The 57,671-nt window shown below is 60.2% G+C and carries 48 protein-coding genes and 5 pseudogenes; 24 read left to right on the top strand and 29 right to left on the bottom strand.

Features of this window, described 5'->3' with window-relative positions; translation table 11 throughout:
* Positions 1-487 precede the first annotated feature (487 nt).
* From JFV30_RS13000 to arnC, 8 genes and pseudogenes are all read right to left on the bottom strand, one after another.
* A complete protein-coding gene (locus JFV30_RS13000) occupies positions 488-2,110 on the bottom strand; it encodes a phospholipid carrier-dependent glycosyltransferase (protein WP_201124158.1) in 1,623 nt (540 codons plus the stop codon).
* 3 nt (positions 2,111-2,113) lie between these two features.
* A complete protein-coding gene (locus tag JFV30_RS12995) occupies positions 2,114-3,493 on the bottom strand; it encodes a UDP-glucose dehydrogenase family protein (protein WP_010171078.1) in 1,380 nt (459 codons plus the stop codon).
* The gene (arnF, locus tag JFV30_RS12990; RefSeq protein WP_169388514.1) at positions 3,490-3,903 is read right to left on the bottom strand and encodes a 4-amino-4-deoxy-L-arabinose-phosphoundecaprenol flippase subunit ArnF; all 414 of its coding nucleotides are present in this window, start codon (positions 3,901-3,903) and stop codon (positions 3,490-3,492) included. The genes JFV30_RS12995 and arnF overlap by 4 nt, the downstream gene beginning before the upstream one ends.
* Positions 3,900-4,247, bottom strand: coding sequence for a 4-amino-4-deoxy-L-arabinose-phosphoundecaprenol flippase subunit ArnE (arnE, locus tag JFV30_RS12985; RefSeq protein WP_201124156.1), 348 nt, complete (start codon positions 4,245-4,247; stop codon positions 3,900-3,902). Before arnE ends, arnF begins: the two co-directional genes overlap by 4 nt.
* Positions 4,244-5,899, bottom strand: coding sequence for a lipid IV(A) 4-amino-4-deoxy-L-arabinosyltransferase (arnT, locus tag JFV30_RS12980; RefSeq protein ID WP_201124154.1), 1,656 nt, complete (start codon positions 5,897-5,899; stop codon positions 4,244-4,246). The genes arnE and arnT overlap by 4 nt, the downstream gene beginning before the upstream one ends.
* Positions 5,896-6,780, bottom strand: coding sequence for a 4-deoxy-4-formamido-L-arabinose-phosphoundecaprenol deformylase (arnD, locus tag JFV30_RS12975; RefSeq protein ID WP_201124152.1), 885 nt, complete (start codon positions 6,778-6,780; stop codon positions 5,896-5,898). The genes arnT and arnD overlap by 4 nt, the downstream gene beginning before the upstream one ends.
* Positions 6,780-8,772: pseudogene (arnA, locus tag JFV30_RS12970) on the bottom strand (bifunctional UDP-4-amino-4-deoxy-L-arabinose formyltransferase/UDP-glucuronic acid oxidase ArnA). Before arnA ends, arnD begins: the two are co-directional and overlap by 1 nt.
* Entirely contained in the window at positions 8,769-9,803 is a 1,035-nt protein-coding gene (gene arnC, locus JFV30_RS12965) for an undecaprenyl-phosphate 4-deoxy-4-formamido-L-arabinose transferase (RefSeq protein ID WP_032881941.1), read from the bottom strand. The pseudogene arnA and the gene arnC overlap by 4 nt, the downstream one beginning before the upstream one ends.
* 469 nt (positions 9,804-10,272) lie before the next feature.
* On the opposite strand from arnC, the gene JFV30_RS12960 reads away from it, so the two are divergent.
* The 3 genes from JFV30_RS12960 (at position 10,273) to JFV30_RS12950 (ending at position 12,420) form a co-directional block, all read left to right on the top strand.
* Entirely contained in the window at positions 10,273-11,061 is a 789-nt protein-coding gene (locus JFV30_RS12960) for a M949_RS01915 family surface polysaccharide biosynthesis protein (protein WP_201124150.1), read from the top strand.
* Between the two features lie 103 nt (positions 11,062-11,164).
* The gene (locus JFV30_RS12955) at positions 11,165-12,079 is read left to right on the top strand and encodes a site-specific integrase (RefSeq protein ID WP_201124148.1); all 915 of its coding nucleotides are present in this window, start codon (positions 11,165-11,167) and stop codon (positions 12,077-12,079) included.
* A 116-nt stretch (positions 12,080-12,195) separates the two neighbouring features.
* A complete protein-coding gene (locus JFV30_RS12950; protein ID WP_201124147.1) occupies positions 12,196-12,420 on the top strand; it encodes a DUF2188 domain-containing protein in 225 nt (74 codons plus the stop codon).
* Between the two features lie 58 nt (positions 12,421-12,478).
* On the opposite strand, the gene JFV30_RS12945 is transcribed toward JFV30_RS12950, so the two are convergent.
* Both JFV30_RS12945 and JFV30_RS12940 read right to left on the bottom strand, forming a co-directional pair.
* Positions 12,479-13,336 (bottom strand): SDR family oxidoreductase, encoded by an 858-nt coding sequence (locus tag JFV30_RS12945; RefSeq protein ID WP_201124145.1) that lies wholly within the window; start codon positions 13,334-13,336, stop codon positions 12,479-12,481.
* Between the two features lie 99 nt (positions 13,337-13,435).
* A complete protein-coding gene (locus JFV30_RS12940) occupies positions 13,436-13,708 on the bottom strand; it encodes a DUF2790 domain-containing protein (protein WP_169388511.1) in 273 nt (90 codons plus the stop codon).
* A 276-nt stretch (positions 13,709-13,984) separates the two neighbouring features.
* Here JFV30_RS12940 and JFV30_RS12935 point away from each other — a divergent pair, with 276 nt between their 5' ends.
* The 11 genes and pseudogenes from JFV30_RS12935 (at position 13,985) to JFV30_RS12885 (ending at position 25,803) form a co-directional block, all read left to right on the top strand.
* Positions 13,985-14,497: a sigma-70 family RNA polymerase sigma factor gene (locus JFV30_RS12935; RefSeq protein ID WP_201124143.1), complete on the top strand. Its 513-nt coding sequence runs from the start codon at positions 13,985-13,987 to the stop codon at positions 14,495-14,497.
* Positions 14,494-15,441: a FecR domain-containing protein gene (locus tag JFV30_RS12930; RefSeq protein WP_201124141.1), complete on the top strand. Its 948-nt coding sequence runs from the start codon at positions 14,494-14,496 to the stop codon at positions 15,439-15,441. Before JFV30_RS12935 ends, JFV30_RS12930 begins: the two co-directional genes overlap by 4 nt.
* Positions 15,442-15,542: 101 nt before the next feature.
* A pseudogene (locus JFV30_RS12925) lies at positions 15,543-18,463 on the top strand (TonB-dependent receptor).
* Positions 18,464-18,635: 172 nt separating this feature from the next.
* Positions 18,636-19,397: a GntR family transcriptional regulator gene (locus JFV30_RS12920; protein ID WP_076013439.1), complete on the top strand. Its 762-nt coding sequence runs from the start codon at positions 18,636-18,638 to the stop codon at positions 19,395-19,397.
* Entirely contained in the window at positions 19,394-21,124 is a 1,731-nt protein-coding gene (locus tag JFV30_RS12915) for a fumarate reductase/succinate dehydrogenase flavoprotein subunit (protein ID WP_169388507.1), read from the top strand. The genes JFV30_RS12920 and JFV30_RS12915 overlap by 4 nt, the downstream gene beginning before the upstream one ends.
* Positions 21,125-21,164: 40 nt before the next feature.
* On the top strand, positions 21,165-21,410 hold the full coding sequence (locus JFV30_RS12910) for a 4Fe-4S dicluster domain-containing protein (RefSeq protein WP_003217650.1): 246 nt from the start codon (positions 21,165-21,167) through the stop codon (positions 21,408-21,410).
* Between the two features lie 121 nt (positions 21,411-21,531).
* Positions 21,532-22,938 carry an ABC transporter substrate-binding protein gene (locus tag JFV30_RS12905; RefSeq protein ID WP_201124139.1) on the top strand — a complete coding sequence of 469 codons (1,407 nt, stop codon included), beginning with the start codon at positions 21,532-21,534 and terminating at the stop codon, positions 22,936-22,938.
* A gap of 12 nt (positions 22,939-22,950) precedes the next feature.
* Positions 22,951-23,733: an ABC transporter permease gene (locus tag JFV30_RS12900; protein WP_010171047.1), complete on the top strand. Its 783-nt coding sequence runs from the start codon at positions 22,951-22,953 to the stop codon at positions 23,731-23,733.
* Complete coding sequence (locus tag JFV30_RS12895; protein WP_201124137.1) at positions 23,733-24,572, top strand: ABC transporter ATP-binding protein; 840 nt, start codon at positions 23,733-23,735, stop codon at positions 24,570-24,572. The genes JFV30_RS12900 and JFV30_RS12895 overlap by 1 nt, the downstream gene beginning before the upstream one ends.
* Entirely contained in the window at positions 24,569-25,522 is a 954-nt protein-coding gene (locus JFV30_RS12890; RefSeq protein WP_201124136.1) for a HEAT repeat domain-containing protein, read from the top strand. The genes JFV30_RS12895 and JFV30_RS12890 overlap by 4 nt, the downstream gene beginning before the upstream one ends.
* On the top strand, positions 25,519-25,803 hold the full coding sequence (locus JFV30_RS12885; protein ID WP_201124134.1) for a DUF971 domain-containing protein: 285 nt from the start codon (positions 25,519-25,521) through the stop codon (positions 25,801-25,803). Before JFV30_RS12890 ends, JFV30_RS12885 begins: the two co-directional genes overlap by 4 nt.
* A gap of 8 nt (positions 25,804-25,811) precedes the next feature.
* Here the strand turns inward: JFV30_RS12885 and JFV30_RS12880 are convergent, their stop codons facing one another.
* Together JFV30_RS12880 and JFV30_RS12875 are read right to left on the bottom strand one after the other, a co-directional pair.
* Entirely contained in the window at positions 25,812-27,014 is a 1,203-nt protein-coding gene (locus JFV30_RS12880) for a multidrug effflux MFS transporter (RefSeq protein ID WP_201124132.1), read from the bottom strand.
* 82 nt (positions 27,015-27,096) lie between these two features.
* On the bottom strand, positions 27,097-27,468 hold the full coding sequence (locus JFV30_RS12875) for a winged helix-turn-helix transcriptional regulator (RefSeq protein ID WP_242487073.1): 372 nt from the start codon (positions 27,466-27,468) through the stop codon (positions 27,097-27,099).
* 103 nt (positions 27,469-27,571) lie between these two features.
* Here JFV30_RS12875 and JFV30_RS12870 point away from each other — a divergent pair, with 103 nt between their 5' ends.
* Positions 27,572-28,309, top strand: a complete 738-nt coding sequence (locus JFV30_RS12870; RefSeq protein ID WP_201124130.1) for an SDR family NAD(P)-dependent oxidoreductase — start codon at positions 27,572-27,574, stop codon at positions 28,307-28,309.
* A 67-nt stretch (positions 28,310-28,376) separates the two neighbouring features.
* Here the strand turns inward: JFV30_RS12870 and JFV30_RS12865 are convergent, their stop codons facing one another.
* Entirely contained in the window at positions 28,377-28,736 is a 360-nt protein-coding gene (locus tag JFV30_RS12865) for a winged helix-turn-helix transcriptional regulator (protein ID WP_169388501.1), read from the bottom strand.
* Positions 28,737-28,838: 102 nt separating this feature from the next.
* Here JFV30_RS12865 and JFV30_RS12860 point away from each other — a divergent pair, with 102 nt between their 5' ends.
* The 4 genes from JFV30_RS12860 (at position 28,839) to JFV30_RS12845 (ending at position 33,293) form a co-directional block, all read left to right on the top strand.
* Positions 28,839-29,588, top strand: coding sequence for an SDR family NAD(P)-dependent oxidoreductase (locus JFV30_RS12860; RefSeq protein ID WP_010171031.1), 750 nt, complete (start codon positions 28,839-28,841; stop codon positions 29,586-29,588).
* A 227-nt stretch (positions 29,589-29,815) separates the two neighbouring features.
* Entirely contained in the window at positions 29,816-31,069 is a 1,254-nt protein-coding gene (locus tag JFV30_RS12855; RefSeq protein ID WP_201124127.1) for a tyrosine-type recombinase/integrase, read from the top strand.
* 11 nt (positions 31,070-31,080) lie between these two features.
* Positions 31,081-32,601, top strand: coding sequence for a tyrosine-type recombinase/integrase (locus JFV30_RS12850; protein ID WP_201124125.1), 1,521 nt, complete (start codon positions 31,081-31,083; stop codon positions 32,599-32,601).
* A 281-nt stretch (positions 32,602-32,882) separates the two neighbouring features.
* On the top strand, positions 32,883-33,293 hold the full coding sequence (locus tag JFV30_RS12845; RefSeq protein WP_201124123.1) for a VOC family protein: 411 nt from the start codon (positions 32,883-32,885) through the stop codon (positions 33,291-33,293).
* A 14-nt stretch (positions 33,294-33,307) separates the two neighbouring features.
* Here JFV30_RS12845 and JFV30_RS12840 read toward each other — a convergent pair whose 3' ends face one another.
* Both JFV30_RS12840 and JFV30_RS12835 read right to left on the bottom strand, forming a co-directional pair.
* Positions 33,308-33,517, bottom strand: a complete 210-nt coding sequence (locus JFV30_RS12840; RefSeq protein WP_201124121.1) for a hypothetical protein — start codon at positions 33,515-33,517, stop codon at positions 33,308-33,310.
* A 322-nt stretch (positions 33,518-33,839) separates the two neighbouring features.
* Entirely contained in the window at positions 33,840-34,655 is an 816-nt protein-coding gene (locus JFV30_RS12835; protein ID WP_342215103.1) for an AraC family transcriptional regulator, read from the bottom strand.
* 140 nt (positions 34,656-34,795) lie between these two features.
* Here JFV30_RS12835 and JFV30_RS12830 point away from each other — a divergent pair, with 140 nt between their 5' ends.
* Positions 34,796-36,010 (top strand): MFS transporter, encoded by a 1,215-nt coding sequence (locus JFV30_RS12830; protein ID WP_201124117.1) that lies wholly within the window; start codon positions 34,796-34,798, stop codon positions 36,008-36,010.
* A 33-nt stretch (positions 36,011-36,043) separates the two neighbouring features.
* On the opposite strand, the gene JFV30_RS12825 is transcribed toward JFV30_RS12830, so the two are convergent.
* From JFV30_RS12825 to JFV30_RS12810, 4 genes and pseudogenes are all read right to left on the bottom strand, one after another.
* Positions 36,044-37,228, bottom strand: a complete 1,185-nt coding sequence (locus JFV30_RS12825; RefSeq protein ID WP_201124115.1) for a GGDEF domain-containing protein — start codon at positions 37,226-37,228, stop codon at positions 36,044-36,046.
* Positions 37,229-37,359: 131 nt separating this feature from the next.
* Positions 37,360-37,967: pseudogene (locus tag JFV30_RS12820) on the bottom strand (dTMP kinase).
* Between the two features lie 62 nt (positions 37,968-38,029).
* Positions 38,030-38,803: a creatininase family protein gene (locus JFV30_RS12815; protein ID WP_201124113.1), complete on the bottom strand. Its 774-nt coding sequence runs from the start codon at positions 38,801-38,803 to the stop codon at positions 38,030-38,032.
* A gap of 36 nt (positions 38,804-38,839) precedes the next feature.
* On the bottom strand, positions 38,840-40,153 hold the full coding sequence (locus JFV30_RS12810) for an MFS transporter (RefSeq protein ID WP_201124111.1): 1,314 nt from the start codon (positions 40,151-40,153) through the stop codon (positions 38,840-38,842).
* 135 nt (positions 40,154-40,288) lie between these two features.
* Here JFV30_RS12810 and JFV30_RS33510 point away from each other — a divergent pair.
* Positions 40,289-41,232: pseudogene (locus JFV30_RS33510) on the top strand (LysR family transcriptional regulator).
* On the opposite strand, the gene JFV30_RS12800 reads toward JFV30_RS33510, so the two are convergent.
* Complete coding sequence (locus JFV30_RS12800; RefSeq protein ID WP_242487071.1) at positions 41,189-42,577, bottom strand: LLM class flavin-dependent oxidoreductase; 1,389 nt, start codon at positions 42,575-42,577, stop codon at positions 41,189-41,191. The pseudogene JFV30_RS33510 and the gene JFV30_RS12800 overlap by 44 nt on opposite strands.
* A 23-nt stretch (positions 42,578-42,600) precedes the next feature.
* Positions 42,601-43,557: an aliphatic sulfonate ABC transporter substrate-binding protein gene (locus tag JFV30_RS12795; RefSeq protein WP_201124109.1), complete on the bottom strand. Its 957-nt coding sequence runs from the start codon at positions 43,555-43,557 to the stop codon at positions 42,601-42,603.
* A gap of 317 nt (positions 43,558-43,874) precedes the next feature.
* On the opposite strand from JFV30_RS12795, the gene JFV30_RS12790 reads away from it, so the two are divergent.
* The 3 genes from JFV30_RS12790 to JFV30_RS12780 are packed head-to-tail and all read left to right on the top strand — an operon-like array spanning position 43,875 to position 49,807.
* Positions 43,875-45,500, top strand: a complete 1,626-nt coding sequence (locus tag JFV30_RS12790; protein WP_242487070.1) for an efflux transporter outer membrane subunit — start codon at positions 43,875-43,877, stop codon at positions 45,498-45,500.
* 29 nt (positions 45,501-45,529) lie between these two features.
* Positions 45,530-46,717: an efflux RND transporter periplasmic adaptor subunit gene (locus tag JFV30_RS12785; protein ID WP_446739854.1), complete on the top strand. Its 1,188-nt coding sequence runs from the start codon at positions 45,530-45,532 to the stop codon at positions 46,715-46,717.
* Between the two features lie 9 nt (positions 46,718-46,726).
* The gene (locus JFV30_RS12780; RefSeq protein WP_201124105.1) at positions 46,727-49,807 is read left to right on the top strand and encodes an efflux RND transporter permease subunit; all 3,081 of its coding nucleotides are present in this window, start codon (positions 46,727-46,729) and stop codon (positions 49,805-49,807) included.
* Here the strand turns inward: JFV30_RS12780 and JFV30_RS12775 are convergent.
* The 8 genes and pseudogenes from JFV30_RS12775 to JFV30_RS12745 all read right to left on the bottom strand — a co-directional run bounded on the left by JFV30_RS12775 (position 49,794) and on the right by JFV30_RS12745 (position 57,665).
* Complete coding sequence (locus tag JFV30_RS12775; protein WP_242487069.1) at positions 49,794-50,963, bottom strand: fimbrial protein; 1,170 nt, start codon at positions 50,961-50,963, stop codon at positions 49,794-49,796. The genes JFV30_RS12780 and JFV30_RS12775 overlap by 14 nt on opposite strands.
* Positions 50,960-53,395, bottom strand: coding sequence for a fimbria/pilus outer membrane usher protein (locus tag JFV30_RS12770; protein WP_201126178.1), 2,436 nt, complete (start codon positions 53,393-53,395; stop codon positions 50,960-50,962). Before JFV30_RS12770 ends, JFV30_RS12775 begins: the two co-directional genes overlap by 4 nt.
* Before the next feature lie 158 nt (positions 53,396-53,553).
* Complete coding sequence (locus tag JFV30_RS33175) at positions 53,554-53,910, bottom strand: fimbrial biogenesis chaperone (RefSeq protein ID WP_242487162.1); 357 nt, start codon at positions 53,908-53,910, stop codon at positions 53,554-53,556.
* 3 nt (positions 53,911-53,913) lie between these two features.
* Positions 53,914-54,221, bottom strand: a pseudogene (locus JFV30_RS33170) (fimbria/pilus periplasmic chaperone); the annotation flags it as partial.
* A gap of 136 nt (positions 54,222-54,357) precedes the next feature.
* Complete coding sequence (locus tag JFV30_RS12760; RefSeq protein ID WP_169388394.1) at positions 54,358-54,888, bottom strand: fimbrial protein; 531 nt, start codon at positions 54,886-54,888, stop codon at positions 54,358-54,360.
* A 275-nt stretch (positions 54,889-55,163) separates the two neighbouring features.
* The gene (locus JFV30_RS12755) at positions 55,164-55,748 is read right to left on the bottom strand and encodes a fimbrial protein (RefSeq protein ID WP_201124103.1); all 585 of its coding nucleotides are present in this window, start codon (positions 55,746-55,748) and stop codon (positions 55,164-55,166) included.
* A gap of 209 nt (positions 55,749-55,957) precedes the next feature.
* The gene (locus JFV30_RS12750) at positions 55,958-56,380 is read right to left on the bottom strand and encodes a histidine kinase (protein WP_201124101.1); all 423 of its coding nucleotides are present in this window, start codon (positions 56,378-56,380) and stop codon (positions 55,958-55,960) included.
* 70 nt (positions 56,381-56,450) lie between these two features.
* Positions 56,451-57,665: an EAL domain-containing response regulator gene (locus tag JFV30_RS12745; protein WP_010170842.1), complete on the bottom strand. Its 1,215-nt coding sequence runs from the start codon at positions 57,663-57,665 to the stop codon at positions 56,451-56,453.
* Positions 57,666-57,671: the final 6 nt, after the last annotated feature.

The following is a 57,671-nucleotide window of genomic DNA, read 5'->3' as shown; positions in this document are numbered from 1 at the left end:
CGCTTGCCTGTGAAGAGGGTGTTTGAAGAGTGGTTGTAAAACCTGTCGCAGAAGAGAGGGCGGGCAATGGTTGGTCGGACACGGAGCATTCCTCTAGAGTAAATAAACGGCAGGATTAAGTGCTGTTTAAACTTGTTTATTGTTATTGCAACTCTTTCTATAACCGGGTGAGCAACGATTTGAGCTGGTTTCTTTCAAAATTGTCAGGAAGGCCCTGAGTCGAGCCTCTGGTGCTGTTTTAAATAGTGGGGAAGGTAGTAATTAATTAACTCACTTGGCAGGCGAGTCTACAGTTGGGGACTTTAAGCGGGAAGGGGAGTTGCATCGGTGGTTACGGATAGAAGCGTAGGATTTTTCTTGATAGTTACTGTCTGGAAATTTACAGAAGTTATCGGATAAAGAAGCTTCTTACATACACCGGAGTTTTAAACTACGGATAGCACCGACACGGGATAAGCGGGTTGCCCGCTTATCCCATTGCCAGGTATCAAGGCTGTGGGTTTTTGACCAAATGCAGCAACACATACGGGTTCTTGTCGAACTGCCCGGTCAACACCGGCACCAGTGAGCGAAACCGTGGATCGCTCAACCCTTCAAAGTCCGCCTGGCTCATGATCAGCCAGGCAGGTGCCTGAATCGGTGCCAGCTCGGCGGTCAACTGGGTAAACAGCGGCACCCGGTCGCAATCGAGGTTGACCATGAACTTGATGGCTTTCGCATCCTTGCCCAGCGCGTGCAGCACCAGCGGCGCCCGTTCCTGCTGGATGAGCGTCTGGGCCTGGAGGGTAAAGGTGCGCGTGTCATACAGCCGGCGCTCCAGGGGTTCGACCATCACGATATAGGCGAGCCATACCGCCAGCACGGCGGTGAAGGCCGGGCCCAGGTAGCGAAGGCGCGTCTTGAACAGAAACCCCAGTGCCAGCGTCTGGAGGGCTATCAGGATCCCGAACACCGGGTTGAGGCTGCCAATCTCCCCGGGGAAGCGATGACGCGCCACGAACAAGCCGGCGATCAACAGCCCGGGAATGGCCGTCCAAAGCGCCAGCATCAGCCAGCGCAGCCCGGCGAACAGTCGCCCCCGATCAACCTGGAACGGATACGCGGCGATGATCGCCGCCATGGGCAGCATCGGCAGTACATAGCGGGCCTTTTTCGCCTGGGGCACCGACAGGCCGATCATCACGATCAAACCTGCGGCGAGGCAGTACAGCACCAGCTTCAGCGCCGGCCCCTGGTCTTCGCGACCACCGGCAACGATCGCAATCAGCGCCAGTATGGCCAGCGGATACGCCGGGGCGTAGTTGCCCAGGGAACTGCTGAAGTAATACAGCACGCTGCCGGAGCCTTCAGTCCCGTCCATGCGGCCGAGGAACTGCATGCGGATCACGTCCTGCATGAACCCTTCGCCGCCGCTGAGCTTGGCCAGCAGCAACAGCAGGCCGACACACGCCGCCAGCAATGCCAGGGCCAACAGGCCGAAACTGAACAGCTGCCGCCATTGGCGATTGATCAGGTAGTAGCTGCACAGCATGCCGGTGGGAATCACCAGGCCGATCGGCCCACGAATCGCGAACCCTGCGATCAGCAGCGCAAACAGCCAGTGCAAGCGCTTGCCGGCGCCGAAGTGATCATGGGCATACCCCAGGTAAAACACCGCCAGGGCCACCGCGGCCAGCATCTGGTCGAGGGACACTGCGCGGGTTTCGCTGATGAAGGTGCTGCTGAGCAGCATCACCGCGATGCTCAGCAGCGCCCAGCGCCGGGAGTAGGGCGCCGTCAGGCGATAGACCAACACCACGATCAGCGCCGACGCAATGGCCGTCGGCAGCCAGGCCGTCAGGCTGGTGACCTGCCCCAGGGGCAGGGACAGCAGCCAGGTCAGCAGTGTCGAGGTGGCGAGGTAGTCGGCATAAGGCTGCCCGTAGGTCGTCGGGAAGAAACCCGGGCCATGGCGCAGCATCTCCTGGGCGAACAGCACGAAGCGCGAATCAAAGCCAATGATTGCCTGGTTCCAGTTGCCCGCGATAAACAGGACGAGCGCCAGGAGCCCCAGCAACCATGAGTGTCGGCGAATCGTCGGGCTGAGCAGGGGCGGATGAGCTCTGTCCACGTCTTAGGCTTCCTCGGCCTGAGGTACCCAGTTTTGCTGGGGGATCGGCAAATTGCAGGAGTCGCCGCGGCCCATCGGGAAGTACTGGATGCCTTTGCGTGCCAGGCGTTCGCCGTCGTACAGGTTACGGCCGTCGAAGATCACCGGGGTTTTCAGGCGCTGCTGGATCAGGTCGAAGTCTGGCGCCTTGAACTGCTGCCATTCAGTGCAAATGATCAAGGCGTCGGAACCGCTCAGGGTCGATTCCGGGGTGCCCATCAGCATCAGGCGCGGGTCATCGCCATAGATGCGCTGGGTTTCCTGCATGGCTTCCGGGTCAAACGCGCGCACATTGGCGCCGGCGGCCCACAGGGCTTCCATCAGCACACGGCTTGGTGCGTCGCGCATGTCGTCGGTGTTCGGTTTGAACGCCAGGCCCCACAACGCGAAGGTCTTGCCCTTGAGGTCGCCCTTGAAGAACGCGTTGGCGCGTTCGAACAGCTTGCTCTTCTGGCGCTGGTTGATCGCTTCCACGGCTTCCAGCAGGTCGCTGGAGCAGTTGGCGGCCTTGGCGCTGTGGATCAGGGCACGCATGTCCTTGGGGAAGCACGAGCCGCCATAACCGCAGCCCGGGTAGATAAAGTGATAACCAATGCGCGAGTCGGCACCAATGCCCAAACGCACGGCTTCGATGTCGGCGCCCAGGTGTTCGGCCAGTTCGGCGATCTGGTTGATGAAGCTGATCTTGGTGGCCAGCATGCAGTTGGCGGCGTACTTGGTCAGTTCGGCGCTGCGCAGGTCCATGAAGATGATGCGGTCGTGGTTGCGGTTGAACGGTGCATACAGTTCACGCATCACCTCGCGCACTTCTTCACGCTCGCAGCCAATGACGATGCGGTCCGGGCGGCGGCAGTCGGCAACGGCCGAGCCTTCCTTGAGGAATTCCGGGTTGGAGACGATATCGAACTCCAGATGGCGGCCGGCCAGGTGCAGGGCTTTTTCCATGTGGGCACGCAAGGTGTCGCCAGTGCCGACGGGCACGGTGGACTTTTCCACCAGGATCACCGGTTGTACCCGGTGACGGGCCACCGCATCGCCTACCGACAACACGTATTTCAGGTCGGCCGAGCCGTCTTCATCCGAAGGCGTGCCCACGGCGATAAACAGGACTTCGCCGTGCTCGACCGCGAGTTTTTCGTCATAGGTAAACGTCAGGCGCCCGCCTTCGAGGTTTTCCTTGACCATGGCCGCCAGGCCCGGCTCGAAAATGCTCACGTGGCCCTGTTGCAGTTGCTTGACCTTGTTCTCGTCAACGTCCATGCAGATGACATCGTGACCGACTTCGGCCAATACGGTGGCCTGCACCAGACCGACGTAACCACTACCAAATACACTGATTTTCATGGGGCATTCCTGGGACTTGTGGTGCTAGCACGACGAGAGTTGATAGTCAGGACTCCGAGGATGACCAAGGCCACTCCCGCAGTTTTTGAAACGGAAAAATGTTCGTTGAACACCGGCAGGCTGGCGGCCAGCAGGTACACCAGCGCGTAGCTGATGCTGAGCAGCGAATAGGCGCGCCCCAGCGGCAGGTCTTTCAGCGCGCCCAGCCAGCAGAGCATCGACAGGGCATAGGCGATGATCGCCAGGATCACCACGCCCAGTGCGCCGAGGTCGATGGCACCGGTGTTGAGCGCTGTCAGCCATTCGGCGGGCAGCGGCAGGCGCGTCATGCTCCAGCGCATGCCCAACTGGGCACCGCTCACCAGTGCAACGCTGCCCAGGGCCAGGGCAAAACCGCGAGCGCGACTCATACCTGACGCCCCAGCAACACCACACCGGCAATCACCAGCAGCACGCCGAACCAATGGCGGCCGTCGATGTGTTCGTGGAACACAAAGCGCGCCACCAGGGTCACCAGTACAAAGTTGAGGCTGAGCATCGGGTAGGCGATGCCGACTTCCAGGCGTTGCAGCACCAGCAGCCACACCAGCAAACCCAGGCCCAGGCATATCAGCGCCGACCACAGCCACGGCGAGCGCAGCTTCAAGGCCCAACCGTCGGGCTGGTCACGCCAGCCTTCCACGGCAAACTTCTGGGACACCTGGCCCATGCAGGTCAGCAGGCACGCGCCCAACAACAGCAGCAGTGTGGTCATGGGGCACTCTGCGGGAAAATCAGAATCACGATATTGCCTTGCTCGTAGCGCTTGCCGTCTTTGGGCAGCAGCTCCACTTCCTGGCGCTCGTCGTCACCCTTGACCCGCATGACCACGCCCACCGAACCCTGTTTGCGCGCGTCGGTCATCCATTGCTGGACATGGGCGGCATCGATCTTGCGGTAAGCGGTGTCCGGGAAGGCGATGCCGTATTTCACTTCGCCAACGGTGTTGTAAAGCATCACTTCGGGACGCTGCAGGCGCCACGACAAGGCCGAGGCCGCACCCAGGTCGTTGCTCAGCAACGCGGTGGTGGGCTGCAATTCCTGGAGGTGATCGATGATGAACTGGTCCGGGGTCTTGTTATAAACCACCGAGTGCGGCAACGCGGCCGGCACCAGTGCCACCAGCAGCCAACTGCCGATCACCGGTGCGGCCCACAGGTGCAGCGGGCGGGCGGCTTGCAGCAAATTGGCGATGATCCAGCCGAACAGGAAGATGAACACCAGCACCAGGCTCAAGGTTTCCTGGCCGTGCTCATACACCGGTTTCTTCAACTGGAACCAGGTCAGGGCCAGCAGCCCCAATACGCCGAGGATCAGGTTCAGCCAGCCGTTGATGCGCAGTACGCGGCCACGGGCCTGGGCCAACTTGTCGGCCAGGGTATGGCCCATCAACAATGCCAGCGGCAGCAGGCACGGCATGATGTACGACGGCAGCTTGCCCTTGGCCAGGCTGAAGAACGCCAACGGCATCAGCAGCCACAGCAGCAGGTAGGCGATGTGGGCACTGCGCTTTTCCAGCCACGCCTGTTTGACGGTGGACGGCAGCAACGCCATCCACGGCAGGGTGAACGCTACCAGCAACGGCAGGTAGTACCAGAAGGGTTCGGAGTGCTGGGCGTCTTCGCCGGCAAAGCGCTGGATGTGCTCGTGCCAGAAGAAGAAATTCCAGTAATCCGGTTCCTGGGCATGCACCATCAGCGCCCACGGCAGGCTGACGACAATCGCGACGACCACGGCCACCAGGCCATAGGTGAGCAGCTCACGAAAGCGTTTTTGCCAGACCATGTAGGGCATGGCGATCAACACCGGCAGCAACCAGGCGAGGAACCCCTTGGTCATGAAGCCCATGCCGCAGGCGAACCCGAGCAAGGCCCAGGACCCCAGGCGGCCACGGGGGGTGGTGCTGTCGAAGCAGAACCACAGCGCAGCCCCGGTCAGGTTGACCCAGAAGGTGAACTGCGGGTCGAGGTTGGCATAGCCCGCCAAAAACGCGACGCTGACGAAACTCATGTAAAGCACGGCGCTGACCAGGCTCTTGCGCGGGTCGTTCCACAAACGCCGGGCCACGAAGTACACCAGCAGGATGCTCAGGCCGGTGCTCAAGGCCGAGGCAAAACGCACGCCGAACAGGTTCTGGCCGAAGATCGCCTGGCCCAGCGCGATCATCCAGTACCCGGCAGCCGGTTTTTCGAAGTAGCGAATTCCCATGAAGTGCGGCGACGCCCACTTGCCGGTCAGCAGCATTTCCTGGCTGATCTGCGCATAGCGGGTTTCGTCGGGAATCCACAGCCCGTGGGTGGCCAGCGGGATCAGGTAGAACACCCCGAAAGCCAACAGGAGCATGGGCAGGGCCCAGCGCCGGATCATGCCTTTTGCACTCCGAGCCAGCCTTCACGGCCGCTCAGCACGCCGCGCACCAACTGTTGCTGGGGCAGGGTGGTCACGTCGGCGGGCAACAGGTCGCCCAACGGTTTGAACGCGATGCCGCGCTGCCCTGCCTGGGCGAGCAACTGGCGAAAATCATTGGCCATCAGAATCCCTTCTACTTCTGCGTGGATCGTATAAACGTTGAGCTTCGACGGCTTGAAGCGGTCGAGGATGAACGCATTGAAATCCTTGGCAGCCACTACCGGGCCCACGACTTCGTCGAAGGTCGGCATGTCCACCGGAATTTGTGGCGTGCCGGCACTGCCATCCGCCAGGGTCGGTCGGAACAGGCTGGTACCACGGCAATCGCTGTTGTAACGGAAGTTGAACGGTTGCTTGGCTTGCACCACGCGCTCATCGGCACGCCAGCCGGCGGCGGCGGAACAGTCGATGCGCTCACCGAGGATGTCGCTCAAGGTGTCGACGCCACGGCGGATCTGCTCGACCAGCTGTTTGTCGCTCCAGCTTCCGGTGTTGGCCTGCCAGCCATGGTGATCCCAGGCGTGCAGGCCGACTTCATGCCCGGCAGCCTTGGCCTGGCGCATCAAATGCCCCAGGTCGCGACCGATGGGTTTGCCCGGCCAGGCGGTGCCGGCCAGCAAAATGTCCCAGCCGTACAAACCGGCAGCATTGGAGCGCAGCATCTTCCACAGGAACTGCGGGCGGATCAGGCGCCACAAGTGGCGCCCCATGTTGTCCGGCCCGACGCTGAAGAAGAAGGTTGCCTTGACCCCGGCTTCATCAAGCGACTCCAACAACCTTGGCACCCCTTCACGGGTGCCTCGGTAAGTGTCGACGTCGATGCGTAGACCCGCTTGCATCAACGCTTGTCCGCGATTTCGAGCATGGCTTCACGCAGGAAGAAATCCAGGGTGTTGCCGATGGTTTCGCTCATCTCCACGGTAGGCTCCCAGTTCAGCAGGCGCTTGGCGTTTTCGATGCTTGGCTTGCGGTGAGCCACGTCCTGAGTAACCGGTGCCGTAGAACGCCTTGGATTCCACGTCGCGGAAACCGGCGAACGGAGGGAAGTTGCTGCGCAGCGGGTGAGCTTCGAACTGACGCAGCAGTTCTTCGCCCAGCTGACGGATGCTGGCTTCGTTTTCCGGGTTGCCGATGTTGATGATCTGGCCGTTGCAGTTGTCGTTGTCGTTATCAATGATGCGGGCCAGGGCTTCGATGCCGTCGGCGATGTCAGTGAAGCAACGTTTCTGCTCGCCACCGTCGAACAGACGGATTGGCGTGCCTTCCACCAGGTTCAGGATCAGCTGGGTGATGGCGCGGGAGCTGCCGATACGGGCCGAGTCCAGGCGGTCGAGGCGCGGGCCCATCCAGTTGAACGGACGGAACAGCGTGAACTTCAGGCCTTTGTCGCCGTAAGCCCAGATCACGCGGTCCAGCAGTTGCTTGGAGACCGAGTAGATCCAGCGCTGCTTGTTGACCGGGCCCACCACCAGGTTGGAGGTGTCTTCGTCGAAGTACTGGTCCTGGCACATGCCATACACTTCGGAGGTCGACGGGAAGATCACGCGCTTGTTGTACTTCACGCAGTAGCGAACCAGTTTCAGGTTCTCTTCGAAGTCCAGTTCAAATACGCGCAGCGGGTTGCGGGTGTATTCGATCGGGGTGGCGATGGCCACCAGCGGCAGGACCACGTCGCACTTCTTGATGTGGTACTCGATCCACTCGGAGTGAATGCTGATGTCGCCTTCCACGTAGTGGAAGTTAGGGTGGCTGCGCAGGCGCTCGATGGCGTCGGAACCGATGTCCAGGCCGTAGATTTCGTAACGGTCGTCGCGCAGCAGGCGCTCGGACAGGTGGTTACCGATAAAGCCGTTCACACCCAGGATCAATACGCGGGTACGGCGTGGCTTGCGACCGGACTCGGCGCCGCGCAGCACGGAACCGTCCACCAAGCCCAGCTCATCCGCCAGGGACGGGCCGGCCAGGTACAGGCCGTTTTCGTTGCGCTGGCCGAACTTGACCACCAGGGAATCTTCACCGCAGGCGATGCGCAGCGGGTTGACGCTGATCACGCGGCCTGGGGCCAGGCCTTCGTTGCCCTTGACGACGTCAGCGCTCCAGACGATCAGCTTGTGCTCGCCCACGGCGCAGAAGGCGCCCGGGTAAGGCTGGGTCACGGCACGCACCAGGTTGAACAGCTCTTCAGCCGGTTTTTTCCAGTCCAGCTTGCCGTCTGCTGCGGTGCGGCGACCGAAGTAGGTGGCCTGGCTTTCGTCTTGTGCGGTTTCAGCCAGCTTCCCTTGAGCCAGTTGCGGCAGGGCGTCGCGCAGCAGGTTGGTGGCCGCCTCACGCAGTTTGGCGTGCAGGGTCAGGCCGGTGTCGGTGCGGTCGATCACGACTTTCTGCTGGGCCAGGATCGCGCCGGCATCGGCACGCTTGACCATGCGGTGCAGGGTCACGCCGGTTTCGGTTTCGCCGTTGACCAGCACCCAGTTGGCCGGTGCACGGCCACGGTACTTAGGCAGCAGGGAGCCGTGCAGGTTGAACGCGCCTTTTTTGGCGGTGGCCAGCAGGGCTTCGCTCAGCAGGTTGCGGTAGTAGAACGAGAAGATGTAGTCCGGGTTGAGCTTGGCGATGCGCTCGATCCACAGCGGGTGGTTGGCGTCTTCCGGGGCGTGCACCGGGATGCCATTGCGGGCGCACAGTTGGGCGACGGAACCGTAGAAATTGTTTTCCTTGGGGTCATCGGCATGGGTGAACACGGCAGCAATTTCGTAACCCGCATTGAGCAGGGCTTCGATGCCTGCACAGCCAATATCGTGGTAAGCGAAGACAACAGCTTTTGAATTCATGACGAAACCTGATCGGAAGGAGAAGTAGAGGTGTGGGAAGACGTCAGGCCATCGACCGTAAAGGTCTCGGCCGGTGCTGCCGGTTGGTTGCGCAGCACTTTTTCAATAAAGAACCGTGGGCGGGCCCGCACATCGCTGTACATGCGGCCCAGGTATTCACCCAAGAGGCCCATGCCGATGAACTGGCCACCGGTGAACACGAACAGCACGGCGAACAGCACGAACATGCCGTCGCCGGCCCAGCCAGAGCCGAAGGCCAGGCGCAACACAATCAGTGCGACCGCAAACAGCATGCCCAGCGCCGCCAGGCTGAAACCGACGATGCTCAACAGGCGCAGTGGCGTGGTGGTCATGCAGGTCAGCAGGTCGAACATCAGGCTGATCAGGCGCATCGGGCTGTACTTGGACTCGCCGTGTTCACGCTCGGCGTGATGCACCAGGATTTCCGTGGTGTGGCGCGCAAAGCTGTTGGCCAGGATCGGGATAAAGGTGCTGCGCTCGCGGCAGGCCAGCATGGCGTCGACGATGGTGCGGCGATAAGCGCGCAGCATGCAGCCGTAGTCGCTCATGGCCACGCCGGTGGAGCGTTGCACGGCGAGGTTGATCAGGCGCGAAGGCCAGCGGCGGAAGGCCGAGTCCTGGCGATTGTTGCGCACGGTGGCAACCACGTCGTAGCCCAGGGCGGCCTGTTCGACCAGGCGCGGGATTTCTTCCGGCGGGTTCTGCAGGTCGGCGTCGAGGGTGATCACCACGTCGCCCCGGCAATGCTCGAAGCCGGCCATGATCGCGGCGTGCTGGCCGTAGTTGCGGTTGAGGATCACCGCGACCACGTTGCTGCCTTCGAGCGCGGCGGCGTCTTCCAGCAATTGCGCAGAGTTGTCGCGGCTGCCGTCATCCACCAGGATGATTTCGTATTCGTAAGCCAGCTGCTTGCAGGCGGCCATGGTGCGGCGCAGCAATTCAGGCAGGCTTTCTTGTTCGTTGTAGACCGGGATAACGATCGACACGCAATGAATTGGATAGGGTTTCAAAGATTCATTACCTCGGGGGTTAGAGCAACTTGGAGCGTAAACACAGCAGTAATCACAAGCCTGGAACACCAGGCGCCTGATTAAAAATAACGTGGATTCATGGCATTCATTCGGTAGTCCTGACAGGTCACAGTGGGTCTTCCTTGGCTTACGTGAGTAAAGACCAAAATGCTCAAAGGTAAAGCGGAATCAACGAGTTAACCTGCAAAGTACGGTTCGCTCTCAAGTCGTGCCGCCAAGATTAAGCGCAAAAATGTTCAACGAATATGAAACGCAGATGAAAAAGTCGTTTTTTTGGCAGGTAGACAGCTAGTGTTCAGCTAAACAGCAGGAACACGGACAATGCCGTCCTGGCCGCGCGTAGACAAGGATTGGACTTTTTCTGAGTGTTATTTCGCTCCTGAAGAATCTTCTCTGCATTGCCGCGCAAGTGCCGGTAAAGTAAGCCATCTCTTGCCAGGGCAGTCGGATGAATAGCGTGCAGCGTTTACGGCCAATGTTGATGGTGTTGTTGATGTCGGTGGCGTGGGCCACGGTGGTGCGGGCCGATAACGGTGTGGCACTGACGGCCATCGACCCGGTGCCCGATGGCGTGGAAGTGCGGGGTAAACAGGTCGGGGCCTACACCTGGAGCGATAAACAGGGCAAAAACCTATTGGTGCTGGCGGAACAGGTCAGCGAGCGCGACGACGACGGCGCCCAGTCGGCCTTTGTCTACGCCGCCCAGTACCTGCTTGACGGCGACCGGCCCAAGCGGGTGTGGATGCTCTACGACGACGTGCAGCACTGTGAATTTGACGCTGGCGCGCACTTCAACACCGACGCCACCCAGGTCACCGACCTGCTGGGCGATGGTATTAGCCAGGTCACGGTGGGCTATAGCCGCACCTGCACCAGTGATGTCAGCCCCAATGACTTCAAGCTGATCATGCACATCGGCAAGTCGCAGAAGTACCGCCTGCGGGGCATCGACCGCTATGGGGCCAGTTGGTGGGATGAAGACGCCGGCGCCCTGCAAGGCATGCCGTTGCCCAAGGATTGCAGCGTTGCTGCGCAACAGGCACTGGTCAGCCAGTACAAGGAGCAGGGCACCGAGCTGCCGTTGCCGGGCTGTTATGGCGACGAGCAGGACTTCGCCAAGGCGCCCAAACCCTACCTGGACTTCATGCGCCAGCACTGGTTTGCGTTGATGCAGAAGCAGGACACCGACTGGAGCCAGCAGCAGACGCCGGCCCCGGCAGAGGACGATCAGGAATAGCCCCAAGGATTGACCTGCGCTAGACTTCGCGCTCGCCAATTCAATAAATAGGTCGATTAATCAGATGGTTAGTCGATCTATTTAATCCAAAGGCTGATCTACCTTGACTGAGTCTACCCGCAACCCGCTGACCCTCTACCTCACCCGCCTGGCGCCCTCCAGCCAGCTGACCATGCGCTACGTGCTGCAAGACGCCGCCGACCGCCTGGGCTTTGAAGACATCAACCTCGAAGACATCGACTGGCACCTGTTGCAGCCCGAGCAGGTCATGGCGCTGGTGGCCGTACTGCGTGAAGACGGTTACGCGCCGAATACCTCTTCGCTGTACGTCAACGCAGTGCGCGGGGTGATGAATGAAGCCTGGCGCATAAGCCTGATCAGCCAGGATCACCTGCTGAAGATGCGCTCGGTCAAGGCCATGGCCGGCACCCGGCTGAGCCAGGGGCGCAACCTGCGGCGTACGTTGATTCGTGAGTTGATGGAAGTCTGTGCCGCCGACCCACGGCCCCAGGGGCTGCGGGACGCGGCGGTGATCGGGATCCTGTATGGCTCGGGCATGCGTAAGTCGGAGTCGGTGAACATCGAGCTGAACCAGGTCAGCTTTGCCGAGCGCAGCCTGCAGGTCACCGGCAAGGGCAACAAACAACTGATCAAGTACGCGCCGGCCTGGGCCTTTGCCAAGCTGGAGGCGTGGCTGGAGTTTCGTCGCAGCCAGTTGAAAGAGGGCGAGCAGGACGACACGTTCCTGTTCAACCGCATCCGCCGGGGCAGCCATATCACCCGGGAACGCATCACCAAGCACGCGATTTACTACATCGCCCGCCAGCGCGGGGAGCAGGTTGGGGTCAAGATCATGCCCCATGATTTCCGGCGTTCGTTTATCACCCGGGTAATTGAAGAGTACGACCTGTCCATCGCCCAGAAGCTGGCGCATCACACCAATATCCAGACCACCGCCACCTACGACGTGCGCGACGACAATGAGCGGCGCCGGGCGGTGGATCGGTTTGACCTGTAGGGCCGCCTGTAACCTGGGCGGCCAACTGCCTTGAACTCTGCCCGGCGCCTGCGCTCGCAATAACTAGGGCGCGGGTTTTGCCGCGTGCCGTGTTCATTCAGTCAAGGGAGCAGACCATGGATACCTACAACATCAACAAGACCGGCACCGGTTGGGCGTTGACCAAGCAGGGCTCGGCACGGCCGTCGAAAACAGCGGAGACCAAGGAGGCGATCGTCGAGTTGGCAAGGGAGTTTCTCAGCGACAAGACGGCGTCGCTGAGAATTCACAGCATGGATGGGCGGATTCAGGAGGAAAGAACCTATCCGCGCAAGGCTGATCCGACTCGATCTCCAGGTTAACCGAGTCACACATGTGGGAGCGAGCAAGCCCGCTCCCACCCTGGATTTGCATCCGACCCTAGAGAATCGGCTTGCCACCTGTCACGGCATACCGCGAGCCGGAGATGTAACTCGCCTCATCCGACGCCAGCAGCACGTAGATCGGTGCCACTTCCACCGGCTGGCCGGGGCGGCCCAGTGGCGTCTCGCTGCCAAAGCTGTTCACGTCCTCATCCGGCATGGTCGAGACAATCAGCGGCGTCCAGATCGGCCCAGGCGCTACGCTGTTCACCCGGATGCCCTTGCTGCCCAGCAATTGAGCCAGGCCACCGGTAAAGTTGGCAATCGCGCCCTTGGTGGCGGCATACGCCAGCAACGTCGGCTTGGGCATGTCGGAATTCACCGAACTGGTATTGATGATCGACCCGCCGGCCTTCATATGCGGCAGCGCCGCTTTGCAGAGGCGAAACATCGCGGTGACGTTGATATCGAAGGTCTTGACCCATTCCTCGTCGGGGATGTCTTCCAGGGTCTCGTGGGTCATCTGGAAGGCTGCGTTATTGACCAGCACATCGATCCGGCCGAACTGCTCGACGGTCTGGTCGACAATCGCCTGGCAGGTGGCCTTTTGCGCGAGGTCCCCGGGCAGCAGCAGGCACTGGCGGCCGGCTTCCTCCACCCAGCGAGCGGTCTCCTTGGCGTCCTCGTGTTCATCCAGGTACGCGATGGCCACATCGGCCCCTTCGCGGGCAAAGGCAATCGCCACGGCGCGGCCAATACCGCTGTCGGCGCCGGTGATCAGGGCGATCTTGTTGACCAGGCGGCCGGAACCGGTGTAGCTCTTCTCGCCGCAGTCGGGGTAGGGGTCCATCTTCTTCTGTGAACCGGGAACGGATTGGGCCTGGCTGGCGAAAGGTGGGCGTGGGTAGTCAGTCATCTCAATCTCCATAGATCACAACGGGTTCTATGGATTAGTGATTTTCAGCAGCCCAATAGTTGTAATCGATGCCGGTCAGGCCCGACGAATGGTTTGCGATCAACCATGCTGGCAGGCATCGCCCAGGCGCATGTAGTCCAGTTCGTGACGTACGCCATGGCTATCGATATAGACCATGTGGCCCTTGACCGGACCGCACTCGGTGGAAGACTCGGTACTGACGCGCACCACCTTGGCGATATCCAGGTCCTGGGAGTAGTCGTAAGTCTCGTTGGCGGGTGCGCTGGCACTCACAGTGGGCGCCGTGGTTTCGCCCTGGGCGACGGCAAGTGTGCTGAACAGGCCCAGCACGGCGATAAGCAGATAACGCATGGGAACCTCCGGCACCACGAAGGTGGTGAGTTGACTGTGGGGTTCATTCTACAAAGCGCTTGCTGCGGGGATGAACGCCTGCGGGGCAATAGAAGACATCAGCCAAATCGATGACTGCGGCCCTTATATTCATTTGAAAGTTAAAGCGGATTTTTAATTACTTCCAAAGCTCCGCACCTCTGCTGCACAGTCGCTCCCTTTATTCCAAGCCACTTACAGGGTGGTGTTGGCGGATGATTTTCGAGGCAGGTGAAATGCCTCGTAAGGGAGCAAGGCATGGGTGTCAGTCAACCCCTCGGTTACCCATTGATTGGGCAGATGTTCCAAAAGGATTACCAGTGGTTGTGCGGTTCGGTCAGGCGAACGTTGGGGTGTCATCACAGCGCGCAGGACATTGCCTCGGAAACGTTCCTGCGGGTGCTGTCGCTACCGGACCCGGCCGCCATTCGCGAACCCCGCGCACTGCTGACGACCATCGCCCGGCGCCTGGTGTACGAGGGCTGGCGCCGGCAGGATCTGGAGCGCGCCTACTTTGAAAGCCTGGCGCATGCGCCGGTGCCGGTGCATCCGTCACCCGAAGAGCGGGTGTTGGTCATCGAGGCGTTACTGGCCGTGGATCGCCTGCTTGACGGGCTGTCTGCCAAGGCCAAGGCCGCATTTCTCTACCACCAACTGGACGGCCTGACCTACAGCCAGATCGGCGAGCGCTTGCAGGTCTCCACCAGCCGTGTGCAGCAATACATGGCCGATGCCTTCAAGCGCTGCTACCTGGCGATGGCGCAACCATGAGCCTTTTACGCCCGGAAGATGCAGTGGTGGAGGAGGCTGCGCGCTGGATGGCGCTCCTGCAATCGGAGCACGCCAGCGTTCAGGAACGGCAGGCATTCGAGGCGTGGTGCGCGGAGGACATTCGTCACCGCCAGGTGATTGATCAAATGAGCGGTGGCATACGGCTGTTGCGCAGTCAGGCGTTGCACGGGGTACCCAGTGAGCGCCTGTTGCACAGCCTGAAAGCAGCGTCCAGCCGCCGGCGGTTTGTCGCCGGCAGCCTGGGTGTCGGCGCGCTGGCCGCGCTGTTTCTCGGGCGTCGCCAGGGCTGGCTGGGCGATACCGGGGAGCTGTATACCGGCACCGGTGAGCGCAAGCACCTCACGCTGGAGGATGGCAGCTTGCTGACGCTGAACGCACAGACTCGGGTAATGGCGCGCTTCGACGCCCACCAGCGCGTGCTGGAGCTGCGGGACGGCGAATTGCTGGTGGATGTAGCCAAGGACCCGACACGGCCTTTCGTGGTGCAAACCCGGCATGGCCAGATTCGTGCCCTGGGCACCCGGTTCCTGGTGCAGCATGACGAAGCGTCCACCCGCCTGGCGATGCTGCATTCGCGGGTGGAAGTGGTCACCCGGGACGGCGCGCGCCAAATTGTGGAGGCCGGGCAGAGCCTGCGTTTCGATGAGCAGCACACCTTCGGCACTGGCCCGCTCAAGGGCGATGAAGCGGGCTGGACCCAGGGACGCCTGGAAGTCCACGACCGCGCCTTGAGCGAAGTGATCGATAGCCTGCGCAGCTATCGTCGCGGGATTCTGCGCTTGAGCCCGGACGTCGCCCGGTTGCGCCTGAGCGGCATCTATTCCCTGGACGATACGGATCGGACCCTGCAATTGCTGCAGAACTCATTGCCGATTCGGGTGACTTACCACAGCGCTTACTGGGTGAGCATCGGGTCGCGTTAAACCGGTTATAAACTCATAGCTTCTTTGCCTAAACGCCGCCCTATAAAAATCCGCAGGCTGCTGCTCATCCCCTGTAGACACATTCAACAGGGAGATCCTCGATGTTCTTATTCAAACAACAATTACCACGACTGACGCTGGCGGCGGCGTTGGCGATGGGTGTCTGCACAACATCGGTGATGGCCCAGGAGGCGGCCGCCCAGGTGTTCAGCCTTGATATCGCCGGCGGTCCGCTCGATACGGTGCTGCTGGATATCTCCCGGCAGACCGGGGTGATGATTTCGTTCAGTCAACAATTGGTCCAGGGCAAACGCAGCGCCGCCATTCGGGGAAACTTGGGCAGCCTGCAAGCGGTGGACAAAGCGTTGCAGGGCAGCGGCCTGCAAGTGAGTGACAGCGAGCAGGGCCTGACGGTACAGGCGGCGCCCGTGGCGCCGATCCAGGCCGCCCCGGCAGCAGGAAAAAGCACCGACTACCGCCTCGAAAAAGTCACCGTGACCGGTTCGGCGATTCGCCGGGTGGACGCTGAAACAGCCGTGCCGGTGACCATTCTGCGGGTCGAGCAACTGCGCGAACAGGGTGTGAGCACCACCGAAGAGTTGATCAACCGTATCTCCGCCAACCAGTCCTCCGTTGGCTCCGGGCGCTCGGTGGGTTCCAGCAGCGGCGGTGCGGCCTTTGCCGATTTGCGCGGGATTGGCGCGAACAAAACCCTGGTGTTGCTCAACGGCCGACGCCTGAGCAATAACGCGGTCAACACCACCAACGGCTCCGGGGTGGATTTGAACACCATCCCGTTCGCTGCCATCGACCGCGTGGAAGTCCTGCGCGATGGCGCCTCGGCGCTGTACGGCACCGACGCGATTGGCGGGGTGATCAACTTCATCACCAAGACCAGCTTGACCGGCGGCCAGCTGTCGACCAATTACGACTCGCCGACGCGCTCCGGCGGCGGCGACAGCCATAACCTCAGCGGCAGCTACGGTTTCGGCGACCTTGAAGAGGACCGCTTCAACGTGTTCGGCGTGGTCAGCTACGACAAGCAGACGCGCCTGGCGGCCAAGGACCGGGACTTCACCTACAACTACCAGCCTGGTCGTGGCCTGGATTTCACCTCCGGCACCGCCGCGCCGGCTAACTGGAGCCAGGGCAGCAACGCGACCAACCCGCTGGCCGGCTCCGGCTGCAACTCGCCGGGGCTGTTGTCACGCAATGGCATCTGCCGCCAAAGCCTGTGGAGTTACCTGGACCTGGTCCCTGAAACCGAAAAACCTCGGCCTTTGCCAAGGCCACCGGCAAGCTGGCCGATGACCATACCGTCAGCCTCGAGTACTTCTGGGCGCGCAACGAAAACCGGACGCAGATTGGCCCCGGCACCCTGATGGGCGCCCAGGTCAATCCGGGTACGCCTTTCTATCCTGGCAACGGCATCACCCCGGGCCCTACGGGGTTCGCCCTGGACCCGACACAGCCGGTGGACGTGAACTGGCGCGAATCCGATGCCGGCGCGCGCAAACACGAAGATGACAACACCAGCCAGCGCCTGCTGCTGAGTTTCGAAGGCAACGTGGCGAGTTGGGACTACAACGTCGGCGCGTCCTACAACCAGAACAAAGTGGTGCAAACCATTCTCGACGGTTATGTGAACGACCAGACCATCAGCCAGGGTATCGCCAGCGGCGTGATCAACCCGTTCGGCCCGCAGAGTGAAGCGGGCAGGGCGTTGCTGGCGTCCAGCCGCGTCGATGGCGACTACGCCACCGCCGTTGGCCGGGTGAAGAGTATCGACGGGCGCGTGAGCCGTGAAATCGGCGACTGGTTTGGTGCAGGCCCCACGGGCCTGGCGCTGGGAGGTGAATACCGCAAGGAAGATTTTCACCAGGATTTCGCCCAGTTTGCCGAGACCGTGCAGAGCCTCGGCGTAGACCCTAATGGCGCGGTGCGCGGCAATCGCAGCGTCTCGGCCGAGTACGCCGAGGTCAACGTACCGGTGCTCGAAAGCCTGGAACTTTCCGCCGCCGTGCGGCATGACAAATACAGCGACTTTGGCAGCACCACCAACCCGAAATACTCGTTCCGTTTCCAGCCGTTCAAGGAGTTGGTGGTTCGTGGCGCCTACAGCGAAGGGTTCCGCGCACCGTCGCTGTATGAGTTGTACAACCCGACCTACACCAGCTACACCGTGGCCAACTACAACGACCCGCGCTTGTGCCCGGGCGGCACCCCGGCCAATGGCGGGATCGGCAACCGCGACTGCGCCCAGCAGTTCCGCCGGCAGACCGGCGGCAACGGCAGCCTGAGCCCGGAGACCGCCCGTAACGTGACCTTTGGTTTCGTATTCCAACCCATTGAACGCTTGAGCGCCGGCCTGGATTTCTGGTGGATCACCATCGCCAACCAGATCGCCGAGTTCCCCGAGTCGTCGGTCTTCGACGACCCTGACGCCTATGGCGACCGCTTGATTCGCAAGGCTGACGGCTCCATCGATCACATCGTTACCGGCCTGGCCAACCTGGGTAAAACCAAAACCAACGGCGTCGACGTGAGTTTTGACTACCGCTTCCCGAGCACCGCCATCGGTGACTTCGGCATCGGCCTGCAAGGCACCTACGTCAACGAATACAAATACCAGCAGGAGCTCAAGGGCGACTACATCGACAAACTCGGTGATTTCCGTGGCGGCGAGTTCTCCACCGCGGGCGCCGTTGCGCGTTGGCGCCACAGCCTGACCGGTACCTGGGCGCGGGGACCACTGGGCGTTAGCCTGACCAACCGCTACACCAGTGGTTATCACGACTCGGACCCCGAAACCCACGACGCGGTGGGCTCCTACAACGTCTGGGACCTGGCGGGCACCTACAACTGGAGCAAGTCCCTGGCCGTCACCCTGGGCGCGAAAAACCTGTTTGACCGGGCGCCGCCTTTCAGCAACCAGACCTACGCCTTCCAGAGCGGGTACGACCCGAAATACGCCGACCCGTTTGGTCGGATCCTGTATACCCGAGTCAGCTACAACTTCTGATTTTTATAATCATCAGGTCTGACGCGGCCCTATAAAACAGGCTGATCCGCTGCACATACCGGGTAGGTGCAGCGGATCAGCCTGTCCATAACCTTATTCCAAAACGGTATTTCCACGTCTTTCATAAGACTCCTTATGATCACGTCATAACTCGTTATGACAAGTGGTCCTGATGAACGAATCAACCGTCGCCTTATCCCCTCTGTCCAGCGTTCCGCTGCATGCCCAGCTGCGGGATCTGCTGCGCAGCCGCATTCTCGATGGTGAATACGCACCGAACACCCAGATGCCTTCCGAAAGCGAACTGGGTGCGCGCTTCAAGGTCAGCCGCATCACCGTGCGCCAGGCGCTGGGTGATCTGCAAAAGGAAGGCCTGATCTACAAGATCCACGGCAAAGGCACCTTTGTCTCCAAACCCAAGGCTTATCAGAACGTCAGCACCCTGCAGGGGTTGGGCGAGTCCATGACCGAGCGCGGCTATGAAGTGATCAACCGCCTGCGCAGCTACCGCTTTGTGCCCGCCGACAAGCTGGTTGCCGAGCGCCTGGGTGTGGAGGAGGGCACCACGGTCACGCAGATCAAGCGCGTACGGCTGATCAACCGCGAACCGGTGTCGCTGGAAATCACCTACCTCAGCCAGGCCCTGGGCGAACGCCTGGAAAACGCCGACCTGGTGACCCGCGACATCTTCCTCATCCTGGAGAACGACTGCGGCTTACAACTGGGCCACGCCGACGTGGCGATTGACGCGGTACTCGCCGACAGCGAGCTGACCCAGGCGCTGAACGTCGAGGCCGGTTCGCCGATCATGCGCATCGAACGCCTGACCCACACCGCCGACGGCCAGCCGGTGGACTTTGAACACCTGTATTACCGCGGTGATGCCTTCCAGTATCGACTGCGTATCGACCGTCAGCGAGGTAGCCGCCCGTGAGCCGCAAAACCCTGGAACTGGAATACGACATCGTGGTGATCGGCGGCGGTACTGCCGGCCCCATGGCGGCGATCAAGGCCAAGGAGGCCAACCGTGACCTGCGCGTGTTGTTGATCGACAAGGCCAACGTCAAGCGCAGCGGCGCCATCAGCATGGGCATGGACGGGCTGAACAACGCGATTATCCCCGGCCACTCCACGCCGGAGCAGTACACCAAGGAAATCACGATTGCCAACGACGGCATCGTCAACCAGGCGGCGGTGTATGCCTACGCGACCCACAGTTTTGAAACCATCGAGCAACTGGACCGCTGGGGCGTGAAGTTTGAGAAGGACGAAACCGGCGATTATGCGGTGAAGAAAGTCCACCACATGGGCGCCTACGTATTGCCGATGCCGGAAGGGCACGACATCAAGAAGGTGCTGTATCGCCAGCTCAAGCGGGCCCGGGTCACGATCACCAACCGTCTGGTGTGCACCCGTTTGCTGACCGACAGCGACGGCGCAGTGAATGGCGTGATGGGGTTTGACTGCCGCACTGCGGACTTCCAGGTGATCAAGGCCAAGGCCGTGATCCTGTGCTGCGGCGCGGCCGGCCGCCTGGGCTTGCCGTCGTCGGGTTACCTGATGGGCACCTATGAAAACCCGACCAACGCCGGCGACGGCTACGCCATGGCCTACCACGCCGGTGCCGAGCTGGCGAACCTGGAGTGCTTCCAGATCAACCCGCTGATCAAGGATTACAACGGCCCGGCCTGCGCCTATGTCACCGGGCCCTTGGGCGGCTACACCGCCAACAACAAGGGCGAGCGCTTCATCGAGTGTGACTACTGGAGCGGGCAGATGATGTGGGAGTTCCACCAGGAGCTGGAAAGCGGCAACGGGCCGGTGTTCCTCAAGCTCGACCACCTGGCCGAGGAAACCATCCAGAACATCGAACAGATCCTGCACAGCAACGAGCGCCCCAGCCGTGGCCAGTTCCACGCCAACCGGGGCACTGATTACCGCAGCCAGATGGTCGAAATGCACATCTCCGAGATCGGCTTTTGCAGCGGGCATTCGGCGTCGGGTGTGTGGGTCAACGAGCGCGCCGAGACCTCGGTCAAGGGCCTGTATTCGGCGGGCGACATGGCCGCGGTGCCGCATAACTACATGCTGGGTGCGTTCACCTATGGCTGGTTCGCCGGCACCAACGCCGCCAGCTTTGTGGCCGGGCGCGAGTTCAGCGCCGTGGATGCGGGGCAAGTGGCCGCCGAACAGGCCCGGGTGTACGCCCCGCTGGACCGCGAAACCGGCCTGCCGCCGGCCCAGGTCGAGTACAAGCTGCGGCGTTTCGTCAACGATTACCTGCAACCGCCCAAGGTCACCCGCAAGATGGAAATCGGCTTGCAACGCTTCGCCGACATCGAACGCGACCTGGACCAGATGAAGGCCCATAACCCCCATGAATTGATGCGCGCCATGGAAACCAGCGTGATCCGCGATTGCGCCGAAATGGCCGCCCGCGCCTCGCTGTACCGTGCCGAAAGCCGGTGGGGCCTGTACCACCACCGGGTCGATCACCCACAGCGCAACGACGCCGACTGGTTCTGCCATTGCCACCTGAAAAAGGGCGACGACGGGCAGATGGTCAGCTTCAAGAAACCCGTCGAGCCCTATGTGATCCCACTGGATGCCGAAGAGATGCAGGCTTACGACCGCCTGCGCGTAGGGGCTGACGCCGCCTGAATGTGCCTCCCCAAGCTCGCTCACCACAGGACACCGTGAAATGGCCTATCAGCCCCAGGAAATATTCTTCCGCTCCAACGCCCCGGTGACGGTGGACGAAGACAAGTGCATCGCCGAAAAAGGCTGCACGGTCTGCGTCGACGTGTGCCCGATGGACCTGTTGGCGATCAACCCGGCAACGCAGAAAGCGTACATGGCGTTCGATGAGTGCTGGTACTGCATGCCCTGCGAAAAAGATTGCCCCACCGGCGCAGTCAAGGTCGAGATCCCGTACCTGCTGCGCTGAGATCTGCCGCAAAAGCCATCCGCCAACCCCGGACGCCGCCCGAGCAACACCCCCTCGTTTCCCACCACGCCAGACCGTGGCGGAGACGACTCTTTTAACCATGATTCGAGGGGAAAACCCAATGTTATTGCGCGCAACGTTGGCCGGCCTGGTGCTGGCTTCCTTGAGCCTGTCGGCTCAGGCACAAACGATCCGGGTGGCCATCGGCACCCAGGACACCACCATCAACTGCGCGGCCGGCGGCTTGCTGATCCGCGAGCTGGGGCTGTTGGACAAGTACCTGCCACACGACGGCAAGTACAAGGACGCCACCTACGACGTCCAGTGGAAAAACTTCACCAGTGGCGCGCCGCTGACCAATGAAATGGTCGCCGGCAAACTGGACTTTGGCGCAATGGCCGACTTCCCCGGCGCCTTCAACGGCGTGGCGTTTGAGGCCGCAGGCAAGCACAGCCTGTTTATCAGCGTGCTGTCGGGCAATATCAAGGGCAGCGGCAACGGCATCGTGGTGCCGGTCGCTTCCAGCGCCCAGTCGTTGGCGGACCTCAAGGGCAAGACGATTTCCGTGCCGTTCGCCTCGACGGCCCATGGCATGTTGCTGCGCGCCGTAGCGGCCCAGGGTTGGGACCCGCTCAAGGACGTCAACATCATTGCCCAGGCCCCTGAAGTGGCGGGCTCGGCGTTGCAGGCCAACAAGATCGACGCCCACGCCGACTTTGTGCCGTTTGGCGAGTTGTTCCCCAACCGTGGTTTCGCCCGCAAGATCTACGACGGTTCGCAATCCGACACCCCGACATTCCACGGCGCGCTGGTGGACGAGAACTACGCCAAACAGTACCCGGAAGTCGTCGTCGCCTACCTGCGTGCGAGTATCGAGGCCAATCAGCTGCTGGCCGCAGAGCCGGAGAAGTACAGCGAGCTGATCGAAAAAGTCACCGGCGTTGAAGCCGAGGTCAACTACCTGTTCCATGGCCCGCTGGGCGTGCAAACCCGCGACTTGAGCTGGAAGCCCGAGTACCGCCAGGCCGTCGGCACCGCCATCGACACCCTCAAGTTGCTGAAAAAGGCCGATCGTGGCCTGGACCTCACGACCTTTATCGATGACCAGTACATCCGCGCCGCGTTCAAGGCGTCGGGCCTGGACTACCAGGCGCAATTGGGCAACTACGCCCAGTCGCCGCTGAAGGCCAACGATGCGCTGACCGGTGCGCCGATCACTGACTGGAAGCATGTCGCGCAAATCTGGGTCAAGGGTGAGCCCAAGGTGCGGGATTACGCATCGGCCGAGGCGGCATTCACCGCGCTGGACAGCCTCAACAAACAAGGCAAGGCCGTGCGGGCGGTGTATGCCCAGGCCGAGGACAGCGGCATCAAGTTGCTGGCGAGCCAGGCCTGGTTTGCAACCAACAAGCAAGGCCAGCTCAGTGCGTTCCTGCTCAAGGGCCAGGCGCAGCAGTTCGCCCAGGCCCAGGGCGGCAAGGTGTTCAACTTTACCGACGCCGGCGCGCAGGCCGTTGCCGGTCGCTGAGGGAGCGCGTTCATGACAAGCACCCCATGGCGCTGGCTGCCCAAGGCCGCTTCGCTGCTGTTGTGCCTGCTGTTCTGGCAGTTGGCGGCCAGCCTGCATTGGAACCTTGGCCTGGTGACCTTTGCCAATGTGCCCACGCCGGGTTCCGTGGTGCAGGCCGCCCTGGGCCTGGTGGACTCGGGCAAGCTCGCCCGGCACCTGAGTGCGAGCCTGACCCGGGTGTTTGAAGGTTACCTTGCGGCGGCAGTGGTGGGGATCGGTCTGGGCATCGCGATAGGCCGCTGGAAGTGGGCGGAAGACCTGCTGCTGCCGCCGCTGGAGGTGATCCGGCCGATCCCGGCGGTGGCCTGGATCCCGTTGGCGATCCTGATGTTTCCGTCGTCGGAGTTGTCGATGATCTTCATCACCTTCACCGGCGCGTTGTTTCCGGTGCTGCTCAATACCGTGCATGGCGTGGAAGGCGTCGACCCGCGCCTGATCGCCTCGGCGCGCAGCCTGGGGGCAGGGCGCCGGGCAATCCTGCTGGAGGTGATTGTGCCGGGCGCCGCGCCGAGCATCATCACGGGCCTGGCAATTGGCATGGGCACTTCCTGGTTCTGCCTGGTGACGGCGGAAATGATCTCCGGCCAGTACGGTATCGGCTATTACACCTGGGAGTCCTACACCATTCAGAACTATGCCGACATTGTCGTCGGCATGCTGTTGATCGGCGTGCTGGGCATGGGCAGCAGCCTGTTGGTCAAGCGCCTTGGCGCATTGTTCACTCCCTGGCATCGACCACGAGGTAAAGCCTGATGAGTCATCTTGAAGGCTGTGTCGACATACGCGGCTTGTCCATTGTCCTGGGCGAAAAGCAGCAGGCGTTCGAGGCGGTAAAGGCCCTGGATTGCAGGATAGAACCGGGGCAGTTCGTGTGCATCCTCGGCCCGTCCGGGTGTGGCAAGTCGACCTTGCTCGGCGCGCTGGCCGGGCACCTCACCCCGAGCCTGGGCACCCTGGAAATGGACGGCCAGCCCGTGGTGGGGCCGTCACAGCAGCGCGGCATGGTGTTTCAGCAACACACGCTGTTCCCCTGGCGCTCGGTGCGCGAAAACGTCGCCTTCGGCCTGAAGATGCGCGGCGTGGGCAAGGCCGAGCGCCTCGCCGCCGCCGATGAAATCCTTGAGCTGGTGGGCCTCGAAGGCTTTGCCGAGCGTTGGCCAAACCAGCTGTCGGGCGGCATGCAGCAGCGGGTGGAAATTGCCCGGGTGCTGATCAACCGTCCCGGCCTGCTGTTGATGGATGAACCCTTCGGCGCGCTGGACGCCCTGACCCGCATGAAAATGCAGGCCTTGCTGCTCGACATCTGGACACGTATCCGCACCACCGTGGTGTTTGTCACCCATGACATCGACGAAGCGTTGTTCCTGGCCGATCGCATTCTGGTCATGAGCCCGCGTCCCGGACGCATCATCGAAGACTTCCAGCTGACTTTCCCGAGACCCCGCAGCACCGAGCTGATGACCTCGCCGGAATTTACCCACCTCAAGCGCCATTGCCTGGAGCTGCTGCACCACGAAGATGGTCGCCAGTTGCCCCGGCTGAACCCGCTCGGGCTGCCCAACGATCACCCAAGACCGCGATTTGCCATATGACCTATGAAACCGAAAACCCCGACATCGAAGCCCTGCGCCCACGGCTGCAAGCGCCGGATGCCGGCATGCGCCGGATCGCCCTGATTGACCTGGCCGACCTCGAAGACCCCGACGGCCTGGTGTGGCTGGTGGACAGCCTGAGCAACGACCCGGCCACCGACGTGCGCGCCCAGGCCGCCAGCCTGCTTGAAGCCTGGGAAGAAGATGAGGTGGTCGAGGCGCTGTGCCAGGCACTGACCGACCCTGAAGCGTCGGTACGTGACGCCGCCGCCCAGAGTTTGAGCGTGCTCAAGACAACGCAGGCGGGCCGGTTGTTATTGCCCTGGACCACCCACGCCGATGTCAGCGTACGCACCGCGATATTCCGCGCCCTGCGCGAGTTGCGCCTGGAGGCCGCGGCGCCTTCGGCGTTGCTGGCGCTGAACGATGCCGATGCCGGCGTACGCCGCGAAGCAGTGGGCGTGCTCGGCTGGCTCAAACACCTGCCAGCCCTGGAGGCGTTGGCGACATTGGCCAGCAGCGACCCGGACACTGAAGTCCGCCGAGCTGCCACCGGTGCCCTTGGCCTTGCCAGTGATGATCGGGTACTGCCGGCGCTGTATCAGGCGCTGCAGGACGCCACCTGGCAGGTGCGAGAAGAGGCGGCGACCACCCTGGGCAAAGTCGGTAGCGCCAGCGCTGGCGAAGCCTTGATCCACGCGCTGGCCGATGAATATTGGCAAGTGCGCCTGCGCGCCACCCGCAGCCTGGGGCGCCTGCGGTACACACCCGCGTTGCAGCCACTGATCCTGACGTTGGGGCACAGCATCAGCAATCTGCGCAAAGAAGCCGCCCTGGCGCTGGGCGAGTTGGGCGACCGGCAAGCCCTTGGCCCGTTGCGGGACGCTGCCGACGACGGCGACCCGGAAGTGCGCAAGGCCGTACGCATTGCCCTGGCCCAACTGCAATGAACAGCGCGCCTGAACGCATTGGCCGGGATGACGAAGGGCGCTTGAGGCTGGAGTGGCGCGAGGGCGTGCAATGGATCGACCACGCTCGCCTGCGACGCGAATGCCCGTGCTCACAGTGCCGGGCCTTTCGGCTGAGAGGCACGCCGCCGCTGGTGGCGGACGGCGTGCGGGTGGTGGAAGTCCATTCCCAGGGATATGGCGTGCAGTTGATCTTCAGCGACGGGCACCAACGGGGGATCTACCCGTGGGCTTATCTGGCCGGGTTGGGGGCATCAAAATGACCTGAGCGCTATGAAGAGGTCCCGGCCAGGTGCGGTGGCAAACGGCGGAGCGTCCATAGCGTGGTGAAGAGTGCCGCCACCGCGCTCAGAGCGATGCCGATCAACATCGGCGCCGGCGTATGGTCGGCAAACACACCCACCACCGCCATGCACACGGCGGCGGTGATCATCTGGATCGCGCCCAGCAGTGCTGATGCAGAACCGGCCACGGCGCCGTGGTCTTCCAGGGACAACACCCCGGCCGCCGGCAGCAGCAGGCCGAGAAAACCAAAGCCAATAAACAGCAGCGTCATCATCAACGGCAGGCTGTTGGCCCACAGGGTGGTGAGCGCCAGCACGGTCATGACCATTGCCACGCCCGTCACCGACCAGCGAATCAGCGGTGCCAGGCCAAAGCGTGCGCTCAAGCGCGCCGTGAGTTGGCTGAGGGCAAAAAACGACGCGGCGTTGAGGGCGAAGCACAGGCTGAACTGGGTCGGCGTAAGCCCGTAGTACTCGATGTAAACGAACGGCGCGCTGCCGATGAACACGAAGAAGGTCGCCAGGCCAAAACCGCCCACCACCGACAACCCGGTAAACACCGGGTCACGCAGCAGCGCGCCGTAGCTGCCGAACGCATTGCCCAGGGTCTTGCCCAGGCGCCGTTCGGCGGGATGGGTTTCCGGCAGTTGCACGGCGGTCATGATCAGGCACAGCACCGCGGCCACGGCCAGCGCCCAAAACACTTCACGCCAGCTCCACACTGCGATCACCAGGCTGCCGGCCAGCGGTGCGAGGATCGGTGAAATACTCACCACCAGCATCAGCAACGCCATCAACCGGGCGGCTTCATGGCCGGTGTACAGGTCGCGGACAACCGCCCGGGGAATCACCATCCCGGCGCAGGCGCCAAAGGCCTGCAAGGCCCGGAAGCCAATCAGCACCTCGATGTTTGGCGCCAGGGCGCAGCCTATACTGCCCACGATGAAAATCACCAGGCCGGCATAGATCGGCGGCTTGCGCCCGAACACGTCGCTGATCGGCCCGTAAAACAACTGGCACACCCCGATGATCATGAAGAACACCGTGAGGCTCATCTGCACGGCAGCAGGCGAGGCGTGCAGGCTGGCGCCCAGCGTCGGCAAGGCCGGCAGGTAGCTGTCGATGGCAAAGGGGCCGACGGCGGTGATCAACCCCAGCAACAGGGCGAGGTGGGCGATACTTCTAGGCATGGGGGTTCCGGGCGGCATCAAAAGAGCGGCAAGCTTAAGTAGCGCGGCCCGGGTATACAAGCAGGTACGGCAGAGTAACCGGCTAGGTGTTGCGCAGGTCCTCGTCCTGCCACTTAAGCGACAAATCGCGCATTTGCTGCATGAACTCGCGCATGTCGTGCAGGCGCGCCGTGGGGTAATACGTGACTTCGGGGGATTTGCCCGATGTGGCCCTGCGCACCAACAGCCCGCGCTCTTCGAGTGAGCGCAAACGCACAGTCAACACCCGCGCAGAGATGCCTTCTACCCGGCGCCGCAAAGCGCCAAACCGGATAGGGCCGTCAGCCGTCAGTACCAGCAGGATATGCAAAGTCCACGGCGCGGTAATCAGCTCCAGCAGCACCCTCATTGCACACCGTTGGGCCTCGGATTCGCCCGTTTCGCAGGGTGTTTTTTCGATTTGGATCGATGACATCGGCATGACTCCAGGGCACCCGGTTACTTGAAAGTGCCTACTTACAATGATTTTTCGGGCGACTTACTGTGAACGCATTCGAGTGACATTCAGAGGATTCGTCATGGGCCGTTTGGTCAATAGAGTAGCCATTGTAACGGGTGCATCCAAGGGCATCGGCGCGGCGATCGCCGTCTTGTTCGCCGCTGAAGGAGCCTCGGTTGTCGTCAATTATTCCAGCAGCCAGAGCGGTGCGCAGGCCGTGGTCGCGCAGATCCATGCGTCGGGTGGCAAGGCGATTGCGGTCAAGGGCGACGTGTCCGTTGGTGCCCAGGCCGTCGGGATCGTCGAGGCGGCCATTTCAAGCTTTGGGCGGCTGGATATCCTCGTCAACAACGCCGGCGTTTATGAGTTCGCGCCACTGGCCGGGATCACCGAAGGGCACTTTCATAAGGTGTTCAACATCAACGTGCTGGGCCCGCTGCTGATGACGCAAGCTGCCGCGAAGTATCTGGGGGAGGGCAGCAGCGTGATTAACATCGGTTCCAATGTCACTCACATGAAACCCCCCACGTCTGCGGTGTACACCGCGAGCAAAAGCGCAGTGGAGGGCATCAGCGGCGTACTGGCCAAGGAGTTGGGTGGGCAAGGAATACGGGTTAACACGCTCAACCCCGGCCCGACACGTACCGATGGCACGCGGAGCATGATGGAAAGCGAGATGAGCCAGGTACTGATCGACCAGACGCCATTGGGCCGGATGGGGTTGCCCGAGGATCTTGCGAAAGCGGCGTTGTTCCTGGCATCGGAAGAGTCGGGCTGGGTTACCGGCGATGTACTGGTGGTCAGTGGAGGGCTGTAAGGCCGCTCGAAGGGTGATAACTCAACTAAATATCCATTTAGTTGAGTTGGGTATCAGGGGCAGGGGGTCAGGGTTGGGCGAGGGCAGACGTGCGTCGTTCAGCAATGCGTTCCACCGTTTGCATATGTTCCGTGCCCCACTGGCACAGCGCACCCAGCGCTGTGGCCAGGGATTGCCCGAAGGGCGTCAGGGAATACTCGACTTTGGGCGGTATTTCGTGGAAATCAACGCGTTCAATGATCTCGTCACGCTCCAGTTCCTTGAGTTGCTGGATCAGCACCTTATCGGTGACACCGCCAACTGCGCGCCTTAATTCGCCATATCGGTGAACATTCTGCGCCAGGTTGAATAGAACGAGCGGCTTCCATTTGCCACCAATCACCGCCAGAGCGGCTTCGAGACCACAGTTGAAAGAGTTGTTGGCCATGGTTGTGCAGGCTCCGGAGGGTACTTACTAAAAGGTGCATACTATTCAAAAGAATAGCGCAGTTCTACAGTTGGGCCTCAACGTTATTCTTTGGAGTTAATCATGAGCAGGCTCAACGGGAAAATTGCGGTGGTGACCGGCGGCAACAGCGGCATCGGCTTGGCAACGGCCATTCGCTTTGCGGCTGAGGGCGCGCAGGTGGTGATCGTCGGACGGCGGCAGGAAGAACTGGATAAAGCGCTGCAGCTGATCGGACCTGATGCTGTCGCTATCCGAGGTGACATTTCAAATCTGGAGGATCTGGAGCGAATCTTCGCTCAAGTGAAAGCCACCAAAGGTCGGGTTGACGTGCTGTTTGCCAATGCTGGCCTGGGGGATTTCCAGCCGATCGGGTCGATCACCGAGGAATCGTTTGACCGTACCTTCGGCATCAACGTCAAAGGCACACTGTTCACCGTGCAAAAAGCCTTGCCACTGATGAGTGCTGGCAGCTCAGTCATCCTGACCGGTTCGACCACAGGAACCATGGGAACACCGGCTTTCAGCGTCTACAGCGCCACAAAAGCGGCACTGCGTAACTTCGCAAGGAGCTGGGCGCTTGACCTGAAAGGCACGGGCATTCGTGTCAACGTACTTTCGCCCGGACCGATCGCGACACCAGGCCTGGACCTGGCGCTTTCAGGTACCGGTCAAAAGGATGCGATCGTTGACAGCATGGTTGAACAGTTGCCGCTGGGACGCATCGGTCAGCCGGAAGAAGTTGCGGCGGCGGCGTTGTTCCTGGCGTCGGATGAAAGCAGCTTCATGACCGGCAGTGAAATGTTTGTGGACGGTGGGTTTGCACAAGTCTGAGACGCAGCGTTTTGAGGGGCGGTGCCCGTTGAAATCTGACTGGCACTGCCCCTGATAACGAATCATACGATTACGCATAATGTATATTATGTTAAACGACAGGTCATGTCATAGATGTTCATGAGCTGCCCAAGCCACTGATTCGACAAACCCGCTTCTGGCGTCCACTCTCTCAACGGGCCATGTACTTCGTGTTCATGGCAAGTCATTGAATGAGGTGGCTGCCGATGAAGCTGATTCAGTGCCATTTCTCTTCAGGTCAGCGTGTACCGCTGCTCTTGCAAGCTGGTAATGCAGCGCCGTTGCCCATACTCGTTCCGTTCATCTACGTCCAACTCAAACTCAGGCACCGCGCTTACAATACTGCTGCGGCGCATCTGCGCGCGATCCAGGCTTTCTACACCTATGCCAAAACCCGAGATCTGGATATCGATGAGGCCATCTTGGCCTGCCACTTTGAGGCGATTCTGGCTTTGCTGGATGGTTACGCCATCTGGCTCCAAAGCGGCCGTCAAGCCGATAATCTGGTCGCCCGAATCGGCACCGCTGCAACGGCACCTTTTCCGCAGATCGATCCGCGTACCCGTGACCAGTACCTGCGATTGCTGAAGCAATACCTGTCCTGGTGTATCACCCGTTACATCCCCCGCGCCCGTCAAAACTCAACCACCCTGGTTAACATCGAGGTGGTATTTGCAGATGTCGCCGACGTCATAGAGCGGCGCTTTGAGAGCCATATCATCAATGTTCGTCCCGACCACACTCGTTACCGCAGCCTGACAGCTACGCAACTCCAGATCATTCGCACACTGATTCGCCCGGGCGCCGCGGAGAATCCGTTTCCGGAACGATTGCAGTTGCGCAATTGGCTAATGATTGAATTGCTGCTGGAGACTGGGATCCGTCGCGGTGAGCTTCTGAAGCTCTACACCACGGATATCAATCAGGGTTCTCAGCATGCCTATGTCAGCATCAATGATCGCGAACATGACCCAGGCGACCCGCGCGCTGAAGAGCCTGCACTGAAAACACGTGGTCGTACGGTCGGCATCTCGGCGCAGTTGTATGAGGTCTATGAACGTTATATCGAAGGCAACCGACGCCCCGTGCGCAACGGTAAACCGATGAAACTGCCTTACCGCTATTTGTTCATCTCCGACCAAGCCCGCCCACTGTCGATTCGCGCCCTATCTAGCGTGCTTGATCGGCTGTTTCTGACCATTGAGCTGGCTCATCCGGGACTTTTGCCTACACTATCCGCTCATGACTTTCGTCACACCTTTGCTGACCACTTCTTGGCATACCTGGTCGAGACGCGGGGGTATGACCTAGAGCGAGCTACAGACGAACTCCGGCGAGTCTGTGGCTGGTCTGATACTTCGACGATGCCACGTCGTTATGCAAGTCGTTATCTAGCCGAGTCGGCCAACCTCCACAACGCCCAGCGGGCTTCGGCGGCTTGGGAGCGGCTCGACACGTAGGGAGATTAGGTGTGGCCAAGTCATCTGACCAAGAACACGCGTTACCCGCCTCCCCTGCGCCAGCCTATGTGTTCGAGGGGCCGGCTCAGGTTGCTATTCGAACTCGTACTAATGACCAGCCAAGGTACGTCGATACCCGATTGAGCGTCTGGACGTGGTACGACGGCGGTCTTGCAATGAAAATTGATTGGACTGCTCTTCGATTTAGCTCTGAGCTCATGGCAATTAGCAAAAGCTTTATGGCATATGCGCTTGAAAAATATGCACCAAGAACTGCGCAAATGTTTGCAAATTCCCTTCAGGTTTTATCTAGGACTAAGCTAGCAAATGGCCTTCCTTGGGATAAGACCCTTCTAATTACCGTTCTTGAGAACTTGAAAAAATCAAGACACGATCTTGTAGGATTTCGTAGGTTTTATCGTTGGGCGGTTGATAGAGGCATCAAAGGTTTTGATCTAAATACTTACCTAACAATCAAAGATACAAAGTCAGCCCGGGTGGATCCGTATGCACGAATTTTTCTTTCGCAGTCTGGTTTTGACCTTGATGAGGAGGTTCGGTTGCTCAAGCGTATTGAGCGAGTACTTCCAACAGATCCTTGGGAGGAAGCCCAGTTAAATTTGATGCTTCTCTTGGGTTTTGAGCTCGGACCGCGCGCGATTCAGTTCCACTCGCTTGACATTGCGGATTTTGAATTCTTTGAAAGCACTAATCATGAGAAGTACTACACATTGTGGCTCCCCATGGCCAAAAAGGTTGGTCAACGCCGACCTGAACGCCGACCCCGCAAAATAACCACCCGGCTGGGTGAAAAAATCTCACAGCATGTTTCGGAAATTCAACGCCGCTTTGGCAGCAACTGTGAACCATTATTTGTAAATCCCAAAGGAAGGCGCCTCTCGGTAACCGAAATCGGTGTAGGCCTCAAACACGAGCTGCGTGAAGCCGGGATAGACAAACCGAACCAGGTAACCATGTTACTGCGTCATCACCTCGGGCAAGGTTTGGCGGACCAAGGAACTCCAGCAGACATGATTGCCGAACTGCTGGGCCACAACAGCACAGTTGCGGCGCGTGCTTATGTAACGGCAACCCCAAACATTGCTCGGATCAAAGAGAAAGCACTGGGTAAGAGCCCGGCCTATCAACGCATCATGCGCAGCTTATTAACTGGGGAAATCGTCCAACGCCGCGATACGGTGCCGGAAAGAGCCATCCGCGGCGTCATCGATACGCAGTACATCGGGGACATTGGTGCCTGCGCCCTCCCGGTTCATACCCACTGCCCCTACAATCCCGTGTATGCCTGCTACACCTGCAAGAAGTTTCATCCGTTTGCTGACGGCCGCCATGAGCAGGTGAAAGAGGCGCTGCAACGAGAAGCCCAACGGTTCATTGACATGGCAGAACAAGCCGGAGACCTCATTCACAACCGGCCCCTCGCCCAGCATCAGACAACCATCCTGGCAGTAAGCGCTACGATCGAACGCTGCCGGCAGCACACGGAGGATGCCGCAGATGACACTGTCTAGGGCACGGGAGAGCCTCGAAGGTTTCATTAACCGGGAGCAAGCGATTTTTCAGTCATTACCGATTACGACTCCGTGGGAGTCAACGCTGTGGTCGGTCGAGCATTGGCTGCCGCAGCGCTTAAAGCAACAGACCATCACCTTTGAAACTCACCGGCAATCGCTTGAAAAGTATGGCTATTCTGTTCCTCCTAAAGCTGCCCTCCCCTTGGATTTCCAGGATTTTTGCAAGGCCTTAATCGTATACATGATAATTTGACTGCCTTTTGAAAGGGGCTACCAGCATGTCAACCGCGGGAACGCTTCATCACGTTGAGATCAACGTTTCGTCATTACAAGAATCGCTTCGGTTCTGGGAGCCATTACTCTCGATGCTTGGCTATACAGAGCATCAAAATTGGCATGCCGGCCGAAGCTATATCCTAAACGGTACGTATCTTGTTTTTGTTCAGGCAAACGACCTGGAGAGCGATTTTAACCGCAGAGGTGTAGGTTTGAACCACCTCGCGTTCCATGCGGGTTCGCACGAACAGGTGGACATGATTACAAAATGGGTCCGAACTCAAGGTTTTCGTGTGCTCTATGAAGACGTCCATCCGTACGCCGGTGGAGCCCCTCACTACGCCCTTTACTGCGAAGACCCAGACAAAATAAAAGTAGAGATCGTCGCACCAGAATCTGTGGCTGAAGCTTAAAACAATTCCCCCCATTATTTCTCATTGGCCACGATCGCCGCGTACAGCGTGGTGGCGTTTGTAATATGAAGCGCCCGCCCGCCACGATAAACGTCGCGAGCATATAGAACATGAAATGCGCCGACTGCGATGCCGGGGCAAATCCGCAGAGCCCCATAGCAGACCGGAAAGGATTGACCCGCGATAATCAACTCCTCAGCAGAATCGCCCGGCACCGTAAACATTTTTCAGCCTCACTGAGAGCCTCGGCCTCCTATCGGAGCGTGGCGATCTAGTTAGGAGCTACTCCAGTAATACAGGCATTCCGGCCTCATAGCCTAGATCTTTGCCGTAAGGGGTTGGGCGTATGGACAACCACAGCTTGCGGACGACGTGTTAAGTTGTCGATTATTGCTAAAACTCGAGAAAACCCAGAGAGAAAATGGCTAATTATGAGAGATTCCCGAATTTATTCTCATTAATTCGCAGTACATCTGGAAAGCTCGCACGTGGCTTGGCTTGCGGACGTTCTCGTAAATAAGCGATTGGCTCACCGGATCACAGCCGCTATCCCCTGATCAAGAATTCTCTAGGCGACTCGCCCATTATCCGTCGGAACATGGCACTGAAAGCACTGGGGCTTGCGTAACCCAGATCTCTGGCAATCACTCCGATCGCTTGACCTTGCTCCAAGCGATCCAGCGCCGTAGCGAGGCGTACCTGCTGCACCCAGTGACGAAATGTCAGTCCGGTCTCTTTCAGAAACAACCGGATCAACGTTCGTGAGCTAGCACCTACTTTATCTGCCCAATAGTCGATGGATTGTGCGTTTTCCGGGTGCGCGAGAATGGCGTCGCAGACACTGGCCAACCTTCGATCAGCAGGCCAGGGAATTTGCAAAGGCAAGCTGCGCGACAATTCAAGCTCGCTGAGGATCAACCCCACAATGTGGGCATTGCGAACGTTCTGAGGATATTCGACCGGCTGGTCTGCCAAGGCCAGAATCAGCTCACGCAACATCACTGAGACTTCAAGCACCTTGCACTCGGCGCCGAATGCCTGTGATGCCTCTGGATCGATATAAATCGAACGGAGCTTGACCGGACTGAGCATCAGTTGGTCATGCACAACGCCCGCAGGGATCCACAGTGCTCTTTTCGGCGGCAGGAACCACAGTCCATTTTGCGCGGCAACACGCATGACGCCACTGGACGCATAGAGCACCTGCCCGTGCTTGTGCGTGTGAGGCTCATTGTATTCGCCGGTGTGTTGATTTCGAACCAGGACCGTCATTTGCCGGGGAACATCACGGTAGTCCAGGTAATCTTCGCTGCGTTCAGGACTCGCCTCACAAACAGCCACTGTACGAATTTCTCGCGTCACACCACCCTCCTCCATGGATCACTTCGGTCAGCTCATACACATGCCGAAATTTGTCACTTTAGCGATCAAATCTGGCATTCGTCACTTTCTATTCATTTTTACCATAGCCCTCAATCCAAACCACTTACTGAGGGCTTGTCATGACAGCCTACGTCCATTCCACAAGCGCCAAACATACCCTTGCCGCAGTCATTGGCCTGCTGATTCTCTCCATCGCGTTGCGACCGGCGATCGTATCCATCGGGCCGATTCTGCTTCTGATCCAGCAGTATTTTCAGTTGAGCTACACCCAAGCAGCCTTGCTGACTTCAATCCCGGATGTGTGCATGAGCATCTTCGCTCTGTCAGGACCCAAACTGATACAACGCTTTGGTACCGATCGGTGCGTGGTGGCGGCCTTAGTCCTGCTCGGCGTTGCCACAGTATTACGCGCACTCTCACCCAGCTCACTATTGCTTTTGGGAAGCACATTTCTGATAGGTGCAGGCATCGCCGTTGCGGGTGCGTTGATCGGCGTCTGGATCAAATCGCACTTCCCTCACCGGGCGGCGTTTTTTATGGGCATTTATGCGGCTGGGTTAAGTCTGGGTGCCACTCTTGGCGCTGTCTTCACCGCCCCCATCGCCGAGCTCACTCAGAGTTGGAGAGTCAGTGCAGGCGTTTGGAGCATCCTGTGCGTCACCGCAGTGATCAGCTGGGTCTGGATGAGTACGCATTTCGTATCCAAAGGCCCGGCACGTCAAACGACCAATAAACCACGTGTGCGTTTGCCGTGGACAAAACCACAAGCGTGGTTGGTGGCTCTGAACTTCGGGGCAGGCCAGTTCGTTGTTTATGCGCTGTTCGCGTGGCTTGCTCCTGCATCGTCTGAAACGGCGGTAACGCACCTGCCCCCGGGCGTGCTGCTTGGCTTGTTCACCGCCGTTTTTGCATTGGCAAGCGTCGGTGCCGGGATGCTCCCAGGTAAAGCACACGATCGTCGTCCACTGCTGGGCTTCTCTTCTTTGGTCGCAGGCCTTGGCATGGCGGGTATGTGGCTTGCGCCGACGCTGGCCCCGGGCGCGTATGTAGTTCTGGCAGCAGTCGGTCTCGGGATGGGCTTCACGGTCGCAATGACGCTGGCGCTGGATAACGTTGAGTCACCCGAGCAAGCAGGTGCCTGGACGGTCTTCATGCTGTTCATTGGCTATCTGATCGCGGCACTTGGGCCGCTCTGTTTCGGCGCTTTGCGCGACCACTCAGGTAGCTATACCTTGTCCTACGCGACCCTTTTTGGTGTCACCATCCTGATGTTCTGCTTAACGCCGATTCTCAAGCCCGCCACCACGGGAAAGCTCCAGGCGGCGGCAGCGTGAAGGGCTCGCGGATACGCCAGGCGTTCTGGGCATTCATGCAGAACTGAGCGGCGCTTCACTCGGCTGGAAATACGGCGGCGCCAACCGCAAGGTATTGCGCCCCAAGCCCTTGGCTTCATAAAGCGCCGCGTCCGCCCTGGCAAGCAGGCTCGCTGTGGTGTCGCCTTCATCAGGCACCCCGCAGCAAACACCGATGCTGATGCGCAGTGAGATGGTTGAATCACCGTAGTAAGCCGGCGACTCGGCCAACGAGGCGCGCAGTGTATCCAGTGCGGCAATGGCGCCTTCTGAGTCAGTGCCAGGCAGCAATAACAGAAACTCCTCGCCACCATAACGGCCAATGCTGTCGGATTGACGAAGGCGCCGGGTGAGGTGGTTAACGCAGTGACAAATCACTTCGTCCCCCGCCAGGTGGCCATACCGGTCATTGATCTGTTTGAAGTGATCGATGTCGACCATCGCCACTGCCAGGCAGGAACCGTCGCGGCGCGCGCGTTCCAACTCTGTGGAGAACTGATCAAGGATCGCCCGACGGTTAAGGATGCCCGTCAGCACATCACGCAATGCCATGTGCCGAAGCAAGGATTCACTGCGCTCTTTGGACAACAACACCAAGCCGAGGGAGATCATCATTGCGGTGAAGGTGCCGATACTGACCGAGATGGTTTGCTTGAGGTTGCTGACGTCGTAACGCATCTCGGCAGCCCCTCCGCCCAGCACGGCCACCACCCGCATGCCCAAGCCAATCAGGCTGATGCTCGACCCGATGATCAACAGCATCCGTGCCCGCCCCAGGGCGGGGACATAGCGGCGGGTCCAGTAGATGATCAATGCGCACTGCACCATCAAGACCAGTGTGGCCGCGAGCATTCGCGGTTCCAGGGTGTCGATCAGGCCGACCATCAACAGCAGCATCAACGCCGCGGGCGCGAATACCCGCCACCAGGAGACCGGCAACTCAACAATCCTGAATACACTGGCCCCATAAAAGGCCAGCGCCACCGCTAGCAGTGTGTTGGCGGCGCCATAGGTAAACCACAACGGAGCATGGCCATAAAAGGTGTAGCCCACATAGGCAAGGGCATGCGCCAACAGGCCACAGCCAATGGTGAGCAACCCATCACGCTGATTGAACTGGCCGACCAGAATCAAACAAAACGCCATTATCGTCGCCACCAGGGCAACACAGGCGAAAAGTGTGGGGGTATGAGCGATCATGGCGTCTCACCGAGCGCTGGCACGAAGTGTGTTGCTCGCCAGTTTAGTTGAACGGACCAAACAGGGGTGACTGTCGAGAATGACAACGTCTGCCCTCCCCTGAATACCGCTTGCACGTTGCTAGAGCAGCGTTATTCGAGGTGACGTATCGCAGCCACCACCTGCATCGTTGCGTCTTCGATCGTTCCTTCATTACGGCATAACACCCAACCGTTATCGGCAATCGCTTGCTCGAACGCCTGGGTACACGCGACCTGTTCTGCCAACTGATGGATTACCGTACTGCCCAGCCCACGCCGGCGTGCCGCCGCCCTCGCCCATGAAACGTCAGGCGTGGTCACAACCCCGACATGCAGGTCTGGCACTTGCACGTTTCGATCAATATTCAACTGCAGGATTTCGGCAAACGGGACCGTCCGGCGAAACGCCGCATCAGACGGGTACCAGCGATCAATCAAGACGATGCTGCCGGGTGGCTGTTTAGGGAGCACGTGCCGGGAAATCCAGGCACGGCTATCGGCCAATCGCTCACACACCTCCCACTCCAACGCCCGGCTGGGGTTTCTGACGAGTTGGTTAACCAGGGCCATTGTTTCAGCCCGATGGGGATCACTTTTTTCTCGCACAGCCGGATCACTGTTTTGTTGTCTGCCCTCAGGACTTTCGTCACGGCTTCCAACAACGTGGTTTTGCCGGTTCCCTTGGGCCCATCCAGAGAAATAAACAGCGGACGATTCACTCTTCAATTAACGATTGATATAGGCATGGAGGGACTCTATCTGAATTGCTGGCCAAGGGTTCTCAAAACTCAGGGCTGAACGGCGCCGAGCCAGGGATCGGCTCGCGGCTGAATGCCTCGACTTCCTGTATCAGCCCCTTGGCAGCCATCATCACCAGGTCACGGCCTTTGTCCGGTGTGGCCTGCGCCGGGTCTGACCCCATGCGGCCGTCGAGGTGGCGTGCACGGAAGTCGAACGCTTCGCGGATCGGCCCCCACGGCGCGATTTGTGGTGAGTACGCGGCGGTTTTGATCGAGTCCGGGTAGGCCCATTGGGTGACGGCGATTTCGGACGGCGTGGCATGAATGCCATGCCCGGTCGGGAACTGTTCCCTGGCCAGATCACCGACGCCCTCAAGGTCCCACCAGTTGCAGAGTTTCAGCGCAAACCCTGCCGGGCGCCGGGCAAAGCTGGCTTCGGCGTACAGCTCGGAAAAGGCCGCTTCAATCGAGGCCACGTTGCCGCCGTGACCGTTGAGAAACAGGATTTTTTCAAAACCGTGGGCTGCCAGGGAATGCACCCAGTCGCCAATCGCCGCAATGAACGTGGATGGGCGCAACGAAATCGTGCCGGGAAAGCCGATGTGGTGCTGTGCCATGCCGATGTTGAAGGTCGGTGCGATCAGGATGTCAGCGGTTTGTTGTGCCTGGTTGGCGATGATTTCCGGGCACATCCAATCGGTGCCCAACAACCCGGTGGGGCCGTGCTGCTCGTTGGAGCCGATGGGAATCACGATGGTGCGGCTGCGTTCGAGAAATTTGCCGATCTCGGCCCAGGTCGATAGGTATAAAAGCATGGTGGGTTCCTCGTTGATGTGACGTACAGGGGGTGATCAGCTCGCGCTGTATTCGGCAGCCGAGCTATGACGGGATCGGGGCTTCGTTGACAGGATCACGAAGGCCGCGCACAGGAATACGCAGCCCACGGCAACGACGCCCGTGTTCAAACTGCCGGTTGCGGTTTTTGCCCAGCCGATCATGGCGGGCCCCCAGAAACCACCGGACAGCCCGATGGTGTTGATCAAGGCAATACCGCCTGCGGCAGCGTCGCCTTTGATGTGCTCTGACGGCATGGCCCACAACACGGTGTACGCCATGAACATCATGCTGATGGACAGGGTCAGCAGCGCCAGTGACAGCATCAGGTTGCCGCCTGCCAACGGATACACCATCAATACAACGGCGCCGACGGATGCCGGCACCGCGCAGTGATAACGCCGCTCGCCGAGCCGGTCGGAGCGGCGCCCGATCCAGTACATGCCCAGCGCCGCCCCTATATAAGGAATGGCCGCGTACCAGCCCAGTTGCCGGGTATCGTTGATGCCCAGCGACCGGATGATCGCTGGCAGCCAGAAGCTCATGGCATAGATCGAAAAAATGATGCAGAAATACGCCGCCGCCAGCACATACACCTTCGGATCGCGCAACACCGCCCTGAACGAATGACTGCGGGTGGACGCCGTTCCCAGTTCCGCTTCCAGCAATGCTTTGTCTGCCGCACTCAGCCAGGTTGCATCGCCCGGCCGGTCCGCAAGCATGAAATACATAAGCCCGCCCAGGAATACACAGGGCAGCCCTTCAATCAAAAACATCCACTGCCACCCCGCCATGCCGCCGACGCCTGAGAGCGTGGTGATCAGCCAGGCAGACAACGGGCCGCCGAGGATCCCGCCGACCGGGCCTGCGATAAACACGATGGCAATGGCCCGGGCCATGCGGTTGGGGCCGTACCAGCGGGACAGGTAATAGATCAACCCCGGCGCGAACCCGGCTTCGAACACGCCCAGTAGAAAACGCATGGCGTAAAACGTCGGAACGTCACGCACAAACAACATGCAGGCTGAGGTGATTCCCCACAGCACCAGGATGCGGCTGAAGGTCTTGCGTGCACCGATGCGCGGCAGCATCAGGGTGCTGGGCAGCTCGAAAAGCACATAGCCGATAAAGAAAATGCCTGCGCCTGCGCCATAGGCGGCGTCGGACAACCCCAGGTCACTTTGCATCTGCAGCTTGGCAAAACCGACGTTGATCCGGTCCAGGTACGCAAAGACGTAGCCGATGAACAACAACGGCAGCAGCCGCCAGTTAAGTGTGTGGTATAGGGCAGCGATCGCCTCTTTTCCTGCCGGCACCCTTGAGGTTGGCATAGGAGTCTCCCGTTATTTTTGTTGGCTTACGTGATTGCCAGCAAAGGGTGCGCCGGCTCATCATTACCAGCAAGAGCAACTAAGTTCATCCTGTGTTGCTCTGTGAGCAACACTATCCAACGGAGGTCGATCGGCATGCGTGAAATCAATCAACAACGCCTTCGCTACTTTCACGAGGTGCTGGTGCACGGCTCGATTCGCGGCGCAGCCGATAGCATCAACACCTCGCCTTCGGTGATTACCCGCCAGATCAAGCTGCTGGAAGAGGAGCTGGGTGCCAAGCTGTTCGAGCGTCAGGCCCGAGGGGTGCAGCCCACCGAGGCGGCGGCGCATTTGCTGGAGTTCTGGCGCGGCTACCGCTCACACCAGGAGAAACTCGAAGACCAGTTGCAAGCGATCAAGGGCCTGCAGCAGGGCCAGGTGCGGGTGGTGATCAGCGAGGGTTACGTCGACGCACTGGTCGACCATGTGCTGGCGCCGTTTTGCAAGCAGTACCCCAGGCTGGATGTGCGACTGGACATCCTGCCGGTCGTGGATGTGCTCAATGAGGTCGCCGAAAACCGTGCGCATATCGGATTGGCCTACAACCCCCTCCCCATCCGCAGATCGACTATTGCGCCACCTCGTCACAGCCGGTGATGTTGCTGGTTCGCCCGGATCACCCTTTGGCAACGCGCGGCACCACCGTGAGGGTCGAGGAGATTCTTGGCTGCCAATGGGTGCTGACGCCGACGACATTCGGGATAGGGCACGCGATCCAGATGCTCGAATATGCCGAGAAGATCGAAATCCGCCCGACAGTGGTCAGCAACTCGCTGGCTGCACTCAAACGATTGGTCGCCAGCGGCGAGTTTGCGTCATTGGTCGGGGAGTTCGCGGCCTACCGGGAGATCGAACAAGGCCACCTCGCAGCGATCATGATCGACCATCCCTTGATGCTTGGGGTGGAGGCAAAACTGCTGGTGAAATCGGGGCGCCCGCTGGCCGCGCCGGCGCAGGAACTGCTGCGCTGGATGCGCGAGCGCCTTCCGATGTTTAAACCGGATTCAGCGGAGTTTCGGGGTGATGTTGCTGGCTGACATCGGTGGTCACCGCGGCGCCGGGTGTTGAACCAAACCGCGGAATCGCCAACCCCAGACTCTCCCGCAACGTCGTCCCCTCATACGCCGTGCGGTACACGCCACGGGCCTGCAACAACGGGATGACCTCCTGCGTAAACCGCTTGAACTGCTCCGGATGCCCGATGTAGATATTGAACCCATCCACCGCCCGTGCTTCAAACCAGTCCGCCATTTTGCTCGCCACCGTCAGCGCCGACCCGACAAAGGCACCCGGGCGCAGCTGCCGACCAAACTCCACCGCCTGGCGCAACGTAAACCCTTTCTCCCGTGCCTGATCAGCAATGCGTTTGGCATTCGTAAAAAAACTGCTGCGTGCCGCCTCCAGACTCTCCTGCGGAAACGGCGCGTCAAGGTCGTACTGGGTGAAATCATGCCAGCCGAAATTGCGCCCGAACTCCTTCAACGCCAGCTCGAAACTGTGGTCGGCCTGGTGATAGTGCTGTTCGATTTCACGGGCCTGTTCGTCGGTATCGCCTACATAAATCTCGGCGCCGGGCATCACCAGTAGTTGCCCGGGATCACGGCCATGTCGCTCCGCCCTGCCCTTGATATCCCGGTAAAACGCCTGGCCCTGCTCGATGCTCGCGGCATGGGTGAAGATGACATCGGCGGTGGCGGCCCCCAGGTCGCGGCCTTGTTCCGAATCACCGGCCTGGAAGATCACCGGTTGGCCTTGGGGGGAGCGCTGGATATTCAGCGGGCCGACCACGGAGAAATGCTCGCCCTTGTGATTCAGGCTGTGCAGTTTGTTCGGGTCGAGGAACTGGCCCGTGGCCCGGTCGCGCACGAATGCATCGTCCTCGTAGGAGTTCCACAGGCCCTGCACCACCTGGACGTGCTCGGCTGCCCGGCCGTAGCGGGTGTCGTAATCGTAATGTTCGTCGCGGCTGTAGTTGCCGGCGGTGCCGGCGTCTCCGCTGGTGACCACGTTCCAGCCGGCGCGGCCTTTGCTGATCAGGTCGAGTGAGGCCAGGCGTCGCGCGACGTTATACGGCGAGTTGTAGGAGGTCGTCAGCGTACCGACCAGGCCCAAATGCCGGGTGCTCACGGCAAGCGCCGACAACAACGTCAGCGGCTCCAGGCGATTCAGGTAGTGGGAAGGCGAGCCCGGGGTGATGAACTGGCTGTCGACAATGAACATCAGGTCGAACAACGCCGCTTCGGCCTGGCGCGCAATGTCGATGTACCAGTCGACGTTGACGCTGGCATCGGCCGGCAGTTGAGGGTCGAGCCATAGATTGTGGCGGCCAGGCCCGCCGCAGCCCATGGTCAAGGCGCCTAGTTTGAGCTGTCGTTTGGTCATGGCTAAGGTATTCCTTGAAGCGTTCAGGGCTGGGGTTTGGCGACGGCAGGCTGCAGCGACGCGGCGAAGGAGTCATCGAACAACGTGGCGGCCGGGTAGGACTTGACCAGGCCCTGGCTGGCGAAAAAGTCCACGGTCTTTTGCGCTTCTAGCGGCGATTGGGCTGTCACAGGTTCGACCGTGGTACGCGCACGGGCGAACCAGGCGCGGGCAATGTCGGCGTCGGCGCGGGTGCGTTTGGCCCAGGCGTCTGCATACGCGTCAGCGTTGGCCGGGCTTTGGCGCGTCCAGTCACGGGCTTTTTTCAGGCGTTGGAGAAAATCGCTGATTTGCGCACGCTTGGTGTCGACGGCCTTGGTGCTGGCGGCCACGAAGCTCTGGGCCGGGATCAACCCGTCGGCGGTCGCCAGCACCCGCGCACCCTGGCGTTCCTGTTGGGTGACGTAGGGTTCCCAGGTGGCGATGACGTCAACGGAGCCGCCTTCCAGCGCGTGGGAAGCGTCCAGCGCGCTGAGATAACGCAGTTCCAATGAGTCTTTTGGCACGCCGGCTTTGTCCAGTGCGGTCAGCAACAATTGCTGGCTCCAGGAGCCTTTCCAGATGGCCGCGCGCTTGCCTTTGAGGTCTGCAAGGCTGTGGATCGATGAGTCCTTTTTCACCAGGATGGCCACGCCTTCGAGATTTTGCCGGCTGATGGCAATCACCTTGATCGGCGCGCCCAGTGCACCGAGGAACAGCACGGGCGCATCACCGAGCAAGCCGAGGTCCAGGCTGTTGGTGTTGAGCGCTTCGGCGACCGGTGAGCCGGCGGTGAATTGCTTCCATTCAAGGGTATAGGGCAGGTCGTCCAGCACCCCCGCCGCTTCCATCACGGCCTGGGCGTTGTAGCTTTGGTCTCCGACCACCAGCGTTTGCGCGTTCGCGGTCAGGCACAGCAAGGTAGCGGCCAACCCGGCCGCCAGTTTTGTCAGATAACGCACGTTCGCTCCAGATGCCCTCTCAGGCATTTCAAGTCGATCCGCGCGTGCGGTCTCGGCAGTGTTCGTAGGGACAGCAACCATGAGGTGCTAATGGCCGCATGTAAAATACTTATATTGCATAACCTAATTCAATATTAATGCGCATGACGCATTTTCATTAAGGGTCGGCACGTACTGACATTGCGTACCGGCCGGCACCACCTACACTGATTTGAATTCGGCTACTCGCGAGCCATTTTTCGGCGGCCCTAACCGATGCGCCTGCATTCATCGCTCAACCAATAAAGCAGTCAACCTACTGATTAATCAGAGTAAATATGAAAGAGCAGCCTCGGCAGCTTGCATCGGGACCGCAACAAGTGGCGCACCCCCGCGCCCTTTTTCGACCACCACACCTTCTGGCTCCGCTGAGCCTGCTGTGCATTGCCCTCGCGGGCTGTACCGTCGGGCCCGATTTCGCGCGCCCCGAGGTGCCCGCTAACGCTGATTACTCACGTGAAAAGCTAACCGCTACCGCCAAGGCCGACATCGACGCCGGCGGCGCGGCGCAGCGGCTGATCGCCGGGATGGATATTCCCGGGCAATGGTGGACGTTGTTCCGTTCGCCAGCCCTCAACGCCCTGGTCGAAGAAGCCTTGCGCGCCAACCCGGATGTCACCGCCGCTCAAGCCGCGTTGCGCCAGGCCAACGAGTTGGTCTATGCCGACCAGGCGTCGTTGTTCCCTTCCGTCAGCGGCAATGTGCAGAAAGCCCGCGAGAAGGTATCGGGGGTGACCTCGGGCCTGCCGGAGTCGCCGATTCTCACGGTGAGTTCGGCGTCGTTGAGCGTGTCCTATGCCCCGGATGTGTTCGGCGGTACGCGCCGGCAAATCGAATCCACCACGGCGCAAGCCGAGTACGAACGCTTCCAGCTGGAGGCGACTTACCTCACGTTGACCTCCAATGTGGTGAATACCGCGGTCAGCCTGGCGTCGATACGTGATCAAATCGCCTCAACCGAGGCAATCATCCGGCTACAGGGCGACCAGCTCGACGTGCTGCAGTCGCAGCGGCGGCTGGGTGCCATCGGTGATAGCGACGTCCTGACGCAGCAGACCGCACTGGCGCAAACCCGTGCCAGCTTGCCGCCGCTGCAAAAGCAGTTGGCGCAGACCCGCAACCAGTTGATGGCCTACCTCGGCCGGTTTCCCAATCAGGACCGGGACGAGCGCTTCAACCTGGCCTCCCTGCACTTGCCGGAAGAACTGCCGGTCAGCCTGCCCTCGGCCATCGTGGGCCAACGGCCGGACGTGCGTTCTGCCCAGGCACAACTGCACCAGGCCAGCGCCAACATAGGCGTGGCCGTGGCCAATCAGTTGCCGCAGTTCAGCATTACCGGGTCGGTGGGTTCCACGGTGGCCAGCGGCACCAAGCTGTTTTCGGCGGGCAGCGGTGTGTGGAGCCTGGCCGGGTCGATCACCCAGCCGATCTTTGATGCCGGCGCACTCGAACATCGCAAACGCGCGGCCGTGGCGGCCTACGACGAGTCGGCGGCCCGTTATCGTGGCACCGTGATTGGCGCGTTCCAGGACGTGGCCAACGCGCTGCGGGCACTGGAAGCCGACGCCGATGCGCTTAACCAGCAGGTGGTGGCCGAGCGCTCAGCCCAAGCCAACCTGGACCTGGTGCAGGCGCAGTTCAAGCTCGGTGCCGTGGCGTACATCAACCTGCTCACCGCCCAACAGACCTACCAGAACACCGTGCTTGCGCGGGTCAAGGCGCAGGCCTCCCGCTACAGCGACACCACTGCGCTGTTCCAGGCACTGGGGGGCGGTTGGTGGAACCGAACGGATGTGGACCCTGCCACCAAGGGCCACCCGGATCGCTTCGGCCTGCCGTCGTGGAACGAGATCATGCCGGCCAACAACAAGGCAGTGCCTGCCGATTCGGCACGGTTCGACTGAACTGAACTCTTGATACAGCGAGAACACCCATGGCTGACGTCATTACTGCCTCTCCCCTGCCACCCGAGCCCGGCGCACCGCGCAAGCGTCGACTGTGGCGGCCGATGCTCGTCATGATCGTGGTGGTGCTGGTGATTGTGGCGATCATTGCCGGGGTGAAGTTCGTGCAGATTTCGGCGCTGATCGCCCAGTCCAAAATGCCCCTGCCCGCCTCCGTGGTCACGGCCATGAAGGTGCCGTTCAGCGATTGGCAGCCGAATGTCACCGCGGTGGGCTCGATGAAGGCGGTCAGAGGCGTGGATGTGACCACCGAGGTGGGCGGCATCGTACGCACCCTCGGCTTCACGCCCGGGCAAGAGGTGGCGGCCCAGGCGCTGCTGGTGCAGTTGAATGCCGACTCGGACATCGCGCAGTTGCATTCCCTTGAGGCCACCGCCGACCTGGCCGTGATCGTCCTCAAGCGTGACAAGGCCCAACTGGCGGTCAACGCCATCTCCCAGGCCCAAGTGGACACCGACACCGCCGACCTGAAAGCCAAGCTCGCCGCCGCCGAGCAACAGCGTGCGCTGGTGGCGAAAAAAACCATACGCGCGCCGTTTGCCGGGCGCATCGGGATCACCAGCGTCAACCCCGGCCAGTACCTCAACCCCGGCGACAAGATCGCCACCCTGCAAACCTTCGACCCTATCTACATCGACTTCACGGTGCCGCAGACCCAACTGGAGGCCATCGCCATTGGCCAAGGGGTTTCGGTGACGGCCGACGGCCTGTCCAATCAAACCTTCACCGGCAGGGTCAGCACCATCGACACCCAGTTCGACTCGACCACCCGCAACGTCACTGTGGAAGCCACCGTCGACAACCCCAAGCAAAGCCTGGTGCCCGGGATGTTTGCCCGCGCCGTGGTCACCTCCGGCGCAACCCAGCGCTACCTTACCGTTCCGCAGACGTCGGTCACCTACAACCCTTACGGCACCACGGTATTCATCGCCACCTCAAGCAAGAACGACAAGGGTGAGGAAGTGCTGACGGCGCAACAAACCTTCATCAAGACCGGGCCTACCCGGGGCGACCAGGTGGCCATCCTGTCGGGCGTGAAGGAAGGCGATCTGTTGATCACCAGCGGCCAGATGAAGCTCAAGAATGGCTCGCCGGTGAAGGTCGATAACAGCGCCGCGCCGCTGAACGATCCCGCGCCGACTCCCCAAGAACACTAAAGGTGTCCCATGAAGCTTACCGATACCTTTATTCAGCGACCGGTCTGGGCGATTGTCGTCTCGCTGTTCATCCTGATCCTGGGGCTGCGTTCGATCTTCGAACTGCCGGTGAACCAATGGCCGCGCACCGAAAATACCGTGGTCACTATCACCACGGCCTACTACGGCGCGGACGCATCGACGGTGGCCGGCTTTATCACCCAGCCGCTTGAATCGGCCATCGCCCAGGCCCAGGGTATCGACTACCTGTCCTCGACGAGCATCACCGGCGTCTCGACCATTACCGCAACGTTGCGGCTGAACTACGAGGCCAGCAAGGCACTCACCGAGATCAATACCCAGGTCAACTCGGTCAAGAACCAACTGCCGGCCCAGTCCCAGGAACCGGTGCTGACGGTGGCGGTCGGGCAGACCACGGATGCCATGTACCTGGGCTTCTACAGCGACACCCTGCCCACCAACAACATCACCGATTACCTGGTGCGGGTGGTCAAGCCCAAGCTGGATTCGATCCAGGGCGTGCAAACCGCCGAGATCCTCGGCGGACGCCAGTTCGCCCTCCGCGCCTGGATGGACCCCAACAAGCTGGCGGCGCATAACGTGACCGCCCAGGACGTTTCCACCGCCCTGGCCAACAACAACTACCTGTCTGCCGTCGGTTCCACCCGCGGGCAAACGGTGACGGTCGACCTGACCGCCGGGACCGACTTGCACACGGTGGATGAATTCAAGCGGCTGGTGATCAAGCAGAAAGGCGATGCCCTGGTGTACCTGGAGGATGTGGCCACCGTCACCCTCGGCGCCGAAAGCTACGACAGCAGCGTGGCGTTTTCCGGCAAGCGTTCGGTGTTCATCGGGATCAAGACGGCCCCCAATGCGAACATCCTGACGGTCGCCGACAGCGTGCGCGAAGCCTTCCCCGAGCTGCAGTCCCAACTGCCCACCGGGGTGCGCGGCGAGATCGTGTATGACTCCACGGCGTTCATCAATACCTCGATTTATGAGGTGGTGAAAACCCTGGTAGAGGCGATGATCATCGTGTCGGTGGTGATCTACCTGTTCCTCGGCTCGTTCCGTGCAGTGATTGTGCCGCTGGTGGCGATCCCGCTGTCGCTGGTCGGGACGTTCTTCATCATGTACCTGCTGGGGTACTCGATTAACCTGCTGACCCTGCTCGCCCTGGTATTGGCGATCGGCCTGGTGGTGGACGACGCGATTATCGTGGTGGAAAACGTCGACCGGCATATCAAGGAAGAAGGTAAAGGCGTGCTGGAGGCGGCGCTGGTCGCGGCGCGGGAACTGGGTGGCCCGATCATCGCGATGACCGTGGTGCTGATTGCCGCGTACGTGCCCATCGGGTTGCGCAGTGGCCTTACCGGGGCGCTGTTCAAGGAGTTCTGTTTCTCGCTGGCGGGTGCGGTGACCGTGTCGGCCGTGGTGGCGCTGACGCTGTCGCCGATGATGACCTCGCGGCTGTTCAAGTCCGGGCAGGAAGAAGGCCGCTTCGCGCGCAAGCTCGATCAGTACTTTGACTGGCTGCGGGGCCGTTACCACCGCGTACTCTCAGGCGGTTTGAACGTGTGGCCGGTGCTGGTGACGTTTGGTTTCTTGCTGTTCCTGCTGGTGGCCGCCAGCGGCATGACTGCCAAAAGCGAGCTGTCGCCCACCGAGGACCAGGGGCTGGTGTTCATGCAGATCAAAGGCCCGCCGACTGCCTCGCCGCAGCAGATGGAGCGCATTGCCGACCAGGCTTTCCAGATCGCCAACAAAGAGCCTGAATACGCGCAGATGTTCCAGCTGACCGGGTTGCCCATCCTCAACCAGGGCTTGGGCGGCGTGCTGCTCAAAACCTGGGACGATCGCACGCGTTCCCAGGCCCAACTGATCCTGGAACTTCAGCAGAAATGGAATCAGGTACCGGGCGCCACCATCGCGGCCTTCCCGCTGCCGTCGCTGCCGGGCGCCCAAGGGTTGCCGGTGCAATTTGTGATCACCACCACCGACTCGGTGGAAAACCTCAACGAAGTCGCCCAGGCGGTGGTGGCCGAGGCACTGAAACAGCAGCTGTTCTACTTCTCCGACATGGACCTGAAACTCGACAAACCACAAGCCAAGCTGGTGGTCGACCGGGAAAAAATCGCCGCACTGGGCATGACCCAGGCTGACGTCGGCGCAGCGCTGTCCGCCGCGCTGGGTGGTAACTACGTGAATTACTTCTCCACCGCCGGGCGCTCGTACAAAGTCATTCCCCAAGTGCTGCAAGTCGACCGCCTCAACCCGGACCAGATCCTCGATTACTACATTCGCACGCCCTCGGGCGCAATGATCCAGGCGCGCACCGTGGCGCATATCGAGACCTCGACCCAGCCGGAATCGATCAACCACTTCCAGCAACTCAACTCGGCCACCTTGTCAGGCGTCAGTGGCGTGGCCCAGGGCGAACTGCTGGCGAAACTGAACACGATCCTGACCAACATAGCGCCCTCGGGCTACACCTCGGACTTCTCTGGCGAGTCGCGCCAGTTCATGCAGGAATCCGGCGGGTTCTTCGGGTTGTTGATGTTCTCGATCCTGATCGTCTACCTGGCCCTCGCCTTCCAGTTCGAGAGCTTCCGCGACCCGGTGGTGATCCTGTTCTCGGTGCCCCCTGCTCTCTTTGGCGCGCTGGCCTTTATCACCATGGGGTTTGCGTCCATCAACGTGTACACCCAGGTGGGCCTGGTGACGTTGCTGGGGTTGATCACCAAGCACGGGATTCTGATCGTGCAGTTTGCCAACGAGCTGCAGCGCGCCGGTCACAGCAAGCGCGAGGCGATAGAAGAAGCCGCCGGCGTGCGTCTGCGCCCGATCCTGATGACCACGGCGGCGATGGTGCTGGGCGTGGTGCCGCTGGTGTGGGCGTCGGGTGCGGGGGCTGCGGGACGGCATGACATGGGCCTGGTGATCTTCGCCGGGTTGTCGATTGGTACCGTGCTGACGCTGTTCATGGTGCCGGCGATGTATATGTTTATTGGCTCTACGCACCATCAGGAGGTTGAGCGGCCGGTCCCTGGCCAGGATGAGTCGCCAGGCGTGGCTACTGATAGATGATGGTGTAATTCGCAACAGCGTTGGCGGAACCCGCAGTCACCGTGGTTGCCGTTTGTATATAACGCGCGCTCAGCGGGATGTTCAATGATGTGGTGCCAGCGGCTATCGGAAGGTTCAACAATTTGTTTTGGGACAGCGCCCACGGTGCGCCGGAAGCATCAAGCACCTGTAGACCCACACCCGTCGCCGGGTCTGCAGCCGCTGACAGGCTCAACACGCCATTGCTGGCATCAATCGGTGTGCCGACCGGGTCCAATCGCAGGCTGAGGGTATTGGGCACGAGGGTGCCCGCACTGATGACCGCCGATTGCGAGCTTGTCGGAATCGAACTGGCGTTGCCGTAATAACCGGGAAATCCTGGGCAACCCGTCAGGCTGATCATGAAGTTCACTGGCGTGCTGGCCGAACCTATCCCACTGAACGACGCAATCTTGTTGGTGCCCATGGGTACATTAACGTCCGAGGTCATGCAGGTCAGTGCGACGATGTTGATGCTGCCGGTTAGCCCCACTTTGTTGGCGACAGCGGTAGGGCTATTGGGAATCGAGAAATCCTGTTCCAGCGTACCCAACGAACTGCCGCTGATGGTGCCCGTTCCCACTGGTCCGGTCTTTATCAGCACCATCCCGGTTGCTGGTGCAATCTTGAGGCCCGATATGAAACAGTCGGCGGTTCCCGACAGTGCGCAGCCATTTGGAATCGCTGCCCTGACGGCAGCCGTTTGCACGGATGTTCCGTTAACCCAGGCGACGCCGATGCCGGCGACCCCCGTTTGATAGACGAAGCTGGCGTAGGGCCCCGCGCTGTAACCGGTATTGGCCAACGTGCTCTTCAGCGTCAAAAGCGTGTTGAGGGTTGCCGCCCCGCCGGTACTGATGCACTTGAAATCGGCACCTGCACCGCTCTGGTTAAAGTTCTGCTGATAGAGCACTGTGCCCACGGGCGTATCCCGAGGCACACTGAGGGAGCTGATCTGCAATGCAGCCGTGCCTATAAACCCCTTGTTACCGTTGATGTAGACACAATTGATTGCCTGGGCTGACTGCGCAAAGCCACACAACACCAGTGCGGCGATCAGTGAACCCAGGGAATAAAGCACCTTCATGGCATTACCTCTGCACGTATCGTTAACTGAAGCATTCGCCGCGTACTTCATGACCCGGCCTCCAGGCACAGCGTGTTGCCTTTCATTATCTGCCCCTGCTCTTTCAGGGCCGGCACTTTCAACGTGCAGGTCTGGCCGCTCTCCTTGCCCCAACTGACCTGAAGGCGTTGCGTACCGTCCTTGACCCGTGCATACAACTGCCCGCCCTGCCCCACGGTGCCCACCGGGTTACCGGTGTCATCCACCACGGTGGCACCGAACGGCAACGGGCTCTGGTCCTTCAGCCGTACGTTCAACAGCAGGGCATTGCCGCGCACCGTAGCGAAGTCCACCGCCACCACGGCCCCCGCACGCGGGGCGATCTTCTGGCTGGTCTCACTCAATTCGACGTCCTGGGGAATACCGTCCGGGTCGATAGCGATCTCGTTCAATTGATAAGGCTGCAAATAGTTGACCACGGCTGAGCCACTGCTATCGAGCCGCAGGCCCGGATAGCCCACCACCTTCGCGCCGGCCGCTCCTGGCGCGCTGATGACGGCCATGGTTTCACCGGTATAGGGCGTCAAGGTCACGCCTTTGGGATGGACCACAATGGTGCCGCCGCCGCCCAGGGACATGCTGCTATAGCCATCGCCTTCGCTGAGGGAGCCGCTGACCCGCGCTTTGGGACCCTGGTACTGGCCGCTGACCGAGGTGTCGGTGGACTGGCTTGCGCCATCGCGGTCGGCCGTCAGGCTGTAGCCGTATTCATGATCCTCGCCGGCGCTGCCGCTGACGCTCGCTTGCTGGCTGTAATTGCCCTGGCTGTCGCGGGCCAAACGGCCCGACAGCTGCGGCGAGTTGTACGAGGAGCCGAACTCGATCGGCATGCTCACGGTAAACAACTCAGTGGTTTGCATCTCCGCCAGGCCGGAGCGGCTGCGACTGAGGTTGAAGCCCAGGCTGACTCGCCCGACTTGTGTGCTGTAGCCCATCTGGTACTGGACATCCTCGCCCGGTTCGTTCCAGTAGTTTTCGGTAAACCCGCTCAGTGACAAATGCCCCCAGCCGGCCAGGCTCTGGTCGAGGGACAAGGTCAGGCGACTGCGTGGCTGGCCAATCTGGCTGGTGTCGGTGCCATGCTCTTGAGCGTCCCGGAACAGCGCGGCGGTGTTGAAATCAAAGTAACCGCTGGTGGAAAAACGATACGCTGCCAGAGAGAAGTTGCTCCCGGTGCTTTGCACGTTTTCACTGAAAGACACCCGCAGGCTCTGCCCCTGCTGATCGCCGGACGGCAGTTCTGTCTGGGCGTGAGTCACGTCGACCCCGAAGGCGCCGATGGGGGTGCCAAAGGCAATACCGCCCAGCACCGACAGGTACCCATCGCTGGCCTGGGCGCCGGTATAACCGGTCAGCGAATTCGCCAAGCCGTATTGATAGGTGCCTTGCAGCAGCCCGACCTGTTTATCGATGTAGTTATTGCGAGTCTCGCCCGCCGTCACGCTGAAACGCGACGTACCAGGCCGCAGCAACTGGTTGACCGAGGCATAGGGCACGATGAAGCTTTGCTGAGTGCCATCGGCTTCCAGTACGGTCACTTGCAGGTCGCCGCCATAGCCGGTGGCATACAGGTCATCGATGACGAAGGCGCCAGGCGCCACCGTGGTCTGCAGCAACACATTGCCGCCCTGGCTGATGGTGACCCGGGCATTGGTGCGGGCGATCCCGCGTACCACGGGCGCATACCCGCGCAACGTCTCTGGCAGCATGCGGTCGTCGGTCGCCACTTCTACCCCGCGATAGGCCAGGGTGTCGAAAATCTCGCCGCTGGTGTTGGCCTCGCCTACCGTCAGTTGGCTTTGCAAGGCGGTGAGGTCGCGCTGGGCGAACGTGTTGATTTCCTGGTACTTGGTGCCGGTCAGGCTGTCCCAATTCAACGACCCGTTGTGCCGCAAGCGCCAGTCACCCACGTTCAGCCCCGCGTTCAAGCCGACATAGGCAGAATCGTCAGTACCCGACAGGTTTTTGTTGTGGTTGGCGTTGAAGTCATAGCTGAGCATCGCGGCGGTGGTACCGCGATCCCATAACTCAGGGCTGACATACCCGCGGGCGTTACGCCGCATGGCCGCCTGCGGAATGCTGAAGTCCAGTTGCTGGGTCTCGGTGGAAAACAGGGCTGTCGCCTCATCGATCACCTGGGCGATGGACGTGCATTGTCCGGCGTCGAGCTTGGCCAGCGCCGCCGGCGACAGGGCTTCCACGTTTACACCGATCAATTCCAGCATGCGGCTGTCGACGCAGACGATGGGGTTCCTGCCCTTGGCGTCGGACACGATACGAATATCCTGGCGCATGCTCAGGGTCGAGTTCACCAGAATGTCGGCCCGGTAAGTGCCCGACATGACCGGGTTGCCACTTTGGAACAACGTCAGGTCAATCCCGCTTGAGCCCGCCGGAAGGAAGGAATCGTCGAACTGCACGTCTTCGGCCATCGCGTGAGGCATCAGCAGTGCGCTGGCGATCAGTAACAGTCGACGGCCCCAAATCGGCGAACAGCCGACGCTGGAGCAGCAGATTTCCTTCCGGCGCATGCGCAGAGGAGAGAGCGTAGTCATAGATTACCCGGACAACAGAGGGTGAAAACGATTGGGGCCAGAAGGGCCTAAGGCTTGACGGGTTCCCGAGTGGGCACCAGGGCGCCGTAATCATTAATGGCGCTGTATTCGACGTTGGCGCCGGGGCCCGGCATAGACTTCAGGCCGGGCAAGGCAAAGGTGTGGGTCTCGCCGGGCGCGACCATTCCCGCTTCACTCGGTACTCGCTGGCCGCCGTTAACCAGGGCCAGGTCACTTTGCGAAACGTAAAAAGCAGTGGGGTTGTAGGCTTGCAGCCCATAAGTACCGTTCTTTTGTGCGACGACCTTCCACTGCAACGCCTCGATGGCCGCTGTCGGTGTACCGGGTAAATCGGCAGGTCGATAAAACACTTTGATCCGTGAGCGAAAGGCCATTTGCAGCATGTTTTGCTCCCCGTGGCCTTGACCGGGATTTCCAGCACATTGAGCCAGAACACCGACTCTTTGTCGGACGCCAGCGGAGCACCGGTAAACATCAGGCGCAGGCTCTGCCCCTTGGCAGCATCAACCCGGGAGACCGGTGGGGAAATCACAAACGGCGCTGAAGAGTTGCTTGGCGTGGACGCAGCATCCCCCTCATCAATCCACGACTGAACGAGGACGGGTTTGGCACCGTTGTTGTTCAGTTTGACGGTGACCTCTTTCTTGTCAGCCGGATAAATCACACGGGTGCCCGTGATGACGACCGAAGACATCGCCTGGGAACAACCGAGCACGGCCGCGATCATCACGACGCAACGGCACCAGGCCTTTTTACGCTGCATATCATTCTCTCCCGACATCGTCGGCGCACCTTCCAGCTTCCTGAAAGATGCGCTGACCGCGCAGCTTTTACTGATAGTTGATCGAGTAGGTCACCGAACCCACGACAGTACCGGCGGTGGTTGCCGCGCTGGCAATGTACTGAACGGCGTACGGCAGCACGGCAGTGGCGCCGGTCACAGTGGTACGTGCAGTGTTGGCGGTTTGGCTGGTATCACCGGCCTTGATCACAGCACCATTGGAGTCGAGCAATTGCAGTTGCACGCCAGTCGCATTACCGGTGTTACGGATGTTCTGGGTGGTCGGGTCGACGCCCGCGCCCGCTTCAAATATCGCAGCGGCGGTCGCAATGGTGCCCTGGCAGCCGCTCAGGTTAATGGTGAAGTTGGTGGCACCAACAGTCGCCCCCGCGCTCGCCAGCGACGCAATCGAGAACGTCGGAAGCGTTACGGTGCCCACATTGCTCGTGCCATTGACCGAAGTGGTGCAGGTTTGAGCCGTCAGTTGGCCACTGAAGTTGATAGTGCCATCGGAGGCTTGTGCAGCAGACATCACGAGTGCGGAAGTCGCCGCTGCAAGAACGAGGTAAGTACGGTTCATAAGTTGCCTCAAAATCATTAGTTGGATAAATGCCCGGCAGGCCACTCGCAGTTGCAATATGGCGGTGCGTTTTGCACAGGGTGAATGATGTTTCTTTTAGTGAAACCCTTCAAATTGAAAGGTCCTGCTACAGCCTCGGAAATTTCCTACCAGAGTTAAGACTCTTCCGAAGGTTTGAACTTTCCATTCGTATAAGTGCAGCCAAACGGTTTTTTGGTTGAAATGGATATATCAAAGACTTGATCAGCGATATCGCTCTCAAGTCCTTGTGGGTTTTAGTTATAGGCGATGGAATAGGTAACCGAACCCACGACGCTGCCCGGCGCAATAACATCGTTGGCAATGTACTGGACGCCGTAAGTCATCACGCCACCGTCGGTGGCGAGATTAGTAATGGCCGGGGTTCGCGGTTGGCCCGGGTCACCGGCCTTGATCACATCGCCGTCGGAATCAAGCAACTGGAGCTGCACGCCGGTGGCACCACCGGTGTTAATAATGTTCCGGGTGGTGGGATCGACGCCCGGGCCGCTCTCAAAGTAAGTGGATGCCGTCTTGCCAATCACACTATTGCCCGTTAAGTTTTGCAGGAAATCCTGGATGCTATTCCCAGTGCCGCATGCACTCAGCCCAATGGTGAACTGGGTTCTACCCGCAGTGGCGCCTACGGCGCCGAGGGCCATAGTGCCCAGTGTAGGCAGCGTAACGGTGCCCATGTTGCTGCCACCGTTCACACTGACGGTACACGTCTGTCCAATCAGTTGGCCTTTGAAGTTAACGGTGCCATCGCCTGCCTGTGCAGCCGGTATCACGAAGGTCGACGTCAGCGCTGCGAGCGCGACGATACGGTATGTGCGCGTCATAAGTTGCCTCGAAAGGTTAAAACATCATTGATCGAAATGCTCGGCGAACCGTTCACTGCTTCGCTGTGACTGCGCACCTTGCATGCAGTGAATAATGTTTTTTCCGGCCAACCCCTTCAACGTTAAAGGTCCCTTTGCAATAAGGGAAACTTCCGGCTTAAACAATGACATTTCCAGCGCCGTCGGTATTTTTCCCGATACACCTGTAACTAAACAGACACCCGCTGCTTGCCGTAAATCTCATGCAACTCGACCTTGTCGATAAAGCCCATTACTTGCTTGATCGACTCTCGGTCCGGCGGGCCAGGCAACGCAAAGCGCATCGACGATGACGACGACTCAACTGTGGAAAGCACCTGCAGCGTATTGCCCTGGTAAACCAGTAAATGTTTGATTACCGGTGAACTTCGTACTAACTGTTCAAGTACTTCGCCTGCGTTTTCCAGCACGACCTGATGAATAATCAGCAGGTCAAACGGGCATAACGCGTTATCCAGTATCACCAATAAATCCCGGAATGATGTCAGCGGGGCAACACGACTGTAGCCAAGCCCCGAGAGGTTCTTTTCTATGCTGACTAACCTGGATTGTTCTTCGTCAACCAACAAGACACGCAACTTTGGATTCACCATGAAACACCCTTCCTGGCCCACGAGAAAACTGAACACCCAGTAAGCATTCAGACGCACTGATGGCCTGTATTCAGACGTTGTTGATCGACGCGCGCTGCGAGTCCAGCCACAACAGCAGCCGATTGGCGCTCATGGGCCGCGCACAGAGATAACCTTGAGCGTGCACACAGCCCAGCTTGATCAATGATTGGCGCTGCTTTTCGGTTTCGACACCCTCCACCACCACCGACATGTTCAGCGCCTCACCCAGCGCGAGGGTGCTGCTGACAATGGCGCGATTGGCGGCGTTGGTATCGAGGTCCTGAACGAAACTGCCGTCGAGTTTTATCTCGGTAAAGGGCAGCTGGCACAGGCGCTCCAACGATGAGAACCCCACGCCAAAATCGTCGATGGACAACCCGGAGCCCATCATCCGCAAACGGATCAGGCTCTCCAGCACCGCCGGGGAAGTTTCGAGCAAACCGCTTTCGGTAATTTCAAAGGTCAGGCAGGACGCCGGTACCTGATAACGTTCGATCAACCCGCTGATACCTGCGACCAATTGCGGGTTGCTGAATTGCTCCGCCTGCAGGTTAAACGCGAGATTCATCTGCCGTCCGGTGGCCAGGACTTCCTGCCACACCATCAAGCCCTGTTCAAACAGGGCGAAAAACAACTCGTCCATCAGGTAGAAGCTGTTCAGCAAGGGCAGGAAATCAGCCGGTGACAACAATCCATAGCTTGGGTTGTCCCACCGCGCCAAGGCTTCCATGCTGTCCACCGCGCCGGTGACCAAATTGAATTTTGGCTGGAAAAACGCCCTGAATTCATTCTCCTGAATTGCCTTTTTCAAGGCGGACTGGGTGAACCATTTCAGATTGAGGGAGCTTGAAACGTCCGTTCTTCGCACGGCCAGCGACTCCAGGAAACCGGCCACCATGGGGCCTATCTCACTGGCCCGTACGGGCGTATCGACATACCCCAACACCTTCACACCGTGCATCGACAGCATGCGATCCAGGGCGCCGTGCAGGTTCGCCGGGTAAACACTGCAAATGATCAGCGCCTTGAGCAGCCCGCCATGACTGAGGTCCTCGATCAGCGACAGCCCTTGGGTGCATTGCAGTTTCAAACTGCACAACACGATGTCCACCGGACCGTTAAGCGCCAGTACCTCCAGCGCGGCAGCACCGTCGGCAACCGCTGTGACGTCTTCACAACCGAGATCCTGAAAAACGCTCGTTGCGATCAGTCGTTTGAAAGGCTGTTCTTCGATAACCAGAACGCGTATCGGTAGGAAAGACATGGCGGT

Origin of the sequence: Pseudomonas sp. TH32 (assembly GCF_016650855.1) — a bacterium.
GTDB lineage: Bacteria > Pseudomonadota > Gammaproteobacteria > Pseudomonadales > Pseudomonadaceae > Aquipseudomonas.
This window is presented reverse-complemented; position numbering and strand designations above follow the sequence as displayed.

Excerpts from the sequence above, each read along its gene's own strand:
- JFV30_RS12995 (WP_010171078.1), bottom strand. The coding sequence starts at position 3,493 with ATGAAAATCAGTGTATTTGGTAGTGGTTACGTCGGTCTGGTGCAGGCC.
- arnF (WP_169388514.1), bottom strand. The coding sequence starts at position 3,903 with ATGAGTCGCGCTCGCGGTTTTGCCCTGGCCCTGGGCAGCGTTGCACTG.
- arnE (WP_201124156.1), bottom strand. The coding sequence starts at position 4,247 with ATGACCACACTGCTGCTGTTGTTGGGCGCGTGCCTGCTGACCTGCATG.
- arnT (WP_201124154.1), bottom strand. The coding sequence starts at position 5,899 with ATGATCCGGCGCTGGGCCCTGCCCATGCTCCTGTTGGCTTTCGGGGTG.
- arnD (WP_201124152.1), bottom strand. The coding sequence starts at position 6,780 with ATGCAAGCGGGTCTACGCATCGACGTCGACACTTACCGAGGCACCCGT.
- JFV30_RS12960 (WP_201124150.1), top strand. The coding sequence starts at position 10,273 with ATGAATAGCGTGCAGCGTTTACGGCCAATGTTGATGGTGTTGTTGATG.
- JFV30_RS12950 (WP_201124147.1), top strand. The coding sequence starts at position 12,196 with ATGGATACCTACAACATCAACAAGACCGGCACCGGTTGGGCGTTGACC.
- JFV30_RS12945 (WP_201124145.1), bottom strand. The coding sequence starts at position 13,336 with ATGACTGACTACCCACGCCCACCTTTCGCCAGCCAGGCCCAATCCGTT.
- JFV30_RS12940 (WP_169388511.1), bottom strand. The coding sequence starts at position 13,708 with ATGCGTTATCTGCTTATCGCCGTGCTGGGCCTGTTCAGCACACTTGCC.
- JFV30_RS12935 (WP_201124143.1), top strand. The coding sequence starts at position 13,985 with ATGGGTGTCAGTCAACCCCTCGGTTACCCATTGATTGGGCAGATGTTC.
- JFV30_RS12930 (WP_201124141.1), top strand. The coding sequence starts at position 14,494 with ATGAGCCTTTTACGCCCGGAAGATGCAGTGGTGGAGGAGGCTGCGCGC.
- JFV30_RS12920 (WP_076013439.1), top strand. The coding sequence starts at position 18,636 with ATGAACGAATCAACCGTCGCCTTATCCCCTCTGTCCAGCGTTCCGCTG.
- JFV30_RS12910 (WP_003217650.1), top strand. The coding sequence starts at position 21,165 with ATGGCCTATCAGCCCCAGGAAATATTCTTCCGCTCCAACGCCCCGGTG.
- JFV30_RS12905 (WP_201124139.1), top strand. The coding sequence starts at position 21,532 with ATGTTATTGCGCGCAACGTTGGCCGGCCTGGTGCTGGCTTCCTTGAGC.
- JFV30_RS12900 (WP_010171047.1), top strand. The coding sequence starts at position 22,951 with ATGACAAGCACCCCATGGCGCTGGCTGCCCAAGGCCGCTTCGCTGCTG.
- JFV30_RS12895 (WP_201124137.1), top strand. The coding sequence starts at position 23,733 with ATGAGTCATCTTGAAGGCTGTGTCGACATACGCGGCTTGTCCATTGTC.
- JFV30_RS12890 (WP_201124136.1), top strand. The coding sequence starts at position 24,569 with ATGACCTATGAAACCGAAAACCCCGACATCGAAGCCCTGCGCCCACGG.
- JFV30_RS12885 (WP_201124134.1), top strand. The coding sequence starts at position 25,519 with ATGAACAGCGCGCCTGAACGCATTGGCCGGGATGACGAAGGGCGCTTG.
- JFV30_RS12880 (WP_201124132.1), bottom strand. The coding sequence starts at position 27,014 with ATGCCTAGAAGTATCGCCCACCTCGCCCTGTTGCTGGGGTTGATCACC.
- JFV30_RS12875 (WP_242487073.1), bottom strand. The coding sequence starts at position 27,468 with ATGTCATCGATCCAAATCGAAAAAACACCCTGCGAAACGGGCGAATCC.
- JFV30_RS12870 (WP_201124130.1), top strand. The coding sequence starts at position 27,572 with ATGGGCCGTTTGGTCAATAGAGTAGCCATTGTAACGGGTGCATCCAAG.
- JFV30_RS12865 (WP_169388501.1), bottom strand. The coding sequence starts at position 28,736 with ATGGCCAACAACTCTTTCAACTGTGGTCTCGAAGCCGCTCTGGCGGTG.
- JFV30_RS12860 (WP_010171031.1), top strand. The coding sequence starts at position 28,839 with ATGAGCAGGCTCAACGGGAAAATTGCGGTGGTGACCGGCGGCAACAGC.
- JFV30_RS12855 (WP_201124127.1), top strand. The coding sequence starts at position 29,816 with ATGAAGCTGATTCAGTGCCATTTCTCTTCAGGTCAGCGTGTACCGCTG.
- JFV30_RS12845 (WP_201124123.1), top strand. The coding sequence starts at position 32,883 with ATGTCAACCGCGGGAACGCTTCATCACGTTGAGATCAACGTTTCGTCA.
- JFV30_RS12840 (WP_201124121.1), bottom strand. The coding sequence starts at position 33,517 with ATGTTTACGGTGCCGGGCGATTCTGCTGAGGAGTTGATTATCGCGGGT.
- JFV30_RS12830 (WP_201124117.1), top strand. The coding sequence starts at position 34,796 with ATGACAGCCTACGTCCATTCCACAAGCGCCAAACATACCCTTGCCGCA.
- JFV30_RS12825 (WP_201124115.1), bottom strand. The coding sequence starts at position 37,228 with ATGATCGCTCATACCCCCACACTTTTCGCCTGTGTTGCCCTGGTGGCG.
- JFV30_RS12815 (WP_201124113.1), bottom strand. The coding sequence starts at position 38,803 with ATGCTTTTATACCTATCGACCTGGGCCGAGATCGGCAAATTTCTCGAA.
- JFV30_RS12810 (WP_201124111.1), bottom strand. The coding sequence starts at position 40,153 with ATGCCAACCTCAAGGGTGCCGGCAGGAAAAGAGGCGATCGCTGCCCTA.
- JFV30_RS12800 (WP_242487071.1), bottom strand. The coding sequence starts at position 42,577 with ATGACCAAACGACAGCTCAAACTAGGCGCCTTGACCATGGGCTGCGGC.
- JFV30_RS12790 (WP_242487070.1), top strand. The coding sequence starts at position 43,875 with ATGAAAGAGCAGCCTCGGCAGCTTGCATCGGGACCGCAACAAGTGGCG.
- JFV30_RS12785 (WP_446739854.1), top strand. The coding sequence starts at position 45,530 with ATGGCTGACGTCATTACTGCCTCTCCCCTGCCACCCGAGCCCGGCGCA.
- JFV30_RS12780 (WP_201124105.1), top strand. The coding sequence starts at position 46,727 with ATGAAGCTTACCGATACCTTTATTCAGCGACCGGTCTGGGCGATTGTC.
- JFV30_RS12775 (WP_242487069.1), bottom strand. The coding sequence starts at position 50,963 with ATGAAGTACGCGGCGAATGCTTCAGTTAACGATACGTGCAGAGGTAAT.
- JFV30_RS12770 (WP_201126178.1), bottom strand. The coding sequence starts at position 53,395 with ATGCCTCACGCGATGGCCGAAGACGTGCAGTTCGACGATTCCTTCCTT.
- JFV30_RS33175 (WP_242487162.1), bottom strand. The coding sequence starts at position 53,910 with ATGCTGCAAATGGCCTTTCGCTCACGGATCAAAGTGTTTTATCGACCT.
- JFV30_RS12760 (WP_169388394.1), bottom strand. The coding sequence starts at position 54,888 with ATGAACCGTACTTACCTCGTTCTTGCAGCGGCGACTTCCGCACTCGTG.
- JFV30_RS12755 (WP_201124103.1), bottom strand. The coding sequence starts at position 55,748 with ATGACGCGCACATACCGTATCGTCGCGCTCGCAGCGCTGACGTCGACC.
- JFV30_RS12750 (WP_201124101.1), bottom strand. The coding sequence starts at position 56,380 with ATGGTGAATCCAAAGTTGCGTGTCTTGTTGGTTGACGAAGAACAATCC.
- JFV30_RS12745 (WP_010170842.1), bottom strand. The coding sequence starts at position 57,665 with ATGTCTTTCCTACCGATACGCGTTCTGGTTATCGAAGAACAGCCTTTC.